This is a genomic window from Novipirellula herctigrandis, from assembly GCA_007859835.1.
GTDB classification, from domain to species: Bacteria; Planctomycetota; Planctomycetia; order Pirellulales; family Pirellulaceae; genus Novipirellula_A; species Novipirellula_A herctigrandis.
This window is the reverse complement of sequence record SJPJ01000001.1, coordinates 2,416,318-2,470,269: the sequence shown is the minus strand read 5'-3', so window position 1 is coordinate 2,470,269 and position 53,952 is coordinate 2,416,318. Positions and strand designations below refer to the sequence as shown.

Below are 53,952 nucleotides of genomic sequence, written 5' to 3'. Positions count from 1 at the left end.
GTAAACAACGCGATGAATGACTTGCGCCAGACCGAGCTGACGCTGTCGTTCATCAAGTTGGTTCCAATGCTTCCGAAACTCCCTTGGAAGTTCTGAGTCGGCGTCTTCAACATTAGCCAACACGCTACCCACGTATTGTTCTAATTCATACACGCTGATGTTGACGCCGGTGCACGGTGGCCTGCCTCCAGCATGCGCGCGACAGCGATAGTAGAGGTATCGAATCGGACCACGGTGCGAAACGCTCGTACTCATCGGTCGATTGCATTGCCCACAAAACAACTTACCCAACAAGTTCGCAAAGCTGCGAGTGCCACTTAACTGACGTTCTCCGTGATTGCTCTCACGAGTCCGACGACGAATCAATTGATCCTGAACCGCATCGAACGTACTCACGGTAACGATAGCCTCATGCTCACCTGGTAATGTTGAGTCTCCATTGAGAATCTCGCCAACATAGACGCGGTTCTTTAGCAGCTTCAAAATTCGCCGCGCGGTCCACCTGCCGGTCTCCCCGTTGTGATCTCGCCACTCGCTCAGGTTAGCAAGACTCGCTAGATCGCTCGGCCGACCTCCTTTCGATGCCAACTCAAAGAAGTCCCTGACCACAACGAACTGCTCCGGATCAACGACAAGCTGTTTGGTCACCGGGTCAGCCTGATATCCAAACGGCACTCGCCCGGCCACACGTTTGCCATGACGTTTATATGCCGCTCGCATGTCGGCCATCCGATCGCGAGTTAGGTCTTGCTGAAACTCGCTAGCGGCGGCCACGATGTTCGTCATCAGTCGGCCAACAGCGGTGTCGCTGTAGTTTGGATCGTTGACGACAGTCAATTCGACGTTGTGCTCGTCAAACAATTCCAGCAAACGCAGGAAGTCGATCAATCGTCGCGATAACCGGTCAGCGCTATACACGATCAAACGCTCCACTTGCCCAGTCTTGATCGCGTCAAGCAACCGCGAAAGCTCTGGTCGATCCAAGGTTTCGCTGGACTGACCCTCGTCGGAGTACACCGTCGTTACCGTCCATCCCCTCTGTAACGCTAGCGATTGGCACAAATCGGCTTGGTTCTGACAGGAACTATACGTGAGTCCCCTGGTTCGAGATTGACGAACATAGACTGCCGCCGCTCGGGCCATCTCCGGTCCGGCGGCGGAGCCAAAATTGTTCTCGTTTATCGTGTTGAGAGGACTATCCACAAGAACTTGCCGTGTATAGCGTTGTGCAGTACAATGGGCGTGGGTAAAACGTGTCAACGAATGATGGAAAGAGTTTAACACGCGATGCAAAAGAATAGTTCATTGATGGTGCGGCTCGATGAAGAATCGAAGGCTTTGCTCAGCGCTGCCGCCGAACTGCGGCGAGTGAGCGTGAGTGATTACGTTCGCAGTGTTGTCATGGGTCAGGCCGAACGTGAATTGGCAGCGGCCCAGTCACACACGATTGCGATGACGCCAACGGAACAACTGGATTTTTGGAACGCGCTCGCCAAGCCGCCCAAATTGACCAAGGGGCAGAAAGGACTCGGAGCGATCATGCGGGGCGATGCGTGAGCGGCGTTCGCTATCCTGACGGCTGGCGAGTCGAGTTACTCGCTAAGTCGCACAACCGGACACGGTTCCAATCCGGCCAGGACGAAGTCGATGCGTGGCTGAAGAAAACGGCGTTTCAGAGTCAAAAAAAGCACCTGAGTTCGACCAAGGTTTTGCTCGACTCCGAAAGCCACATCGTCGGCTACTACACGCTGGCAACATCCCAAGTCGACTTCTCTGACCTACCAGTCGAAATTGCCAAGTCGCTTCCCAATCGGCAGTTGCCCGTCGCAGTATTAGCGTGGCTCGGCATCGACCAATCGTTTCAAGGGCGAGGCATCGGCAAGCGTTTGCTCGCCACTGCTTTAAAGGATTGCTACGACGCAGCCGAAACCTTCGCGTTCATCGCCGTCATTCTCGACTGCGTCGACGCCCCTTCCAAAGCGTTCTATCAGCACTTCGATTTCGCCGAACTCCCCGGCTACCCCATGCGACTCTACCTGACCTTCAAGTTATTAGAAAAACTCGCGGTCGACTGAATCAGAGAGTCACTGTTCACGAAGAAACAGATAACCCAACGGTCACTTGTGGTATTTAATCGCTTGAAACATAGATCAACAGACAAGAAACCGGCCTGCTGCGGTGAGAGAAGGCACACAAAAGGCAATGCCAGCGGTGGTTTCTTGGTCAATAAATAGAGCTTCTTTACCTCCCAATCGGGCATGCGTCAGCCCAAATTTCAACTCTAGATTTCTCGACGAACTTCGGTTGACTGTCGGGTAAACGAATTGGCCGGCGATTGTGCAATGCACGATCGCCGGCTTTTTTTGGGTTTCTACGGCCTTTTTTGCCGTGTCAAACGCTGTTTGGGGGTGTCTCGCCGGGTTCTCTGGCTCTCGGTTTAGAGAGTCTCCGTGGGGCGTGGTGGGGCGACCTTGGACGCCCTCTGGTCCGGAACTCTCGGCACTCTCTAGTCTCTCCGAGCTTTTCCCGGTGAGGAATGGGAATCGTCAATCGAGTTTGCCCTTTGTCGGCGTTTGCACCAACGCCAGAGAACGCAGGATGAAGATCGCTTGCAAACTCGACCTTATCTTGATCGATCGCATTCAAGTCAACGAACGCAAATTGGCCACCGACGTGAACGCCGCGGGCGAGTTGCTTGGCGAGACTTCGATTCACCGTGAAGATGCGTGGGGATCTCATACTGCACTCCTGCCCAAAAAGAATAGATGAACGCCAGCGACGTGATCCCATTCAGCGTATCATGGTTGCAAGATGCTTTGGCGATAACGCCTCCCATGAAAAGAAAATGTATCCCGCCCGTGCACTCGAACTTATACCAAATTCTAAAGCATCGTTTGAACGTCGTGCTGAATGGCGGCGGGCGAGACGATCTACATCTACAAACGTTAATTGAGTCACCGATTGGGTTGTCACCGTGGGATGGCTGGCTCGTACTGTGTTTGATTCGACACCGCGGACGTCAGCAGTTCCTTCTTGAGAACATGCGAGCGCGACTCGATGGCGATCCAGAGGTAATCGCCAGGGCAGGTGCGATGGGGCATCCAGACAGGCCACGCGTCGGACTCGTGCCAGGCGACACCGACTGGGAGTATCGATTTCATGGGCGCGGTTGCTGCATGACCCATCGCGTGACCGGCGAGGACATCGACGTCGATTTCCATGATGAGACCGCCGATTGGATCGGTCGATACTTCTTTGTGAAGTATCTCGAGTCGTTGCAACGTCCAACATTCGTCGAGAAACGGATTTGCGAACTCTATCCGTCCGCACGCTCGGTTAACGTCGGTATCGATGAGTTGTTTGAGCGAGGAATCTTGGAAGCTGGAGAGTATGGAGCGTCATTTCGACTAGCGATCCCTTGGGAAGAGCTGTGTGATCTGCTCGACCAGATTGAGTGGCGGTGGCACCAAGCTGGGACTCAAACTTTGGCTGCGGCTGCGATGTCTGATTGGGCGCGGCTGTCTGAGGCTAGAGCAGATTTGGCGGATCGGGCTGATGCGTGCCTTCGGGAGAAGTGCGACGATCTTCAGCAGCGTTTCCTCGCCGAGCAATGCTCCTCCGATGCTTTGACACTGCTTGCTGATTTGAATGCACCCAACCTGGAGGCTTGTTTGGGGCATGCATTGAAATGGCCACCATCGGGAGTCTTGTCGGCTGCGATTGATATTGTCGAACGCAAATCGCTTTCCAATCGATGGAGCACACAGTTGAGAGAGATCGTCAATCGAGTTGACCCGAATGGCGAGCTCCCCTCACCCTATATTTGGAACACTGCCTTGAAGTTGCTGATCCGGCTTCACCCAAAAGGCGACTTGGAGAAAGAGTTTTTGCGGCTCAATAGAAACGAGCTGAGTGAAGCGGCGATGTTTGCAATGGAGATGAAGCTACCGTGCGCGATAAACTTGATTCGACGCTCTCTTCGATCTGTGATTCCGAACAACCGGATCGAAATGGCCGCCGTGCTTGCAATCATCGATCTTCCGTGGTGTCACGACGAATTGGCTTGTGTTTTAGCTGAAACGTCAGATCAAGAAATGACAACAGAGTGTCGAACGGCGTTGCTTGAATCTCGAGATGTCGGGGTTCATGCGATCGTTCACAATTGGGAAGCCGACAATCCTTATGATGAACCAGACAACGAGTCCCTAACCATTGGAGATCTTGCTAAGCAACGTCGCGACGTCATTGTCCAATTTGAGATGCAAACGCTGCACGATCGAATCATCATTTTGCGTGATCGTTTCAAACCAGGAGCCGCGGACGAATGAAGTACGGTTTCCTATTCTTGTTGCTGGCGATCGCTATTGGAGTCGCGGCCGTTCGTGGCGGACCGTGGGCGTGGCTGCTCTTTTACCCGGCGTTCTCGTTTGGCGTGGTGGCTGCCGCGTATTGTTTCTCCGCACCCGGCGTATTCGGCAAGCGTTTTGACGGGCGTCGTTCGCGACTTGGGACGCTGTTGGTGCTGCCCTACGTTCTGTACGTGTCGGCAGTGTGGCATGTGGTCCGGTTGCTGTCGCGAGAACCGAAAATCAGCGTCCTGAATGACGATATCGTCTTGTCGCGTCGGTTGCTGGGGCATGAGATGCCGAAGAACATTGCCTCGGTCGTTGATCTGACTTGCGAGTTCACAGAACCGAACGATGGTTGGGATCTTCAGTCGTACATGTGCTACCCGATGCTCGATGGAACCGCGTCGACATCCGCAGAGATTCGTGAACTGGCGGACGAAGTCATCAAAATGCCAAAGCCGGTGCTGATTCATTGCGCCCAAGGTCATGGTAGAACGGGCCTGGTCACCGCGGCCGTGTTGATTGCGTCCGGTGAGGCGCAAACGGCTGGGGATGCCATCGCGATGATCCAAGCGGTTCGTCCCGGTGTCGAATTGAACAAGGCGCAGCGATTGACTCTGGAGCAAATCGGATGAACGACGACGCAATTATCGGATGCATCCTGGGAACCGCCGTCGGCGATGCTCTGGGGTTGCCGTATGAAGGCGTTTCGTCCAAGCGAGCACCGCGATTGCTGGGGCCGCCGGATCGCTACCGTTTTGTCTTCCGACGCGGCATGATTTCCGACGATACAGAACACACCTGCATGGTGGCTCAATCATTGATCGAAGCGAACGGCGATGTGGATCTTTTCGCACGACGTTTCGCGAGTCGGCTGCGATGGTGGATCGTGGCATTGCCCGCGGGAGTCGGTAAAGCGACCGCTCGAGCAGGCATCAAACTCTGGTTGGGAGCCAAGCCCAACAACGCCGGCGTCTTCTCCGCAGGCAATGGTCCGGCGATGCGAGCGGCGATCTTTGGCGCGGCGTTCGACGACCTTCCCAAGATGCTTCAGTTCGTGCGATCTTCATCGCGTTTGACGCACACCGATCCCAAAGCGGAATACGGCGCGATCGCGGTGGCACTCGCCGCTCGACATTCTCGTGACAAAGATTCGGTGAATGCGAACCTGTGGCTGTCTGATGTTGTCGATACCGTGGGCGATGACGGGTCCGAACTGACCGAGCTGCTGCGTCGATCCGTCGACAGCGTGGCGGCCGGAGAGTCCACCAAGGCGTTTGCAGATTCGTTGGCGTTATCGCAAGGCGTCAGCGGTTACACCTACCACACGGTCCCCGTCGCCATTCACGCCTGGTTGTCTCACCCAAAGGATTTCCGGCAAGCGGTCACAGAGATTATCCAGTGCGGAGGCGACGCCGACACGACCGCAGCAATCGTGGGCGGGATCGTCGGTGCCGGCGTCGGTGAAGACGAAGTCCCGCAGGCATGGATCGGCGGCATTTGGGAATACCCACGCAGCGTTGCCTGGATGCGATCACTTGGCAAAACACTGGCCGACACAATTCATGAGAAGCGTCCAGCCAAGCCACCCACCGTCAATCCACTCGCCGTCTTGATTCGCAACGTGTTGTTTCTGTTCATTGTCCTCTTCCACGGCTTCCGCCGACTTGCTCCGCCATACTCATGAATCCCAACCGCGATCAAATCGAAGCCAACCTACGTCTGCATGTCGATCGACTTGCGGGTTTGATCGGTCCGCGCACGTTGCAAAAGCCGAAAACGATTCAAGCCACCATCGGTTACATCGAAGGCCAATGGGCCAAGATGGGGCACACGAACGATCGCGAGTGCTATGACGCTCTCGGCGATAAAGCCACGAACCTGATCGTCGAGCAACCTGGATCGAAACGCCCCGACGAAATCGTGTTGCTTGGTGCCCACTACGACACCGTCTGGACCACACCAGGAGCCGACGACAACGCGTCCGCCGTGGCCGTCCTGCTGGAAGTCAGCCGGCTACTTCGCGAACACACCGGCCGGCGCACCGCGTGCTACGTCACGTTCGCATGCGAGGAGCCTCCGTACTTCATGGATTCAATGGGCAGCCAACACCACGCCCGCCAGTCACGCCAGCGCGGCGACAACATCATCGGCATGTTGTGCTTGGAAATGGTCGGCTACTACAGCCTTCACCAAGGTTCCCAAGCCATTCCGCCAGGCATCCCGAAGGTTCTGCACCGCTTCTTTCCCCAGCGAGGAAACTTTCTCGCCGCCGTCGGCAACATGCCGTCATGGAAACTGTGCTGGCAATTCCGACGAGGTTTCAAACGCGGCACTCGGCGGATGCCACTGTTCTCAATCTGCCTGCCCGAGAAGATCAACGAAATCCGCCTCAGCGACAACAGCTCGTTCTGGGACCAAGGCTATCCAGCCCTGATGCTGACCGACACCAGCTTCCTCCGCAATCCAAACTACCACCAAGCCACCGACACACCCGAAACACTCGACTACCCCCGCATGACCGAAGTCACCCTCGGCGTGGCCGCGGCCATGCGGCGGTTGCTGCGGTAGTATCACTCATGAGCCGACGGACATTCCGCTGACTTCGTGGCATTCAATTCAATGAAGCTTTTCCATTGGTCCGGAACGTCGTCTTCGTAGAAGATCGCTTCGGTCGGGCATTCAGGCACGCAGGCTCCGCAGTCGATGCATTCATCGGGGTCGATGTAAACCATTGCGTCGTCTTCGTGAAAACATTCGACCGGGCAAACCGGCAAGCACGCTTTGTCTTTGCACCCGATGCAGGGTTGGGTAACCACCATTGTCATTCTCGTGTCTCCTAAATTGGGATAGGCTTCCAGCCTGTCGGTATTTCCATCACAGGCAGGATGCCTCTGCCACAAAGGAAGTGAGAAAGCGAGTTTGAAACCGGACACCAGCCAAGAAAAAGAATCTGAAATTGCCCAGTCGATTACGGATCGGCCGGACGGCTGGTTGCTGCGAGAGTGGAAATCAGGCGACGAGCGGGCTGCCGAAGTCCTGTTTGACCGCTACGCCATCCGCTTGGTGGCTTTGGTCGCCAGTCGCCTGAACCGTCGCTACCAGGCCTCGATTGATCCGAGCGAAGTTGTTCAGTCGGCGATGGGCAGCTTCTTTGACGCGGCCCGGCACAGTCGCATTCAAGTCAGCGGCAGTGTTTCGTTGTGGCGTCTCCTCGCTACATTTGCTCGCCGAAAGATGGCTCGTTCGATTGAGCGTCAATCTGCGATCAAACGCGGCGGCGACCAGGTCCAACGCTCGCTCAATAGTGTCGAACCTCAAGTTGTCAGCGACGATGAGCCCGATGCCAACGATGAGGCAGACGCTTTTCTCACGACGTTAAAGGCAGAGCTACCGGACGTTCTGCTTGTGATTGTTGAGGGCCTGCTGGCCGGACAGACGCAGCGGGAACTAGCCGAGTCGCTGGGAATCGACGAACGCACCGTTCGTCGCCGGCTGTCACGCGTTCGAGAACTACTGGACCCGAGTCCCGCCAACGTCGGAAAAACCGCACAGGTGGCGGACAGCCCGCCAACATTGCCGCGAGTGAACTACAACGAGTTCGTGCTCGGCAAACTGATTGGCAGCGGTGGCTTCGGAAAGGTCTACCGCGCTAGCATGCAGTCCGACGACCGCACCGTCGTCGCTGTAAAGTTTCTCCGCAAAGCGTTCTGGAAAAATGAGGGTGCTCGCGAGTCGTTCCTGCGAGAGATCAACATGGCATCCCAAATCAATCATCCCGGTGTGATTCGTTACCTCGGTTACGGCGAATCGCCCCACGGCGGTCCGTACGTCATCAGCGAGTGGATTGACGGACGCTCATTGCAAGACGTCACCAACGTCGCGCCGAAGCAGATCATCAACTGGCTCCGGCAGATCTGCGAAGCCATCGGGGCCGTCCATCAAGCCAGCCTGGTCCACGGCGATCTCACACCAAGCAACGTCCTCGTCGATGCAGACGACCGAATCACGATCACCGACTTTGGTTTCTCACAAGCATCAGCGGATTCATCGTCGCAAGTCCTTGGCGGAACCCTGGGCTATGCCGCCCCGGAGCAAATCGCCCCAGCTTTCGGCTCAATCAGCATCAAGACAGACATCTATGCCATCGGCGGTTTGATCCACTGGCTGCTGTTCCGAACACCACCGAACCCCGGTCTTCGTTTTGAAGAAGCATTGGCGGAAACGCTATCGGGTCACGATCCAGAAGTCCCGACAAGCGAAGCAGTCCCCGACGCACTTCTCCGCATTCTTGCGGACACGCTCCGTAAATCACCCTCGGACCGAACGATCACGATCACCGACATCGTCGCGAAGCTTGATTCAGCCGCCGATCAAGATGAACTCGGGACGAGGATCCTTCCTTGGTAATAGATTGCAAAACCTGAAGCAAACTCGCCAACCGGATCAGCGACAATACGGGCGGCGATCTCTCGCACACGCTGGTCCGAAAAAGCTCGGTGATGACGGAACTCGATAGCGCCAGGTTTGACCATCGCCGCCAATGCGTTCCCCGCCGAATCGTCTTCGTAGTTCAATCCTGGATTTCGGATGTCCCGATGTTCGGTCGTGTAAAGAAAGAAGTGGGCTGCCGCTTCGTTAGCAATCAACTTCATCAAGTAGCCTTCTTCAGCAATCGCCGCTTCGACGCACTCCAGTCCTGAAACATTCATTTAGAACGCTCGCTCTGAAAGAGGCGGTCGCACAACTCTGCCGCAAATTCACTAGTGAACTGGCCACGTCCAGTCAGACGTTTGATCGCTTGATGCAGACTTGAAATCTGTTCTTGATCCACGGCCGCGTAGGCAGTCCCTTCCACTGGGGATCGCGTCCAGATTCCAACCGGGACGCCTTCGCTTTGGACCGCAGCGATGTACGCTTCCGCATCAGGATTTGTCGGGATTCCGTGTTCGCCTACAAGCTGCGTTGGGAATGCAAGAAATGTGTATGGGCAAGCCGAGTCTTCAGCCCGAGTGTCGAAACTGACAAGGGCTTCGAGAGCAATCGGACCGATGTAAATCTCAGACATTGCAATTCGCACGTGATTTCGGAGAACACAGAAACAGCATTCTAACCATTGTCGCTGACCATCGTTATCCGATGTCCTTCCAACCATGTCGGTGGTTCGACTTTGCCGGCGAGTTTGTGAATCACGCTTTCTGGATCACTGGCGGCCCGATCGCCGAGTTGGAGTTGATCTACGTCGAACCACCGATGCGGACGATTCTAAAACAAAACCGAATCATCGGCGAGGAACGAAGGCGATTCCCGCTCGCCCAGATGTTTGTCGTCGCTCGTACCACGGGAGCCAAACAAGTGAGTCGTCCGCGGATACTGCACAAAGTCGCCTCGCGAAGCGCCCAATGTTGCTCTCCATATTCTCGATTGGCATGCCAAATTCACAAAGACACGACTCGAGCAACAAAGTTCGCGAAGCAGGTTAGCCCTTCGCAGAAAAGTAGCGAACCGGCAGCCTAAAACGAGCTTGGAGTACGAAGCGGGCGAAAGTGCGGGGCAGCGATTGGAGTTTGGGGACGAAAACTGATGCGAGCCTCGGCGAGTTTTTCAAACGAACGATTCAAGTCCTTGGCAACAGCCTCAATCAGATCATCGACTTCATCCTGCATCGCCGAAAGTTGATCAACGTTCGCGTGCCCGTTGCAGAACACCTGTCGTGTGCCGTCGGGCACGACGATGCTGCTTCTGAGGTTATCGTCTGAAGCGAGGCGATCAAGAAACTGCTTGAGGCGATAAAGCAACGAAAGTTGCAATTCGCGGGGTGCGATCAGATCTGATGCGGGCATAGCATAGGCGATGCCGACAATGTCATAGCTATCCTCCCGCAAACACGTGAGAGACATCCTAATCCGAGTGAAATCATGGCCTGCCTCCACTGTTCCCATCCGAAGACCATCAAGGCACATCTGATCCCAAGAGCATTCGCAACGCAGGTGCAAACAGGGAAATCACACGCCGTCGTAAAACCGACCGGTGTTTACCGAACTACCCAGTCAGGAATATGGGATCCTGAGATACTTTGCGAAAATTGCGACGGCGTGCTCGGAACTTATGAGAATTACGCGTTGCAGGTTTCCAACGCAATACGCAAGCATGGTTCCGACAAGCCGTTTGCGACAAAAGTGGTAGATGGTGCCAATGTGGACACGATCCTCCGCTTCGCAGCCGGCATTTTGTACAAGTACTCACTAACTCACCGATCAAATGGGAAAATTGATCTTGGCCGCTACCAGGCAGTCTTGGAGCAATTCGTTTTCGATTCCGAAGAGTCTGTTCCGTGCGGACTTGACGCGATTCTTTTTCGTCCCATTCGATTTTGCAACGACGATGCCGTATGCGTATATGGGGCACCCAAGCAGGACAGACAGGCGGGTGTGAATATTTATCGAATGATGCTGGGAGGGCTGATCTACTTCGTCAAGCTTGACAAGAGGGACTTTAACGACGATACGATGCGGCGTCTCGCCGTCAGCGGGAAGACCGGACTGATTTACTGTACAACGCCAACCGATCGCTGGGAGGAGTTCAGCATTCCCAGAAACCAGATAGCAACCAGCGAAAGACTATCAACTTATCTAGAAAGACAGGAAGAAGGCGGATAAGTGCCTCACTTTTATGATTGCCGTACTTCGTTGTGGAGTCGACTAAATATGCAGCTGGAAATCGCTCACGGATCGACTTCGCAATCCGAGAAACCACTCATTGGCCTACTGAAGAAGCGTCTCCAATTGTTTTCTGGAGATCGCCCAGCGCTTCCTCTCGCGTGTCACCCGAGCCACGTAGACCATCTGAGATTCGGATTGCGACGTAATCGCCGGTCCCCATTAGGGCTGAATAGACCATTTCACCATCGAACTCATGTTGCCTGTAGACCTCCGACGCAAGGCCCGTCTGAAACAATCGTTTCGATCGTTGCCAAACTCTCTCCAAGTCATCAGCAAGCCTCTTGATCGGCATGTGGCCATGCGGCTGTGGAAACTGAAAGTAAACCCAATCCGTCCATTGAGAGCCCTGTCGCAACAACTCAATGAATTCGTCCAATTCGGGCGGACCAAACTCGACGACTGAATGACCGACCCAGTCCTGATCCGACAGAAATCCCTCCGCGAGAGCCTTGTCCGTCCAAAGCAAATACATCCGCTGGTCTCGCTGAGTTTGAGCCATGCTGACATCTGGCGGTAACAACAGAACAAGCTCGCGATCCTCGTTCGCAATACTGTAAAACGGTAGGTCAATCTTGATGCGATGATCAGGATGCCCCTTTGGTTTCGCTGCGGATCCTCTTGCAGGCAAGAGAGGGATCATATCGCCAGGCGGAAGTGTCGAAGTCCATCTCGTCTGCTCGGCATGTGAGTTGCTCGACTCATCGGTTTCAGATATTCCCATCTTTTCTCGTATCGCTCCACCGATACGTTTCAGCATCCGCTCGGAGCAAACAGGATTTGCCAATCGAAGCTGAGGGACGTACATCGGCAAAAACGCGAACATGGCAAGTTCCGACTCCTGTACGTGAAGACTCTCCTCTCCAACCAACTTCTTCGCAACGTGCGCGATGCTTCCTGCCAGCAGGTCGGCGGCCTGCACCAGTGGTTGTTGCTCCGACTTCTGAAATTCCAATGTGTTGATGTTACGAATCGCTCCGAAAGGTACATCCATACCTTCCAACTGGAAGCGGTGCTCCTCGGGTGCAGACAAAAAGGATTGAAAAATGCGAGCAAAGTCCGTTTGGTACGGCCCCTGCTCGTCGTGAACGATGCGTTGAGGAGAAATATCGTGCTTTCGACCTAGTTGCTCGATCAACATCGCCATCGAGATCAGGCACGGCGCATTGATTGTTGCCGATCCCTTTCCAAAGGCATCGACGGCGTGGAGCTCTGCCGCGGCGATATCGCCTAGCCGGTCTTCACTGCCGAGCATTAATTCCGCCACCTCAGCATTTACGTGTTCACGACAACTCGCAACAACCCGGCTGAGCACCGACTCAAAACCGGTCTGACTAGGTTCTCGGTAGGAAGCAGCAAATTCGTTCAGAACCGACGTCGGAAGCCGCTCATATAGCGTGTTTGCAATCTCCCTTTTCGCCTCCAGATCGACTCCGAAGTGTCCACGCAATTTTGAACTGTAGTACGGATCGAGAAACGTCTCGACAATTTTCCCGGCAATGCAATATCGCTTCTCAGCCAACACGAACATTGGCACTAACCCGATTTCGCCCAGCTTTGTCATCAGTTCGCAAAGCAGGTACGGCCTTCGCCGAAACATCTTGAACTTTAGGTCGAATGTCTGTGATGAGTGCGCTTGACGGAATCTCTCCATTAATACAGTGGCATCAACGATTTTCCGATCGGGAACGATCCAACCGCCGAGTACATAGAACGGATCTTGTGCGCTGATGTAATTCGGTCCGTCGTTGCCGGATTCGTCAAGATAGATGGTCGATTCAAGTGGCATAAGCTTCATCCCCGTTTGTCAATTCGGTTTCGCAAGAATAGATTCGCTACATTTACCCATGGTTCGCGCAATAAGTTAGATTGGCGTGAGAGGGATCGCCGTCTATTGTTATCATGACTTGTGTTCTTTGATCGCGTAGTCTGACACAGCCGCAACGATCGCGTCCGCGTCGCAATCATACAAGTCCGCTCCGCCAAATGGATTAAGTTCCATCAGACAATACTCGTTACCGACTTGGCAGATATCCAAAACGCACACCGGCGAGGGAGCCTCAAGCGATGACGCGATCTCGTCTGCGAGAGCACGCGGGCCAACGTGGCTACCTCTGTTGGCCGCACTTCTCGTGTTCGCGTCGTAGCCGCTCCCGGCAACAACGCGACCGTCGACTACGACAAACCGCCACTCGCGGCCCACATCGACGATCGGCGCGACAATCACCGGGAGAGTTTCGTCTTCGTAGTAGTAACCGTGATCGAGAGTCTTGAGAGAGATCGAATCAATCTGCAATACTCGACCGCTGAACGGTTTCAGCGGAGAGTCGGGACGAACAAATACCCGATCCGTGCATCCGATCTCGGCTGCGACTACCGCAGCATTGGCGACAAGTTCATTTGCCGGCAAGCAACGCCACCGCCGATGGATCAACCATGAGTTTGCCTGCGGATACCAAGCTGTGCAACAAAACTCGTTGACGGGACAAAACGATCCCGGAAACCAAATCGCTTTCATCTCGATTACGGCGGCATTGCCAAGCGACCCATGAAAGACAATGGGAGTTTCAGGATCAAATTCCGGCGGCTCGTGCAGCCACCAGTCATCTTTCGAGTCGACAATCCGGTGGCCGGCCTCAGAAATAGCTTTTCGCAATTCCCCGTGAGAATTTGGGAACACGTCCGATTCAAGAATCCAGGTTACAGCGGTCATCGTTTCATGTCGCATTCGTGTTCAGATTGGTTGTCAGAAGATTGACCGGAACCAACCGAGCATGGTTCGCTAATTCAAGCGCCAAAGTACAAACGTTAGCAACTTTCAGGCGAGATGCCCAACTGCTTGCCTTGCTCGTCAACCCAATCGAACAGTTCTGTGTTTGAATCGATGCCTGGCCCCGAATCGCGACGGAAATATTCATCGAGTCGCTCGACTGAGCATTCGCAGATTGCTTCTAGCGGATTGGCGGTGCCGTACGGCGGGCCGATGTCCCAGTGAAATTCGGTAAATAGATACCGTCTGCCCATCTTGTGCCGAATTCCCACGAAGCCGCGTTCTTCCTCGCGATAGACGCCAAGATTCAGGTTGCGAGAATAGACACGGTACAGCCAACCATGGCGGCAATCGTCGATTGAAATTCGATCCGGATGCTCTCTCATGCGTCATCCTCTCGTTCGCGTTCGTGCAACGCATCGCCAAGTTGAGCCACGGAGTGGCTAAGTTCGTCGGCTTTAACAAGTCGCTCGAGTCGCCATGCCATATCAGAACTAGGGGTGCAAGAGTTTCGGAATGAATACGGTTATGATTTTAACAGAATTGGTTCAGTTAGGATTTGAGGGCTCGGAATGAGAACATTGAAACGAGGTGTCACACCGGGGCCGTTCATAGAGTCGGTGATTCTGGATCGCAGTCGTATCTACGACCCATTTCATTACGCGTTCAACCTGCCGTCGCTCAAAACGTTCACGAAGCTTGAGCTGCATCCGAAGGTTACGTTCTTTGTTGGTGAGAACGGTTCCGGCAAATCGACGATGCTCGAAGCGATCGCGATTGCCAACGGACTGAACGCCGAAGGTGGCAGCCGCAACATGATGTTTGCGACTCGCGAAAGCCATTCTGAACTGCATAAGGCGTTGAAGCTGCGGCGATATCACGCCTTGGTGCCCGACGCTTGGTTTGTGCGTGCCGAGAGCCTCTTTAACGTCGCGACTGAAATAGAAAACCTCGGCGTCGGCAACAGCTATGGCGACAAGTCACTGCACGAGCAATCGCACGGCGAAGCGTTCATGACGCTGGTGGAAAACCGCTTCGGCCAAGGTTTGTACTTTCTCGATGAGCCGGAGGCCGCGCTTTCACCACAGCGGCAATTGGAATTCTTGATCTTGCTCGATAGCATTGTCGGCCAGGAGTCGCAGTTGATCATCGCGACACACTCACCAATCATCATGAGCTACCCGAACTCTCGAATTTATTCGTTTGGAGAATCGGGCATCCAACCGATCGCCTACGTCGACACAGAACACTACCGCGTCACTAAATCGTTCTTAGAAAATCCTCAACGCATGCTTTCGCATCTTTTGCGTGACGAATGAACCAATTGCATCATAGACCCACACCTTGGAGTCTCGTCGAGTCTCGACTCGCAGATAGAAACCGGCTTATTTGATTCGCATGTTCGGCAAATCGTCCGCCATCACCACAACATGTTATCGGCCAAGCACTTATGCAAATCGCACGGAATAGGCCGGGCTCTCCCGAGCGGTTTGAGCGAGGTTCGGTTTGCTCAACTTCAATTCGGCATGTTGGTTTAATCCGACCGCCGGGTTATCGAATCAGCCGACGTTGGTCTTCATGACCGACGTCGGCTTTTTTCGTGCTTTACCGCAGTCTGGGCAAGGACTTACGTCATCGCTGGCCGGCGAGAGATCTCTTCGAGTGTCTCTGGCAAAGTACTATCCGGCTGCCGGCGAAACGGTCTCTGGGCCGATCTCGGGCAAAGGTCTCTGGTGTCTCTGTACTATTTGACCTCCAGGTTATGAAGTATCTGAGTGCCATCCCGAGAAAGTGGTCAACGTTCCTAGAATCGTCCTAGACGGAGACGTCCGATAGAAAACCATTTTCTTGGATTTCCCAAACCTCCAACTCACTTCCGAGACATCCGATATGCAAGTCAAAGACGCGATCTTCAACCGCCGAGCCATCAAGCACTTCGACGCCGACCACAAAATGACGGCCGCCGAGGAAAAAGAACTGCTCGAAACCACTATCCAGGCTCCGACCAGCTTCAACATCCAGCACTGGCGGTTCGTGATCCTGCGCGATCCCGACCTGCGAGCGAAGATCCGCAAGGACTTCGGCAACGACCAAGCCCAGATGACAGATGCGTCGCTGTTGGTCTTGTTCACCGCCGACATGAAAGCGTGGCAGAAAGAACCGTCGCGTTACTTTGTGAACGCACCGAAGGAAGTCGCCGAAATGTTGGTCAACTGGATGGGACCATTCCACGAAGGCCGCGAGTGGCTGCAGCGAGATGAAGCCCAACGCTCGATCGGCATGGCGATGCAAACTCTGATGTTGGCCGCCCAGGGCATGGGCTACCAATCCTGCCCCATGATCGGCTTCGACATCGAAGAAGTCGCCAAGCTGATCAACCTCCCCGACGACCACGTCATGGGCCCCATGGTCGCCATCGGCAAAGCCACCAAAGAAGCTTGGCCGAAACCGGGACAACTGACGCTGGATGAGATCGTCGTTGAAAACGGATTTTGATACTTCCTGTGAATTGTTCCCCTACAACCATTCTCAAAAACAGTGCGAGAGACAAACTTGGATTGGAAACAATTTGAACGGCGGCTGTTTGACGCATGGGAATTGGCGTTTCGTCAATGGTTGGCGGACCATCCAAACCAACACGTCTATGCGTTGGCTTTTCACGAAGGTTACCGTGAAATCGATGAGGTAATTCGCCTGCCGTGGTTGGCCGTCAACAGCCTTGAGGCTCTCCAGGAATTGCAGGGAACCGAAGATGTCGAACTGCAGTGGAATCCGACTGATTGGCGTTGGCCGAATATTGATGCTGTTGATGCAACGTCTGTCGACGATTTGGAAACGGAGCTCAATGACGAGGCGAATCGCGGAAGTCAAAAGCAGTGGCTCGCTACTGAGAAACGCTTCCTCTCGGTCATGGTTCGCATTTCGAAGGCGTTGCGAAAAGAATTCGCATCAAACGCACAAACCACCAAAGAGATTGTCGTCTATCTAAGCGAGGAGGTGAGTGACTTCGACACGCTGAAGCGATGCGTTCCCAAGCGGTTGTTTGACAAGTACTTTGCTGACTTGGATCCCAAGCCTGCGATCGCCCCACCAAGTTCGACCACTGAGTTAATGCAACGTTATCTCGAAGCGCCGTGGAACTATAAGGAGGAGATTCTTCAGCTTGGTGATTCAGCGATTGATCCGCTAATTGCGTATTTGGATGAACAGCACGGCCACTTCGCCGCAGGCCTATTGGGACAACTTGGTCACGGCAACCCGAAAGTCATCACCGTGCTAAGGTCTTCAATCCAAGAAAAACCGAGGGTTGCGGGAGCTTGCGCGAACGCTCTTTTCGATCTAGGTGACAAGGAATTCCTGATTACCTTGATCGACGATCCCGATGCGTGTCCCCATATAGTCCGGGCAATTACCCGAGGCTTGAAACAATTTGAACACCATCGGCTGGACTATCGCTTGGTTGAGAGGTTTCTCAACGACGGCAGCGAAGAGGTCAAAGTGATGATTGTCGACGAGATCAAACCTGGCAGTTCCTTTGATGACATCCAAGTCGCGGATATTGACGAGGTTCTTCGCGGCTTGACGTCGGAACATTTGGCAATCCGCCAGCACGCCGTTATGTTGATGGCTTGTCGTGGGTTAGGAAGCAAGGCTGGCAAGCGATTACTCCCCGAGTTGGCAAAGCAACTGCAAGACGACAACGCGAATATTCGGCGATTAGCTCTGCTGTCATTAAAGGGCTGGAAGTCCGCAGCGAAACCTTACCGTGATCAGATGTGGGCTCTGAAGGAGGACCCTGATCGTAAAGTGAGAATGACGGCGACGTATGTTTTTGAGTAGATGAAACGTGGATCGGAAAGATCACTCACCGCTTGGACTTGTGGAGCAGAATCTTGGACTGGAAACAACTAGAGGAAACATTCGTTGCTGAGTCCGAAAAGGGAATCCAGCGATGGATGAAGCGCAATCCAAAACACCATGCCTATGCGTTCGCGTTTCATGAATGCTACCGTGAGCTAGATGGAGCAATTGCGTTTCCATGGCTAGGAGTCAATAGCGTCGAGAAACTTGCGAAGGATGAAGACTGCAAGTGGAGCGAGGCGGACTGGGTCTGGCAGAACATCCTGCCTAGTAGCCCGAATTTGAAACGGCTTGAGGCCGAAGTTTTTGACGAAGCGAACAAAAGTACGCAAGAGCATTGGTATCGAACGGAGAAGCGATTCATCACGATGATGGTGCGTGTGACCAAGGCGTTGTATCGCACGTTTGCTGGTCATCCTCAAACGACCGACGACCTTATTGTTTACTTCGGCGACGAGGACGGTGATGTGGAACTTGTCCGTAGGTGTATTTCCAAAAAGCTATGGAAGAAACACTTCAGCTTCGTCGACGAAGCCGAAAACGCTGTCATCGCAGTTGCCATTGAAGACTACTTCAAGGACCCGTATTCCTTCGAGAAGCAGATTCTGGAGATGGGGGCGGATGCTATTGAGCCACTCTGCCGAACTCTGAGTGATCCGGAAAACGGGTGGTGTGCCGCGTCGCTGCTTGGCGATCTGGGGATCGGCACTAAGCAAGTCATCAAAGAACTCCGCAAGGCGATGAAAATCCAGGGGAGTGCGTCAGATCACAGCGCTCGCTCGCTATCGCTGCTGGGCGATAACGACTACCTATTCAGACAACTTAGCGACCCGAAAAAAGTGGAGGTGGCAGCGACGGGAATTCTCGCTGGGCTGCAGCATCATGCGAATGATGGTTTAGTCCCGATCACGCTCGACTATCGACCTGTGGAGCGATTGCTTGAGATGAAAACTGCGAAGATAACTCGCCTAGTCAATCGTGAATTGAAGCCGGGCTCCTGCTTTATCCAAATTAGGCCATCTGACGTTGGTGAAGCCATTCGTGGGCTAGATTCACGACACACCGTTGTACGCCAACACGCAGTTTGTGTATTGGGCGAGCGAGGTCTTGGGAAAGCCGTTGGCGAAAAGGCGTTACCCAAACTCGCTGAGCGACTTCACGACAAAGTCGCTAACGTTCGCCGCCTTACGCTGTTATCTCTCTCGTACTGGAAGGCCGCAGCCAAGCCCTACCACGCTGCCATGCGAAAGCTGCAGAGAGACAAGGATGCCCGAGTTCGCGAATATGCGAGACACGTTTTCCGCTAGATGTTTTGAGACATCGCAACTTGCGTCGCGAGAATCTGGTTAACCCTACCGAGTTCTCTCCTACATAACCCTGAGGGCGATCGCCGTTTTGTTCGGTTCGCTAGGGATCGATTTTAGGAGGAAGGGTTATATGGCGTTGGACTATATCCAGCCTGCCGTTCAGGTGCGGAAAGTGGCGAAATTGCTGGAGATGGTGACGATTCGGGTCAAACGCGGCGAAATTCCAGAGACTTTGGAAAGTTCTCGCGAGATTGAGGAAACGGGACTTGAGATCTCTCCGCCGTCAGTGATCACTGTGTCTCGCGGCGACTGTTCTGCAACGGGCAAGACAATCCGCGATGAACTTTCAAACAGTAACGGTGATCCAATTGAGCGAACAACAACGCGAGGAGATCGCGACCATTTTGGCGCGGGCGATTCGACGAACGCTAGACAAGAAGGCAGTAGAAAGCACTCAAGACACATCCCAACGTCCGAGCACACCGGAGGTAGCTGATGAGTCCCAATCCTAACAATAGAAACAGTGCAGCATTTGAAATTGCCGAGCTGGCCGACCTGACGATTGACCAATTGGTGGCGAAGTTCGAGGTCGTGCATCAAGAAAAATGTCGTTCCCGAAATCGCAACTTCATCGTCCGACGTATCGCTTGGCGAATTCAAGCGAATGAAGAAGGCGGACTGAGCGAACGAGCACTGCTCCGGGCTGGACCGATCGCCGATGAGTCATTGATCCGAATCACACCGCCGAAACCGAAAGTCGGTGGCGACGTGGTGCGAACCAGAATGCCACCGAACTGGGATCCTCGTATTCCGCCGCCAGGCAGCTTCGTCGAGCGGCGATGGGTTCCGTATCAGCAGCGATGATCGAAGCCGCAGTCGTTGATGAGCTCCGAGTAGTTGTTGACGACCAAGGCTTGCGCGACGCTGTGTACAAAGGATCGAAGGCATTGCTTGACGGAGAACAATCCGAGATCGAAACGCACTTGGCGCAGTTGAAAGCTCAGATCACCCGCGACACGGAGGAGGTTCGACGGATATTGAAGCACGAAGTTTTCGAGAATCTGAACGATGTGCGTGTCGAGGATTTGAAGGTGCGGATCACCAAGGCGGAAGCCGATCTTGCTGTTGCAATGGACAAACTGAAGCAGGTGGCCGCTCGCCAACTCTCACGGCTCGACATCGACATCGCGATGTCGGACTTCAAAGTGGTTTGGGCTTCACTGACGGCAAAGGAACGAGTTCATCTTGTCGAACTGCTGGTTGCGAGAGTTGTCTACGAACCTGACGTCGGTTCTATGGCTATCTCGTACCACCCGACGGCGATCACCGCACTCGTCGAAGAATGTGAGGAGCCGGTTGCATGATCACGGTTCGCAAGACGATCGCGGTGACAACATCGCGCCGCCACAAAGTCGTTGACGAGAAGGAACCATTCACTCGGGCAACATCATCACGTACTCACGACAAGTCGGCGTCGAGCTAATCGAGGCTTGGATGAACCATCACGGAATCAAGACAACCGGACTGCCTGCTCGTGACCCCGCACCGACTTCGACTTTGGCAAACGCTCTCTCGGATCCCAAGTCTGCGAGCACCTCGGCGAGTGTGGCAGGCCGAGCTGGGTGAACATTGGGAACTGTGCCACCAGTTCCTTTCCGCGACACCCGACCTGGCTGCATGGACGCTGGCCAGCGACGGTGTCACCGCGTGCGAAGTCGTCGAGCATTCTGATGGATCCTTCGTCGGCATCAATCGCCTACAAGGTGAGGTGTTCGATGTTCAAAGGAGCGATCTGACAATATGGACGTTGAGCGTCGCAAAACTCGGGAAATCCCTCATGCCGCTTCTTGGTGGGCGTGCCGAGAGTTTGTCCTTTGTTCCCAATGGGCGTGTCCAGCAATTGGGACGACTTTCACCGCAGTTGGCTTCTGTGACCTTGCATTTCGGAACGTGTACGGATCACCGCTCACTCACGGAAGCAGCGATGAAGATAGCAGGAAAGACCGTGATGTTGGTTCCGTCGCTCGCCGGAACTCGCGTTGACCTTGGCTCCGTCGAGCGAACATTCGCGGTCACGATCGTCGCTGGGGACGAGATGTTCTTCGACGAAAATGGAACGATCGTGGTGAGCACTGCCGCGATGGAAGAGCTGCGTTTTCGATTGGGACTTGGCGAAGACTCTCCTCCAAACTCATTTCGCATGAATGGCGATCACTGGGAAACCTGTTTCCAGAAGACACGGTTCTCGCTATCGGATGCCGTTGGCATGTGGTATCTCGCTGAGTTCTTGTCGCGTCCGGGCAAAATACTCAGCCCTGTTGAACTAGAGAACGCTCGGACTGGAATTGCTGCCCGATCGTCGACCAGTGGCACGGGCGAGGCTTTCGATGAAGAAGCTCGCCACGACTACAAACTTCGGCTAGTGGACCTCGGTGTTCGCATCGCAGAAGCTGAACGCAACCACGATGCAGGTACGCTCGAAACGCTGCAAACCGAACAGTACGCCATTCTCTCGCAACTCCAGAAAGACACAGGCAAGGACGGCAAAGCCCGCGTACTCACCGACGGATCCAAGTCACGCAAGAATGTCCGGCAAGCAGTCAGCCGCGACATCAAACGCATTGCCGAGCATCACGTCGAACTGGCAGAGCACTTAAGATTCGCGTTCAAAGGCAATTCAATGTGTTACTTCCCAAGCCTCGATCCAGCGTGGGAGTTCTGATGATCTGGCATTAAGCGATCGCCGACCAAAGCGGTACCTTCCACAGCAGCGGCGACGGGCGGCTCTGGTCGGAGTCTGTCCATGCATAGAACCCAGGGATAAACCAGCCGACGAGCAAACTCACCGAAATAAATAGCGGGAAGAGCGGAACTCTCGATGTCAGCTTGGAAACTTCCATACTTCTTCGAGAGCCTGTTTCAGCTCGACTACTGCGCCCGTTTCAAAAAGAAACAAAACCCAAACGGCACCGTTCTGTTCTAATCGGCGTTGCTGCCAGCCTGCTCCCTTAAGGAGGAAACAAAGGAAGATCCGTCTTGGAATCACTTGTGAACATACATTTCTTGGCATGGAAGTTGATACTTGACCCTAGAAACAGTTACCTAGTGGTAAAAGAGAGGCTTATCGGAGATGAAAGTGATTGTCGATTTGTGTGTCGTCCCGTCGGGCGTTGGTGTATCCGTTAGTAAGTACGTCGCTGAATGCCAGAAGGTATTGCAGGAAGCCGGATTAATGCATCAGCTCCACGCTTACGGCACAAATATCGAGGGTGACTGGGACAACGTGTTTGCCGCAAGAAAGCAGTGCCATCAACGTGTTCATGCTATCGGGACGCCACGAATTACCACCAGTATCAAGGTTGGAACTCGCACGGACCGAGAACAGTCAATGCAGGACAAAATCAGCAGCGTGAAGGAGAGCAGAAACTAATGGGCGGTCAGGTTTATGGTAGCGAGTTGGGAATCAGTGGACTTCGCCAAAAGTCCCTACGAAGCTATGAGTAACGGATTTTTGGCGAAATCCATAGCACAAAATTTAGTGCTGGCAGTACACTAGAAGTCCTCGCCAACCGGTTCCCGCTTCATTGATGAATGGCACGTCGTCTGTTCCTTCGTCGTGCCCATCAAACGACGAGAAATGACACAATCCTTGCGAACCATTTGGATGCTTTGAGTGTCGATCGGTTCGGGTAGTAGGGATATTGAGATAGGATGAACGATGGATTATCGACAGCTCGGTAAAATTGGTTGGAAAACATGTTTTTCGGCGCACTTGACGGAAGAACAAGAGCGTAACGCCTTTCCTGTACGCGTTGGTGCCCATTTCGGCAGGCGAATCCTCTGCCTGACTGGTAGCGAGGAGATTGCGTTGCCCATCGAGCAATTGGACGTTTGCGGAGAGTTGGCAGTTGGCGATTGGTTACTCTTGGACAATGAGTCCAGACGCGGGGTGAGCAGGCTTCCGCGCGAGTCGCTGATTTCGAGAAAGGCAGCAGGAGTGAAATCGCAGACTCAGTTGATTGCCGCCAACGTCGATACGCTGTTCATCGTTTGTTCCTGCAACCACGACTTCAACCAGTCTCGACTCGAACGGTATTTGGCACTGGCTTCCGAGTCGCATGTTAACCCGATCGTTGTGCTCAGCAAAGCCGATCTGTGCGAAGATCGCGACTCACTTCGTCAACAAGCATCGCAGTTGATCAGTGGTTTGATCGTGGAAACCGTTGACGCGAGAGACTCGGGCGACATGGAACCGCTGGCCTATTGGTGTCGCAGTGGCCAAACCGTGGCCTTGGTAGGATCCTCCGGAGTCGGCAAATCGACACTGGCGATGTCGCTGGGGGCTGGGCCTATTTCGACGCAAGGCATTCGTGAAGACGACTCCAAAGGCCGGCATACAACCACGGTCCGTTCAATTCATTGCCTCAGCGCTGGGGGCGTCTTGATTGACACCCCAGGCATGCGTGAACTCCAGTTGGCCGACTGCGAAGAAGGAGTCGCTGAGGTCTTCGATGAGGTTGTTTCTTTGGCAGAGGACTGTCATTTTCGCGACTGCAGCCATCAAGGCGAACTAGGTTGCGCAATCGCTGCAGCGATCGAGAGCGGTGAACTCGATGCGCGACGACTCAGGAACTACTTGAAACTAAATGCCGAGCAAGCACGAAACGCCCAGTCGATTCATGAACGTCGAGAGCAAGACAAGAAACTTGGTCAATTCTACAAGATGACACTCTCTGCTAATCAAAAACGAAAGTACTGAATCTTTTTTGTCCCTGATGGGCAAGCTCCGCTGACTTTCGCGAATCACAGCCCGAGCTTCTGCTTCGCGTGATCGCTGGTGAGGTGTTTGACCACATCGAACGGATCGCACGATTCGCTATGCGTGATCGGTCCAATTGCTCTGGCGACTTTTAACGCCGCCCTGTTGAGTTTCTTTGTCCGCATTCCAATGCCCATTAACGCAGCAGCCATCGCCATCAGAACCGGGGTTGATACGTGATTGCGTTTTTTGTCGATGTCCGCGACATTCGCCAGAAAATACGCTTCGTCGGGTACGCTCTTCTTCTTACTTTTCGAGATTTCGTAGAGTAGTCCGTACCCGCAGCGACAGCGAATGGAGTCTTCGCTATTGATCCAGTTGTCGGCGAGTTCGACCACGAATCGCGTTTTTGCCAAGGGCGCCCCACAGGTGGAAAATACATGTACTAGGTATCCGCCTTCGAGTTCCTCGACCTGCGACTCCGCCTGTTCGACGGTCATCGTTTTCGGATCGTCGATGAGGATCGAGATTATTTTCATCTCATAATAGTTTGAGTTCCACAATGACTTAGCCAGCTTGGCATCGCGTCCGATTGTCTTTGCAAACTTCCGGAGGATAGTCAGCCCGATGCCGTAGCTTTTAAGCTCGCTTTCGTTTTGTTTCTTCCAGTGCTCGATGCCTCGAGAGTCCTGGTTCTTCTTCAAATAGGCGACGACGGTTGACTTGTTCATGCAAATCAATTTAATCGGTTTTGTAAATCGCGTCCACTTCTCGCTAAACGGTTATGGCTTGGCGAAAGATGGGCACGAAAAAGAAATTGTGCATGAGGGTTTCTAATAATTCAGACGGATGCCAAGAAACGGAGGCAACCTCCGAAGACCGTTCATAGAGTAAGATTAGCCGAGAAAAGATCGTTGCTGTTGGTACTTGGTTGGCTGAGGAATTGAAGACAATGAGGGGAAGTCGCGTGGATCGAAAGACACTGTTTCTGAAGTCGTTATTACTTGCCGTCGTTCTGCTGAGTCTGACAAGGCCAGTGTTCGCAGTTGACACTGCAACTGTCAAACATCTCGACTTCGAACCGCAGGACGCAAAACGCGACCGTGCGGTCCCTGTTCGGGTTTACCTTGCCGAGCAGGCTTCGGCTGGTCCCGTTGTCCTGTTTTCACATGGGCTCGGTGGCTCGCGAGCAAACAATCCTTACCTGGGCAAGCAATGGGCCGCCTCCGGATATGTTTGCGTCTTCATGCAACACGCCGGAAGCGATCAGGAAGTCTGGCAGTCGGCTCGACTTCGCGATCGCATGAAGGCCGTCAAGCAGGCGGCCAGTGCAAAGAGTGCAGCCGACCGAATCCAAGATGTCTCGTTCGTTATCGATCAGTTGGAAAAGTGGAATCAAGAAGCCGATCATCCACTATGCGGCAAACTCGATCTGGATCGCATCGGCATGAGCGGGCACAGTTTTGGCGCGGTGACGACTCTCGCCGTCGCCGGCCGTCGATCTTTATTCGGCAAGAGTTATGCCGACGAGCGGATTGACGCATTCTTTGCCATGAGCCCTCAACCCGGGCAAGGATTGTCTGCCCAACGCGCCCTTGGTCACATAAGTGCGCCGATGTTGTGTATGACCGGAACCAAGGATGACAGTCCGATCAACGATCGTGTGACACCCCAGTTACGGCGAGAAGTTTATAAGGCTCTCCCCGAAGGTGATAAGTACGAGTTGGTCTTTGACGGCGGTCATCACTTCACCTTCGGTGACTCGGAAGGCTTTCGCACTCGCGGTCGCGATCCCGACCATCACCCCGCAATCCAGAAGATCAGTCTGAAATTCTGGGACGCCTATTTGCGAGATGACCAATCGAGTCGTCATTGGTTGCAATCCAAGCAACCGAAGATCGATTGCAAGCTGAAGGCCTCGGATACTTGGCAATGGAAGTAGGAAGGCTATCTCGCCTTCGCATCAACGCACAGACCGAGCTTTGGTGCTCCGATTTTGTCGACGGAATCGGCAAACCGAAATTCGCAAACCTTGCTCAAACCGCGAAAAAACGCCTGATTCACGTGCATAAGTATCGTCAAAATTAACTGGTGACATGTCTTCCGGTTCGCACGAATTCGACTACTGCGCCCTTTTCAATGGATTAAATTTCTCCAAACGACTCATCAAATGTGCCAAAGACTCACGTCATGAGTCGCCGTGACTCCAGCTGAGAGATTCGCTCCCCGTTTCAAATTGACAGGGCTGATCCCGCTGGCCCGTGTTTCCCTGTGAACGACCGCCCGTTCGCAGCACGGTTTCTGCCGGCCGGAGTCGTCCAGCGGACCTCCAGCCGGAGGATATCCAAAGCCGGTGTGCACCGAGCCGATTTCGGCGGACTGCACATCCGCGCCGGCGAGTTCGTCAGCGGAGAAGTCGAATCGCTGATAAATGACGACGCCCTCGTGTCGGCCGCGTGTGCCGAGATCGTGGAATTGACGCAAGACAGGCGGGCCGTGTTGATCTTCGCGTCGTCCGTCGCACACGGGCGCCGTGTCGTCGAAGTGTTGCAGCAGAACCACGGCATTGAATGCGGTTTTGTCACTGGCGAGACACCGGCCGCCGATCGTGACGAATTGCTGGCTCGCTTTCGCGGCGATGCTCCAACCTCGCTACTTGGGGAAGAGCCACTGCGTTTCCTTTGCAACGTTAGCGTGTTGACGACCGGTTTTGACGCACCGCGAGTCGATTGCGTGGTGATGTTGCGACCAACCATGTCGCCGGGGCTGCTTTACCAATGCGTCGGCCGCGGCTTTCGCTTGCATCCCGACAAACAGGATTGCCTCGTCCTCGATTTCGGCGGCAACATCGAACGCCACGGACCGATCGACCAGATCAAACCGAAGGAAAAACAACTTCGCTCCGGCAGCGAGCCGCCAGCAAAAGAGTGCGAAAAGTGTCACGCCCTTGTTGCCTGCGGATACGCGAACTGTCCTGAGTGCGGTCATCCGTTCCCGCCTTCACAACGAGAAGCCCATGATGCCGAGGCATCTGAGGCTGGCGTGTTGTCGGGTGAAGTGACCGACATCGAATACAACGTCCAAGACATCATCTATCGCATCCATCGCAAACGCGACGCCGACGAAGACGCACCTCGCTGTTTGCGTGTCGACTACATGATCGGCCTGGATCATTGGCAAAGCGAATTCATTTGTATTGAACATACAGGCTACGCTAAAGCGAAGGCAAATGTCTGGTGGTCTCAGCGTTGCCTCGATCCGTGTCCCAATAATGCTGAGGAGGCACTTGATATCGCCAATGCAGGTCTATTGGCCTCACCCGAACGAATCACAGTGCAATCGATCACTGGACAGAAATACGATCGCATTACCAAGCAGACACTTGGTGAAATTCCGAACGCTGCATTGGAAGAGGCACCGTTCTGATCATTTATTCTTCGATCCGCTTCATCCACATCTTCGGATTTCTGTGACCATGCATAATCGCCAAAATGTCCACGTACTGGCCATTGATCCGAAATACGACGAGGAAAGGAAAACGCTTGATGGGACAGACCCGAGCATCTTTGAAAACCAGTGCAAATTGCTCCGCGTTGCTTTCAATCCGATTGACCGCAATTCGTACCTCATCAACCAGATCATATCCAAGGCCTCGTACCAATCACGCGCTTCGGCAAGATCATGTTTTGCCGGATCGGTGAAATAGGCTATTCGGTTCAACCGTTCCGTCCTAGTTCGTTGAAAACATCCATCGCCGGTGTTCGTTGATCGGGATTGCTATCCGCCATCTTGATTCGTTCATCAATCAGATTTCGTTGGGAATCCGAAAGGCTCGGCAATCCCTCATCAACAACGCTATCCCAGATTTTCCCAACGACCTCGAGTCGTTCGGCGAGCGGCAGCCCAATGGCTTCGCGAGCTATGTCAATTTGATTCATTATTCTACGCAAAGCTCCACGCTGATGATTGTTTGACGGCGGCGTCGGCAACCGACTGGCGTCGATTACATGTTTCTACGTCATTCTCTCGCAGTATAACCAATGACTACGCATCCACCAACCGATGTCCGTACTCAAGCGGCGATCTATCGTCAAAGAGGCTGGTATGCGGTGCCAATTCGTCCTGGATCCAAATCACCGGTGCTGAGCGGTTGGCAGAACCTTCGCATCGAAGCCGACCAAATCAAACTGCACTTTTCCGCAAAAGATAATATCGGCATTCTACTCGGCGAACCGTCTGGCTGGCTCGTAGACGTTGACCTCGATTGCGCCGAAGCGATCGAACTTGCCGATCAATACTTGCCACCAACGCTGGCGATCACTGGGCGGCCGTCTGCGCCGCGATCCCACCGCTGGTACATCGCGATCGGGGCGACCACCGAAAAACACACCGATCCAAGTGATGGCTCGATGATCGTCGAATTGCGTTCAACCGGAACGCAAACCGTCGTCGGGCCGAGTGTGCATCCCGACGGTGAGGCATACGAAACACTCAACGGCGAACCGGCCCCTGTTCCCGCTCCGATGTTGGCCGCCTGCGTGAAGGCTTTGGCCGATGCCGTTATCCATCGGCGTGGACCCGCGAAGCCGCCGCAACAAAACGGCACGTTGCCGCCACAGTCGCCGCGTGTGGGCAACGACGTGGAATCGCGGGCGATCGCCTACTTGAACGCGATGCCGCCTGCGATCGCCGGCAGTGGTGGTCACTCGCAAACCTATGCCGCCGCGACCGCACTCGTCCATGGATTCGGCCTCGACACCGATCGTGCATTGGCAATCCTGGCCGCTGAATACAACCCACGCTGCAGCCCGCCCTGGTTCGACAAGGAACTCCGACACAAGGTCAACCAAGCGGCAACGAAACCGCATGATCGCCCTTTCGGCTGGCTTCGTGATGATGGGCCGATTGAGCACGCCGTCAACGATGTCGACCTAAGCCAGTTCATGGTCGGACGTGCTCAACCCGCGGTTTCTGCTCAGCCTCCGCCGGCCGAAACAACGCCCGATCCTGGGCAACTACCCGAGCGACTTTTTAACGTGCCAGGCTTCGTCCGTCGCATCATGGATTTCACGCTGGCAAATGCTCCCTACCCGAATATCGGCCTGGCGTTCTGCGGTGCAATGGCGTTGCAGTCGTTTCTCGCTGGTCGAAAGGTCTGTACGTCTGGTGACCTGCGAACGAATCTATATCTACTTGCTCTCGCCAGCAGCGGCACCGGCAAGGAGTTTCCTCGCAAAGTCAACTCGCAGATTCTCTTTCAGATCGGCATGTCCGCATCGCTCGGCGACAAGTTTGCATCCGGCGAACCCGTTTCATGCCGATTGCTTGAAACTGCTCAAACGACTCGGCGAGCAACCCGAACAGCGAATGCAACGACAACACATTCTCAAATACATGAAGTGCAAGGCCGCCGACTTGGACCAGATCATTTTGACGCTCGTGCAACAAGGTGAGATCGAACCCATCACCATGCCGACCGCCACCAAAACCGCGAGCGGCTTCCAGCGAGTCGTTGCCGAATGAAACCTTCACCTACGCTTCCCAATCCTTCCCCAAATAGAGAAGGATTCGACCCGAAAACAACGAATCGTTCCCAAACCTTCCCCGGCGATAGGGAAGGATTCCAAAGGGCGTTTGACTACCAAATATAGGAACAATCTCTCTCTTTCTACGAATACTTCCCCTGTTCCCCCGCTCATGCCCGCAATGACCAAATTTTCGACCGCCAGCTCTCGCACAGGGCTGGGGAAGGATTCGAGGGAAGGATCGCCCCGATGGACTGCCCGCAAGGCGTTTAGGTACTCCCGGCTGATCGTGTCGCTGCTCAGGGCAACCGGAACAGCAGCCTTATTAGGCACAGTTTGTTTTGATTGTCCGAACGATCGAACGAACCTGATATCATCTGCATGTGTCTTCTGACGCGGCACAAATTTTCACAAGAGCAATCAGACGTAATGACCGACCCAATCAAGTTCTACAGTACCGGCGATGAATATGGCGAGTTTTCCAACTTCGCCGACTACCCGATTCGTATTGGGAAGGCGACATGGCCTACGACCGAGCACTATTTTCAGGCGATGAAGTTCAAGTCAAAGTCCGACCAAAACGAAATTCGCAAAGCAAACTCACCGATGCTCGCAGCAAGAATGGGACGCGACCGAAAGCGAACGCTCCGCAAGGACTGGGAGTCGGCAAAGGTCAACGTAATGCGTGAAGCTCTAATCGCCAAGTTCACCCAGCACGAAGAGCTTCGCGAACTTCTGCTCAGCACCGGCAACGCCAAAATCATTGAACACACTACCAACGATGATTATTGGGGCGACGGTGGTGACGGTCGCGGCAAAAACATGCTCGGACGCTTGCTGGTCGAAGTGCGTTCGCGATTGCGCGAGGAATCTCGGACGACGAACTCCGGTCAAGATTAGGCGTAGCGACAAAGCATCTGAGCGACCGCCAGCTCAAGAATAGCACCCAACCAACCAAACATCTAACCAACCACCAACCGACCGACCCCTTTCCATTTCACTCTCCCTTGGAAAGGACGCTGCAATGCAGGTCGAAATGTGGTCGCTTGATCGAATCAAGCCTTACGAGAACAACCCTCGCATCAATGACGACGCTGTCGATGCGGTCATCCTCTCAATCAACGAATTCGGTTTTCGCCAGCCGATTGTGGTCGATGCCGATGGTGTCATCATCGTCGGACATACGCGGTTCAAAGCCTCGCAGAAGATCGGGCTGACCGAAGTCCCCGTTCACGTCGCAACGGACCTCGAACCCGAAGCAGTGAAGGCGTACCGGATCGCCGACAATCGAACCGGCGAGAACGCGGAGTGGGATTGGGACTTGCTGCCCATCGAAATCGGCGAGTTGCAGCAATCGGGATTCGATTGCGAGTTGATCGGGTTCAACGACGACGAACTCGCCAAGCTGCTCGATCCAGGCGTGTCACAAGGTCTGACTGATCCCGAGGACGTGCCGGAGCCGCCAGACGAAGCAGTGACGCAGCTTGGCGATATTTGGATCCTCGGCGATCACCGATTGCTTTGCGGTGATTCATCGCCAAGTGATCGATGCTGGAAGTGCGAAATGATTCACGACAACACCTGTGATCAATCTTAACCATGGCATCAAGCCGACTTCCTTCCGCGCTTCGGTACTCCGTAGGTCGGATTCGGTGAGACCAATTTCGCTACAGCTGCCAACGTAACCGAAGATAGATTGCAAGGCGTTCTACGCTAGCGTCTCGGTAACGCTATCAATCTTGTCCTGCATCGACTGCTCGCGATCGGTGCGGGTTCCAACTTTGATGCTCGTGGTAATTCGCGGCGCGCCCATCGCGTGAACGCGTTCGTGGCAACGCTTGACTGCCGCAAATACCTCGTCCCAATCACCTTCGATGTTCGTGCCGTAAGCGTGCACTTGGTACTCCAGTCCTGCGTCCTGCAAGACTTTTTGACATTCGGCAACGTACTTGCCCACGGAGACACCAACGCCCATCGGCACGACGCACAAATCTATGATCACCTTCATCTCAACAATCTCCCTCACATTTCGGTCAAGTTTGGTTCGCCTCCCCGACTCATTCCAAGTCCCCGGCAACGTCGTCGCCAACAACGACCGCTGGGACTTAGTCTTCGATCTCCCCCGCAGTGCCACTGAATCCCTCCGCTCTGGCACCTACGCCTAGTCCGTCGAAGTCACCGACGAACAAGACGCCGAGATCACCACCATCCGATGCACCATGGAGCTGACTGCGAAGCAAACGTGAGCGTCGAACGTATTCACGTGGCAACACCACAAGCTCAATTCCTAAAACCCACTCTCCTGGAAACCCATTCAAAACAATAGCCCGAATACAGTGTCGGTTTAGAAGAGACACTGCAATGCAGCCCTTAGCCCGTTTCCGATGGTTCGGGCTTGATTGCCGATGCGTTTAGTCGGCGGGTGCCGCTGGTGAAGATGCCAAGAGCAACCGACACACCCACGATCAGTCCGATCATGACAATCGCTGGCCCTTGCCCATGCGGCCCAGCGAAAAGAAACAAAACGCCAGGAGGCAACACGACGGCAACCGCAGAGTAAATGTACTGGCTGTCACGTATCGTTGGATCATGTGGCCAATTACGTGAGCGAAAACGGTAGACCAACCCCCCCAAAATACATCCCATGAGAACAACGGCAAATCCAAACGGATTCTGATGTGCAAGAAAGGGTACCGAACCAAATCCACCGAGAAGCCCAAATCCGGCTATGTAGAGTGCAGGTCCGCGGCGAACTCGCGTCGTTGCCACGTCTGTCTGATCGTTCGATTCCACCGTTACTGGTGGTGCGTACGGATTGCTAGACATAGAAATGTTGGATCAAAGCACGAATCTTCATAGGCTTGGCCGAATGGATTGGGCGAAACCGTTTTGACAGTTTGTGAATTCTCAAAATCAAAGCCTCTACGGCACGGATATCATCTTCGCGAATAGTAAGTGATCCTATTTCAGACTGCGTTCTCAAACAGGCGGAGCTTCCTCGGGATTAGGAATGCGACGGAGTTCGACACTATCGGAACCGCAGTTAAGCTGTAAGACGCTCGGCAGCGGCCCCAGAACCACCCACAGCATATAGGGAGGACCGTTCCGCGTTGACCAGGTCGAAAAAAGGAGCACTTCGGTAGAGCTTTGTAAAACAACTGGCTCTCCGAGCATGTGATGCGGGCCGTGCAATCTGACCACGAATATATTTTTATCTTCAACCCACGCCTCGATCGGTTGGTACCGGCCTAGGTCGCAATCGGCGGGAATGGAATACTTCGTAACAAAGACGCCTCGCTGTTTTGCATGCTCGATCGAAGAGGACGAAGAACCCGCCCAACGTGAGTGACACCCCAATGAAACCGTTGCAAGTAGTACACATATCGTCGAGACGAAGTTCATGGCGGGTACGCGGGAAACCAAGATTGGGCGGGGAGCGATTGCGAACATGGACACTACCAGTAGCCAGCGTGTTGATAAACGGTGTTTGATGTCGGGTCGAAAAAGTAGTTTGCTCCCCCGCCGTCGCTCTGTACTGGACTGTGGAACTCAAAAGCTTTCTCAAGTGGCGGCCAATTCAGCCCTTCAAACCGATAATCGAACTCATCGTAAGTCGCTGCGTCATCATCATCCAGTTCTTCGCGAGGGATCGCGAATGGCCCATCTGCCTCTAGCCACAATTGATCGAGGTAGTCCCTCAGTTCCGTCTCCGTGATCGTGTATTTCGCTCGATGGCCCATGGCAAATTTGTCGAGCGTGATATCTCTCGCAGTGGTTGGCAAATAACGCTCGATCCGAAAATCTTTCACTTCTGCATACGTGTCATAGGAAAATACGCCAAAACGCTTGGCATCCATGATCGACATGATTCCTGAACACAGTGGAACAAAGGCGACTACCGCCAACACGAATGCGATCAAGAATGCCTTGCCAACACGCCATTTGAAGACTACCGCAGTGAGCGTAACAATTGCAACGAAACCGGTAAGCGACCAGAACGCAATCTTAAACGGAACGACAATGGGCCAGAGCATGAGACGATGTGGACTTTTTGTTTCTGGGCGAAACGGAAGATGATTCGGCCAACGTAATTCTCTTTCACTCCAGTAGCGCTGTCAATCAAACGTCCACTCGCACTTGCTGTCTTTCGCCGGGGGCCCGCCAGATGTACAACTAAAGATTGTACGTGGTTCGCAACACTCAAAGGACGAAAGCGGAGATTACCCCATGGCTAAAAAGACAACGAAGAAGCCACAGCTGACCCTTAGCGACATCTACAATCAAGTATCGCGAAAAGCTGACACAAAAGGCGTCAAGATCAACGTGGCTGAAACCAAGCGAGTCCTCGCCTGCTTCTTCGACGTGCTCGAAGACTACAAACCCGTTGAAGCATTCGACTTCATCGCCAAAGGCCTGAAGCATGCAGGCACTCGGCGTCATTAAGATGACGGCGAAGCAGGTTCTGTCAGCCCTTCGTGAAGTGGCTTGCGAAGAGAGAGCAGCAAAGATGCCGATGTATGTCAAAGCCGTGCCTGGTGGGTATGGCGAAGGCGATCGGTTCCTTGGTTGCGCCATGCCGGACCAGCGAAAAACAGTTCGCCAGTTTGGTGATTTGTCGCGTGACGAATTGCTGAAGCTATTCGCTTCGCCTTGGCATGAGTGCCGAATGACCGGATTGCTGATACTGGTCACTCAGTATGAGGCCGCCGCTAAACCGAAGAATCCTCATCGCGACTTTGAATGCCGCGAGATCGTCGAGTTCTACTTGGCATACCTTGAAGCGGTGAACAATTGGGACCTCGTTGATTCGACGGCTCCAAAAATCCTTGGGGCTTGGTTGGTGGAGCATTTTGATGAACGTGGTGTGCTCGATCGGCTTGCCGCCAGCGATGTATTGTGGGAGCGACGTGTGGCAGTATTGGCCACTTTGACGCTCATCAAGAACGATGAGTTCGAGGAGATCATCGAGCTTGCCGAGCGTTTGATGGACGACGGGCATGATCTGATGAACAAGGCGATCGGATGGATGCTCCGCGAAATGGGCAAGCGCGACCAGCAGCAGTTAGAAAAGTTCTTGAAGGAGCATGCTAAGGCGATGCCGCGAACGATGCTTCGTTACTCCATTGAAAAGTTGTCGAGGGAAGACCGAACGAAATGGATGAACCAGTGAACCGACCGCTCGTCGAGCAAACCGAAGCGATCGTGCGGGAACGAAGGTTGTTCAAAATCAGTAGGCCACAGGTGCCGAAATCAGTCGAAAAAGGCGACTGATGGACTATATAACAAAATCGCAAGCACTTGTTGACCGGTTGGTCTATATGTGCGATAATACGCTCATGAAGACAGGACGACCAACCGAATTTGACCGCGAAGAAGCACTGGAAAAGGCCATGGGCCTGTTCTGGCGCAAGGGTTATGAAGCGACAGGCTTGGCTGACTTGACGAAAGAAATGGGTATCGGACGACAGAGCCTTTACAACGCTTTTGGCGATAAACACTCGTTATTTGTCGCTGCGGTAAAGAACTACGGCAATTGGACGGTTCAGCAATTCACTACGACTTTGCAGCAACCGGGATCACCCATTGGCAATATTCAAAAGCTAGTGCAGTCAATCGTTTCATTCGCAAAGAGTGGCGACAATTGCGGCTGTCTTCTTACCAACTCAATGGTCGAGTTGTCGCCTCACGATGAAGAAGTCGCTGAACTGGTACGTTCGACGAACAAACGTGTGCTCAAAGCGTTTCAAGGCGCACTCGATCAGGCGGTTGAAGCGGGTGAAATTTCAGGCGATACGGACACCAGAGCGGTTGCCCGATTCCTGAACTCCACCATCCACGGCATGGTCGTGATGGGGAAAAATGGATCGAGCAAGGCAGCACTCAACGACATCGTCAAAATCGCTTTATCGAAACTGTAAGGAAAGAACTATGGGAAACAAAACGTTTAGCCTTAAGCAATTTGTGATTGTCACATTGATTACAAGTATTTGGATACATGTTGGCGAAGTAGCAAGAGCCTTTTTTGTCGCGTTTCCGCGCATGGCAGCCTTTTTTGAAGGCAAGCTACAAATTGTCGGGGCTGACCAAATGCAAATCAGTCACGCAATCATCTGGGGGCTGTGGGACACAATTCTCACTGCCGTACTAGTGTTTATCCTTTGGCTTTGCTTAGAAGTGTTTGGCGACAAAACAAAGTCAATCCTTATCTCTGGAACAACGACAGCATTGGCTACGATTGGCATTTTTTGGATCGCAGCAGTCAACTCCGGACTTGGCGAATGGAGCACTGCATTTGTGCTATTTCCATTGGCATGGATTGAATTGCTGATTGGGGCATGGATTGCTTCAAAGCTGTTTTCAAAAGTCGCAATACCCAATGCTTGATGACGGACAGCGTTTTTATTTGCCTATTTATGGATCGATCGGTCCGTAACTGGGATGGTAAAGAATTATCAGCCGCTCGCCAAACTTCCCATGATTTCGTTCAAACCAATTCCACTGACAGGAGACAACATTGTGCCCAGCGGTTTTCGCAACCAAAAGAAGTTCAAGACCATCCATGGCAAGCAGATGGCTTACATCGAACAGGGGGAAGGCGACCCAATCGTGTTCTTGCACGGAAACCCGACTTCGTCTTACCTCTGGCGAAATGTCATGCCGCATATGGAAGGCAAAGGCCGCTTGATCGCGCCTGATCTGATCGGCATGGGAGACTCCGACAAATTAAACGACAGCGGCCCCGACAGCTACACGTATGTCGAGCAGCGCAAATACCTGTTTGCCTTGTTGGAAGAACTGGGCGTGACCGAAAATGTCACGTTGGTGATTCACGACTGGGGTTCTGGACTCGGTTTTCATTGGGCACAAACCCACCAAGACGCAGTCAAAGGTATCGCATTCATGGAAGCCATCGTGGCTCCTTTGTCGTGGGACCATTTCGACGAAGCTGTTCTCGACGTTTTTAAGGGAATGCGGTCTCCGGCTGGCGAAGAGATGATTCTTCAACAAAACGTCTTTGTCGAACAGATACTTCCCGGCTCGATTCTCCGGAAGTTGCGCGACGAAGAAATGAACGAGTACCGCCGACCATTTTCCAACGAAGGCGAAGACCGCCGTCCAACGCTGACTTGGCCTCGACAGATTCCGATTGACGGCGAACCTGCTGACGTGTTTGAAATCGTTTCCGCCTACAGCAAGTGGATGACCGAGTCGCAAATTCCAAAGCTCTGGATCAACGCCGAACCGGGCGTGTTAATTACCGGTGCGGCAAGGGACTTCGTCAGAACATGGCCCAATCTGGCGGAGACCACGGTGCCGGGTCTGCATTTTCTCCAGGAAGACTCTCCCGACGAGGTCGGACGAGCGATTCGCGACTGGCACGCAAAGCTTTAGTCCAATTCGTGTTTTCAATACGCAAGAACAAACAAGCAACCTTCAAATCGAAAGATAAGTGTAAATATGAGTAAAGAAACAGTACTGCTGACAGGCATTTCCGGTTACATCGGACTTCATTGTGCAAAGAAGTTGTTGAACAACGGCTTCGAGGTGCGAGGGTCAGTGCGAAACACCGCCAAGGGAAAAAAGGTTCACGAAACACTGGCTGCGGCATCCGTCGATACGACAAATCTGACCACTGTCGAACTCAACCTGACGTCTGACAAAGGTTGGGACGAAGCGACAAAAGGATGTGACTACGTGATGCACGTGGCATCACCCTACGTCATTGCAGATCCAAAATCCGAAGACGAAGTCATTGCCCCAGCAGTTGACGGTACTCTGCGCGCCTTGCGCGCAGCCAAGAAATCTGGGGTCAAACGAGTGGTGCTGACCAGTTCTGCTCTGGCGATGATGGGCAGCATGAAAACCGGAACCTTTGGCCCGCAGGATTGGACGGATACTGATTCAAAGCAAATCAGCACCTACACCAAAAGCAAGACGTTGGCAGAAAAAGCGGCGTGGGACTTTGTCGCGAAGCAGTCTGCTGATTCGGTGATGGAAATGGTGAGCGTCAATCCCGGGGCTGTCTTTGGCCCACCTATTGGCACCGACATTAGTGGCCAGTCGATGACGATGATCGACAAGATGTTGCGTGGAAAAATGCCGATGGTGGGGGATGTGTCCATGCCGATGGTCGATGTTCGTGATCTTGCCCAGCTGCATGTGCAAGCGTTGACCAATTCTAATGCCGCAGGAAAACGAATCATCGGTGCTGCTGCCAAGCCGAACAGGATCGTCAAAATTGCCGAGATTCTGAGGAGCAAGGGTTACAAAGGACCGAAAGCCCGGGTCGCACCTAACTTCCTTTTGCGAATCATGTCGCTTTTTGATGCCGAGGCAAAAGGCATGGTCGGGCTACTTGGCACGAACGTGCAGGCTGACAATTCCGAAACCCGTGAGTTGTTCGAGTGGAATCCAAGACCGTTTTCAGAATCCGTATTGGATACTGCGGCCGCCATAGAAGCCATTTCGGCCTAAGCCCAATGAAACAAACCTTTCGCCGAGCGAAAGACAACAACACACTTTTGACGAGATAACTGAGGTTTAAGAAATTTGTTTTTGTTACCGAGTCGATAACGCAAAGATGGTCGAAACACGTGAGCGACGTGTGGAAGAGGTGTTGCAAGGCTGAAGGAGGAAGGGTGAGGGATGAATGAAGAAAAACCCAAGGACTTGAAGAGCCGAACTCGCGATTTTGCATTGCGGATCATTCGCATGTATTTGTCGTTGCCGAAGACGACGGAGGCCCAGGTGATGGGCAAGCAGATTCTTCGTAGCGGGACTTCAGTCGGAGCGCACTACCGAGAAGGCACACGTGCCCGATCCGACGCTGAGTTCATCAGCAAGATCGAGGGCGGTCTCCAGGAACTCGAAGAAACGGTCTACTGGATGGAATTGCTCGTTCAGTCGGGAACCGTAGAAGAGAATCGACTTCAACCGCTAATGCAGGAGGCGGACGAAATCACCGCGATCCTCGTCACCTGCGCCCAGAACGCTCGGCAACGCAAATCCTAATTCATCCTTCATCCCTCCACCTTCATCCTTCCAAAATGACTGACGCAGAAAAACAGAACCTCGTTGAATTGCTCGACTCGCTCGTGATGGCGGCAGTACCGAAATCGAACAAGGTCGCGAAGTACGGCGGGACGCTTTACACACTGAAGCCAGAAGAGAAGGAAGGCCAGTTTTGCGGCGTGTTTCCGTACAAGGCACACGTGCAACTATCGTTCGCCCAGGGCACGTCCCTCGATGATCCCGATGGCCTGCTCGAAGGAGGCGGCAAGTTCCGTCGGCACCTGACGTACAAAATCCTGGATGATGTCGATGCGAAAGTGGTCAAGCGATTCGTGAAAGCAGCATCGAAGCTTGGGGCCAAATAGACATGGCAAGTGAACGGGAGAAAATGCTGGCGGGCGAGCTCTATGATCCGAATGATCCGGAGTTGGCTGACGCTCGAATGATTGCGCGGGAACGCTGCCATGCGATCAACACGAGTGCTCCCCGCGAGGAAAAGCTGCGGCGCAGCATCTTGAAGGAATTGTTCGGCTGCGGTGGTGATTCAGTTTGGCTCGAACCGCCCTTTCGTTGCGATTACGGGACCAATATCTATCTTGGTGAGAAGGTTTACTTCAATTTCGATTGCGTCATCTTGGACGTTTGTGAAGTCCGGATCGGGAACCATGTGTTTATTGCCCCCGGTGTTCACATCTACACGGCAACACATCCGCTTGAAGCCGAACTGCGTCGCACACAGGAGTTCGGTAAGCCCGTCACGATCGGCAACGATGTTTGGATCGGAGGCAAGGCGGTCATCTGCCCTGGCGTGACGATCGGAGATTGCAGCGTCATCGGTGCCGGCAGCGTGGTTACGAAAGATGTGCCGCCCGGCATCGTCGTTGCGGGCAATCCGGCCAAGGTCATTCGCGATCTCGATTGATCAATCTGCTCGCTCAGCCACGTTTTCTCTCACGCGATTCCAGGCTGGCTTGTTCTTTCCGTCGTTGGCTTGCAAACCAAGCGTCCCGAGATATTCGGCAAACGCCGGTAGTTCGACGCCATAGTATTTCGTCATCACGCTTACTTCGTACTCGGACAGGTCGCATGTCCAGACGAAGTTGATTACGGGAACGGCTTCGAGATGTTTGTCCCAAGCGGCAAACATCGCGTCGATAAATGCGGCCTGCTGGTTCAGCGAACTGCCGCAGGTACTACCGCTTGGATAGCCGGCCTCGAGCAGATGAACTGGCTTGCCCGCTGCGGCTTCAATCATCGTAACGAAGTCAGCCTCGATGCTAGATGGTGGTCGGACTTGAAACGTCTCATCGAGTGGGTAATAGGTCAACATGCAAACGTCTGCTGACGATTCAAGCTTTGCGTATTCGGATGCGAGTTCGCCAGTCCGCCCCGCAAACGTAATTTTGACACCGATCGGAATGTTGGGGTGATTGGTGCGAATGTGGTCGGCAACAGCATTTAAGAAGGTCGTGTAGTCCGCAAGTTGATCGGGGTGACTTGCGAACCAGCCGTCGACTTCGTTACCGACCGCGATCGCTTGAATGGTTGCGTCGGGAAGTTGAGCCAAAGTCCAGTCCAGCCACTTGCAAAATGCGTCGATCCGTTCGGGCGAATTCCATTGCGTGTCCCGCAGGTACTCTGGGATTCTCAAGGCATTGGTGTCGATCGGGTTCAGTGAAAGGACGATGGCGGTATCGAGTGCGGGGTAGACTTCGTTCGCCATCACGGCAAACTCGCTCTCGTACTTCCCTGGCGCGATTTCGACTTCGTCCCATTGCTGAGGCAGTTCGATGAACTGTATGCCAGAGTTCTTCGCCGATGCAAACGCGAGCTCGTAACCGACACTGCCCTCGGTAACGCCAAAACCGAGCTTGCGATCTGACATCGTGCCAACCGGCGGGTCAATGGATTGCGAATTGCACCCGAGACACGAGAACGCCGCAAGCGATGCAACAATGATTCGATGGATGTGGCGGAACATGGGTGTCACTTCAACCAGTTGCGAGTTAATGTCTTGGGAGCAAACCGGATGCTGGCTCACTCAACCCAGTATTTTGGATGGTCTAAAGCTTTTGAACAGCGGACGGTTCCGTCGCAATTCTCGATCGTTCCGGGCTTCAGCTCCGTTACCATCCACGCGTCTGCGTTTTGAGGTGGGATCGGGTAGGTTGCTTGGAGACCCTGGACACCTGCGGGCCGGAACCCGAACCGAGAGTAATAGTCGGGATAGCCAAGTACGAAGACGAGATCGACGCCAGATTCCTCCAACAGGCGTAACCCGGTTTGGATCAAACGCCCACCAATCCCCTGACGTTGTCGATTTTGCGCAACTGCCAGTGGTGCGAGAATGCTTGCACTAACTTGGCCATGGTCCGGTTCGATGTCCGCGGAAGTAAAAAGAAGATGCCCGACGAGTTTGCCGTCCGTTTCAGCGATGAGCGATAGCATTGGCTCGCCGGAAGCATCATCGAGCATTTCATCGACGAGTTTGACGATCACCGGACCCTCGGCCTCGCCAAAAGCACTCATGTGGACCGCCAGAATCGAATCGCGATCCTGCCCCGTCGCCTTGCGAATCTTCACTTCGGCTTGCGTCATGATTGAAGAGCCAATAGCACGAGTATGCAACTGCCGTCGTCGATGACGTTGATGCCGGCTTCGCGTGCCGATTCACTGGCCTGCTCGTGTTCCGCCCCTGGCTGCATCCAGATGTGTTTCACTCCGGCTGCTATTGCGTCGTCGATGACTTGGCGTGTGACTTCGGGTGGCGTGATGATCGAGAGGGCTTCGGGGACGAGCGGTAGGTCGGCGATAATCGGGTACGTCTTGTGGCCGTCGATTTCTTTGGTGACCGGGTTCAGCGGATAAGTCTCGCGGCCGACGGCCAGGAGGGCTTTGAAGACCTTGTAACCGTACTTGTGCGTGCGGGCCGAGGCACCGGCGACAGCGTAGGTTTTCGCGGCAAGAAAAGTTTCGATTGAGTTCATAACGAGTTTCGTATCGAGGGTTGGCTCTGAATCGACAGAGTTTGCAACTACGGTTTCAACAATGTTCTATTGCCTTAAACTAACCGCATGGAACAACTGCGTGAACTACACTTCGACGACCTGAACGCGGCGATCAAAGAGGCTCGGTCGCTACTTAAGAGCGGATACAACCGCAGTGGCATCTGGTCACTTGGGCAGATATGCCGGCACTTGACGCTGGTTCAGGATCCGAGTGTTGATGGTTATCCGAAATGGATGTCGCTATTTGCGTTCTTGCGTCCTGTGATGCGCCGGATCCTCTTGCCGAAAGTTCTCAGCGGCGATTCACCTCGCGGAATTCGTACAGCTTCGATGTTCGTTCCGCCGGCGGAACTGGATGACGTTCGAGAAGTTGAGGCTTTTGCAGCGAGCGTGGCTCGGTTCTACGCTCACTTTGGTGACTATGCTCCGCATCCAGCGTTCGGGCGACTACCGCGTGAACGGATTGAGCAAATTCATACTGCACATGCCGCTCACCACCTGCGTTTCCTAAGACCCCGCGACTGATTCTTTTTTCGCGTGCTATGAGTACTTTCGAGTCTGAGCGGTGTTTCATGTTCGTGTGAGGCATTGTCGGCTAAGAATGATTTTTTCGGAAGCTGACATTTTTGGCGAACCATCCGGCCGTCAAAGCGTCTATCTCTCCGAACACACAAGTCACATTCACAGACAAGCGAGTAACGAGCTTTCTGATGTTATCAAGAACCCAATCCAGTCGACTCGAACAGATACACGAAGGCAGTCTCTTCGGCGCCCCTGTCCATAGTGACAGCCCGTTGAATACAGATAATGCCCCGGCGTATCCGCGTCTGATGTGACACTCGCTTTTATTAGCGAACGACTTCTTCATGAAGGCACTGTTCCTAAAGGCTCGGGGGTCACGCCAGACACCTGAGCCTTTTTTCGTGTCCGCATCCCAGCGGGCAACCCCAACAACGAACCCAATTTGGGCTGGTAGCTGAGACGCCGGGCTTGCCCAGTTGGCTAACGCGGGCGGCGGTCTGAAGAACCGCAGACGAGGATTCGAGCGCCTCCCGGCCCACTGACAAGGAAAATATGCGCCGACGGAATCATCCGCGGCGAGCACGACGAACAACATCGGATACAGGTGCAGATGGAAGCACGCCTGGTTTGGGACCAGGAGGCTCTCGGTTCGACTCCGAGGTGTCCGACTTTTGAAACGACAACATGGTAGTCGAGGGCTGGTCGCCCCCGCGTTAGCCAAAGAGAAAACCTGGCGCCTGATACGCGGGTCGCGCTGAGTTCGATCCTCGGGGCTACCACTTTGGAAGTTTGAAGTGAGAAGGGTGAAGAGTGAAATGATGATTCAAAAAGACCTAAAGCCTAATCCGCTAATACCTAAAGCCTATCAAGGGGCTGTGGTGTAACTGGCAGCATGACGGACTTCGGGCACCGACGCGCAGCGTTGGTCGTCGTGTAGGTGAGGGTTCAACTCCCTTCGGCCCCATTGGCTACGCATCGGCGTGTAGCTCAGGGGTGAGAGCGGCGTCCTTATAAGGCGACAGAGCGCGGGTTCAATTCCCGCCACGCCGACTGACGAGAGACCTTAGTCCGTAGTCTTTAGACCATAGGAAAAGAACAGATCACGAAGCAAACGATTGAAACCTACAGCCTATAGCCTAACACCTATAGCCTAACTCGGGATTGTGGCAGACAAGGTAATGCATCGGACTCTTAATCCGAGCGATGTGAGTTCGATTCTCACCGATCCCACTTAGGAAGGCAGGAGCCCGGAGACGACAGACTGGAGGACTAGCGACGAAGCGAACGTATCAATCCGTTGAGAACTTTGGAGGTTTCCACGGACTTGGCGATCAGCGTCTGGCTTTGCTCGTCGGTTAAGTATCCAAGTCGTTGGGCGACAGTGATCTGGTATTCAACTTCTCGGGCAGAGCCGTGAGCAATGTCAAGAAAACGAATGTAGTCGGCTTCTGTGTGTCGAGCACAGCCTTCGACAATGTTGGATGGAATGGACAAAGCAGCGCGTCGCAATTGTGACGTCAGTCCGAACTGTTCCGAAGAGGGAAATGATGTTGTGAAACGGTAAACAAGCAATACAAGTTCGTCGGCGAGCTCGAAGGCTCGGAGTTTGGTGTGGTCTCTCATGCTTTCCTCCTGCCTCCAGTCTACAGCCTCCGGACTCACTCAGCACTGATGGTCTAACGGCAAGACTCCTCCGTCGCGAGCGGGGTGATGCGGGTTCGATTCCGGCTCGGTGCTCTAAGCAGACTGAAGGCTGCAGACTTCAGGCTGGAGGTTTTCCTCCGGTCTCCCGTCTCCAGACTCCTGCCTGCTCCTGATTTTTGACAATTTGGTAGTGATGCATTTTTGCGCCCATGATGTAGCGGTAGCCTGCTGCCTTGCCATGGCGGAAGTGTGGGTTCGACTCCCACTGGGCGCTTGGTGTTAGGCCTTAGGATCTAGGCTTCAGGCTACAGATTGTTTCGCAGCGAACGAATGAGACCGCTCAGAACCTTACTTGTCTCTACAGCTATTCCATTGAGCACTTCGAAGTCGGATTGGTTCAGGAAGTCGAGGCGATGAGCCAAGGAGATCTGATACTGCAGTTCGCAGGCCGAGCCGTACGAAATGTCGAGGAATCGGACGTAGTCGAGCTGAGAAGGCTTTGCACATCCCTCAACGATGTTTGATGGAACCGAAACGGCAGCACGGCGCATCTGCGATGTGAGGCCGAACTGTTCTTCACGTGGGAAATCCTTTGTCAGACGGTACGTTGTAACGGCCAACTCATCAGCTAATTCAAACGCTCGCAGCTTATGATGGTTTCGCATTGATTTCCCCTGAAGTCTAAAGCCTCAAGTCTAACGCCTATCCCTCCGGTGTGGCCCAATGGTAAGGCGGCTCCCTGTTAAGGAGACGAGTGATGGTTCGAGTCCATCCGCCGGAGCTTCGCGAAGTTTGAAGGGTGAAGCGAGACGTGTGGAATAGCTCGCTTCGTTCCACACCTCGCCCTTCAAACTTCCGCATATTTCGTGTCCTTGGCCGAGCGGCAAATCGACCAACCGGCATCCATGCCGGTCGGTGCCCGCGGACTTCCAATCCGGCTAGGTGGGTTCGATTCCCGCAGGACACTCTTCAATTGTGAAAACTCTCTCCGGCGCGTAGTCGCGACGTGAGCCTTTGAAGCTCGCAGATCGGGTTCAATTCCCGGACGGAGTGCTTTGTTATTGAAGACCGAATGCCGGAGTAGCAGTTGTTGGTCGCTGCACCTCGCTCTGCCCAGTAACGATTGGACAGGCGAGTTCATTGGTTCGATTCCAGTCTCCGGTGCTGTGGCCGTCCTGTATTGGTTTCAGGAACTTCGCTGTGAACGAAGTCCATGTCGGTTCAATTCCGATCGGTCACCTGGGAAAAAGGGGGTAGGGAATAGGCTATAGACCGTAGGGGGTAAGACTTTTGGTAAATCCTCCAACACGGAACCTAATCCCTACAGCCTAAACGCCTAACACCTAAAGCCTAACTTCTGGTGGCAAGTTCCTCTGGGAAGGAAGCTTGATTGTCTATCAAGTCGCTGCGGGTTCGACTCCCGTTGCCATCGCTTTCAACAACGCCGCATTCGACTACTGGCTAGGTCGGCTGCTTCTCAGGCAGCAGGAAGGAGATCGAAACTCCTATGCGGTACTCGCTTCGATCGAAGCAACAAGAAGGCGTGGTAGATTCTGATGGCAGAATCGTCTGGTTTTCATCCAGGAGTCCGCGGGTTCGATTCCCGCTCACGTCACTGAATTAGGGGGCTAGGTGTTAGGCGTTTAGGGATTAGGAAAAACTCTTCCGCAAGAAAACCTACAGTCTAAATCCCTACAGCCTAAAGCCTAGTTCGGGAGCGTTTCCACACGGGAGGCTGTAAACCTCTTGCCATCAATTGTGTGGTAGTCGGCGAGAGGTGCGATTCCTTGCGTTCCCACTTTGGCAAACCAACACGTCTCTGGTGTAACGGTAGCACTGCTGATTCCAAACCAGTTAGTCAGGGTTCAAATCCTTGGGGACGTGCTTCAATAGGCTGTAGGAGTTTAGACCGTAGGTGTTTAGGGAAATCCAAATAAAAGGCATTCTTGCCTACATCCTAAATCGCTACAGCCTAAACACCTAACCCAGAGTCCCGTGGTCCAACGGCGACGATGCTTGGTTCACATCCGAGAGACGATGGTTCGATTCCATCCGGGACTACTTGGCTAGGCTGTAGCGGTTTAGTCAAGAAACCTACAGCCTAAAAACCTAAAAGCTAATCACCTATTCCATGGGGCGCTCGTCCAACGGGAAGACGTCTGTTTTGCACGCAGAAAATCGGGGTTCGATTCCCCGGTGCTCCACTCACGCTGAGGTAGGCCAACGGCGAGCCGCTTGTTTTAGGAACAAGTGCTTGCGGGTTCGACTCCCGCCCTCAGTACTTGGGTAGGGGATTAGGCTGTAGGAGTTTAGGCTGTAGGAAGACAAATCGCAGAGAAGGTAACTGACCTTCGCGTATTCACTCCTTACCTACGGTCTAAACACCTAATCCCTAAACGCCTCCTTCAACTGTGGTACGCAAACTGGCAAAGCGGCGAATTTCAAACGTTCGTGTTTGAGGGTTCGACTCCCTCCCGCAGTACTTGCATTAGGGGTTTAGGCGTTAGCGATTTAGGCTTTAGGTTTCCTGAGTGACCGGATCAAGGCACCGAGGACTTTTGATGTCTCGATCAACTTGTTAGGCAATTCCGATTCACCACTCGCGAAGCCAAGACGTGTCGCCAGCGAAACCTGATATTCGAGTTCGCGAAGTGATCCAAATGCAATGTCGAGAAACCGAACGTAGTCGGCTGTCGAATCACGGCCGCATCCCTCGACAATGTTCGACGGAACCGAAACGGCAGCACGTCGCATCTGCGAAGTCAATCCAAACTGTTCCTCACGCGGAAAGTTCGCTGTGACTTTGTACGTCAACAAAGCAACCTCATCAGCCAATTCAAAAGCACGCAACTTCGTGTGATCTCGCATAGTTCCCTCCGACCTACAGCCTAAAAACCTAAATACTAACAACCTATCTACTGCGGATGGGCCAGTGCCCAGCCAGGTTTCATATGCCAGGCACGTCGGGTGCGACCCCCGGATCCGCTACTTCGCAAGGGGGTTAGGCCGTAGGCGTTTAGCAATTTAGGACAACCTACAGCCTAAATCCCTAACACCTAATCCCCTCTTCATGATCGCGTGGTCAAGCGGCTAAGACGCCTGCGTGACAAGCAGGAGACCGATGGTTCGATTCCATCCGTGATCACCTTTCGGAAGTTTGAAGGGTGAAGTTAGAAGTTTGAATTCGAATGACCGAACCTAATTCACGCTTCACCCTTCTTACTTCAAACTTCCAGAGGGCTGGCATGTTCCAAGGCGGCGACTGACTCTTGCAAAGTCGGTGGAAGGGTTCGATTCCCTTCTGGTCCACTGATAGTCGTTGATCGCTCCGCGATCATAACGTTTGGTTCGCGGAGCGAACCACGACAATACGGAAGGCAGCCGGATACGGTTTGCCGCACACGCACTGCTAACGCGTGCCACCTTCGGGTGATGAGGGTTCGACTCCCTCGCCTTCCGCTTGTTTGAGACGGCTCGATGGTGAAACGGACATCATCTCTGGCTTCTAACCAGAAGTTTTTGGTGCGACGTCCGATTCCTGGTCGGGCTACTGCCGATATACGCAGTCACGTTGGCTGCCGGCATCCATTCGCTTGTTTGACACTATTGAAAGGCAATGTCATGAGTATGCATCAGATTGAGCGTCAATTCACGCGGATTGGTGCTCGAGCAAACGTTCATTCGCCGATCGTTCGGCGATGGGGAACGGCTCTCTCAGAAAAAGTTTCGATCGACATCGGCAGCGACGCCGAAGGCGAGTTCTTCGATATCGCGATTCAGCCACCACAATTGGCGGAAACGCAAGTGATCGACGTTCAGCCTTCATTACGACACCTGCTGTTGATGTCGCGACAAGACGACGGAAAGCACAAGTTCTTGTGCGGACACGACGAGCGACATTGGTTCGTTGCTGCGGTTCCTGAGCGGGCAGCTGTTTCATCTGTGAAGACAGCTTTCGACGCGCTCAAGCCGGTTGCGGTGCGAGCACTTGAGAACCGTCTCGGCGTGAAGCCGCGAAAGCGGAATCGTCGACGCAATGAAGCGTTCATCCGTCAGGGCGAGTGGTTCTTCGTGCCAGTCGAGAATCCGGCGTTGGTCGATGAGCGGTTAGTTCTACGGAACGAGCCGATCGCACGCGGCGGTGGAAAGCCGCACCTTTGCGAAGAGGTGGTTCGACAGGGCGGACAACTGGTTTACATCAGTAACCAGCATCCGAACGGATTGACCGAGGGACAGCGAATGCGATTGATCAGTCGCAAGCCTGAACTTCGTCACCTGCACTGGGTCGCTCAACGTCGAAACCCAAGCGTGTTTGTTCGCGGACGAGTTCGCCATCCAGATCACAAGACGATCATCTTGAATGGTTGGCACCAAGTCCTGATGAACACTGAAAATGAGTCGATCGCAATGCGACATGTCGCGTTCATCGACTGAAGCTCGGTCCCGCACTTTGGTGCGGGGCCTTTTCCCAAGCCGACGTGGCTCGACATAGAAAGGCGCTGCTCTTGTAAAGCAGATCATGCTGGTGCGAACCCAGTCGTCGGCTCTTGTGACTTACTTACCAATAACATGACTCGCGGGTGTGCTGGATAGCATGGCAGTCTTCGAAACTGTCGGACCAGGTTCGATTCCTGGGCGGGTTACTAATGAGAAGTGAGTCCTGAGGGACCAGTTTTGAGGAAGAACGCTCAGGACTCAGGACTCGAGACTCACACCTGGCTTCTGTTCTCGAAGTGTGCCGGAATAGCACGCGACGTCGATCTCATGGATCGCTCTGCGACGGGGCGAAGGTCGTAGACCAGGTTCGATTCCTGGGTAAGGTCGACATGCATCACCTAATTGCTTTCCTAGGACGGATGCGGCGGTGGATTACGTCAGGTGGCTGAGACGAGAGACTCCATTCGGTTTTTGTGCGTCTGATCACATCGCTTTTGTGTATCCAAGGAGAAACAAACAGACTGAGTCAGCAAAATGCCCGGACACCAATGCTCTGATCACGCGGCTCGTCTATACTGGGCCCGAACCTAACTATCGAGAACAAGCAGTGTCAAAGAAGGGGCCCAGGATGCCAAGAAGTAGAAGAAGAGTGAGACGCAGAGGACTTCGATGTGAGAATCTGGAGCAGCGTCGGCTACTAGTAGCGAGCGTAATCGAGCACGATGGGATCGGTCACATTTTCTGGGACTCCGTTGCCCAGGTTGAGCGATTCGATATCGACACGGAGCAATGGCTCAGTCCAATCAGTCTACAAGACGCACCGGGGCAACTGCCCACCACAGGTCACGTTGATGGCGACGGTATCTATGTCGCCTATGACAAATCTGTGTACCGATATGACCTGGACGGACGGAATTCGACACACCTGATAAATACTCAACAGGCCGTCCGGGCAGTTCACACTGACGGTAACATCCTGATCGTCAATCACTCCGCCGGTTTGTACACGAAAGCCACCAGTATCGACAAAACCACCTTCACGGTGATCGACACCATCGATGATTACTTGGATACCATTTATGGTTCGTCTATTTCAGCGACGCATAATCGAATCTTCGGACGTACGGGCGGGATTGGTCCATCAGACATTTCTTACTTGGATTATTCCGATGATGGAAAGTTCGGGACCAACGGTGACAGTCCCTATCACGGCGATTATCCAGGTGGTTCCAAAACTTGGGTATTCCCCGATGAGCATGCCGTTGTTGACGACTCTGGAACAGTGTACTCGACCGATTCACTCACTAGACTGAACAGCTTCGGGACGGGGATCGATGCGATTGACTTCTGGGAAGACAATGTGCCGCTCGTTCTGTCTGGCCAGAAGATAACAGCGTTCTCAAATGCTCTATTGCCGACCGGAAGCAAGACGCTTTCCTATGAACCGGACTTCTTCTTCGTCAACGACACGAACGTTTTGACTTTTGAATTTAGCGTCAGTTCGAACCATGGTTTTGAAGTTGATCGTTTTTCAATAAGTGAACTTTCGCCAGCTAGCCCCGGCAATGAGGTGGATCCTGTCGGCCTGCCTTTCACCCCTGACAAGATCGAGTTAGCTTCTGACGGAACGGTCTTGATCTTTAGTCAGGCGCATCGGAGTCTTTTCCGTTGGGACCCCATTTCGGAGTCTTACACCGACTCGATAGCTCTGGTAGGCGTTCCCGAATATATGGCTTACTCCGCGACCAACAATGCCGCGTATTTGGCTTACCAATCTGGTTTGATCCGCCAAATTCGATTCGACGATGATTCGCCAGAAGAAACCCCATTTGTCACGCTTCCGAGCAGTCCGCTGGGGTTGGCGACTGCAGGTGAGTATCTGTTTGCTGTCGATCCGTCTGGTGCGTGGGTAAGCCATTACACGTACTCGGCTGATGGCACCCTGATTGATGACAAGGACTGGAACCGATCTTCACGAGAATTTGTTTGGAGCGAACCGAATCGCAAAATCTACCATTTCAGGGATGGAACCTCCCCAAACGACTTGCACTCAGAAGTGATTGAACTTGACGGCAGCATCGGTGCTCAAAGTGAGACTCCTTTGCACGGTGGGCCATTTCAGTATCCGATTCGCGTCGCCCCCGATGGAAGCATCGTAGTGCTCGGGTCGGGAGCGATTTTTAATGCGGAGACACTCAATCAACTGCCTTACTCGCTCTCGAATCAAATAAGCGACGCCGCTTGGATAGATGGGCAACTAGTTACTCTCCGTAACGTCGCTGGCGTCTCGGAGTTACAGAAATGGGCGTTGCTGACCTATGCGAACGTTGAAAAGATACAGAGCGATCAGCAAGGTCATGCGTTGCTTGCGGTTCGCGAAGATCGACTGTTATCTATAAGTACTGACGAATCGGGTATTCCAATCTTCCAGATTTACGATTCGGATCTCTTGCCAGCATCAGTGATCGACGATGGGCAAGTCCTGCCTCGGGTTATCTGGGAACCGCCGGAGAACATCTACTACGGCGATTCCTTGACGGAAAATCAACTAAACGCCAACTCGGAGGTCGCGGGTGAGTTTACATATTCGCCTGAACTTGGGAGCGTGCTAACGGCGGGCATCGGACAGCAGCTAAGCGTCGTTTTCAAGCCTCACGACACGGAGATGTATCGAACAGTCCGAATGTCCGTATCCATCGACGTTATCGGTCTTGACTACGGCGATGCTCCGGTAGGCTCGGTCAGTGGTTTCGCTTCAGACTATCCGACCCTTGCCGCTGATGACGGGGCAAGGCACGGTATCGGAGATCTTTACCTTGGTGAATCAGTCGACGCCGATCTGAATGGCTTTACCGACACTTGGGCGAACGGAGACGCACTGGACGATGGAGTTTCACTCCTGACGTCCATTATTGCCCTTCCCGATCATCCAAGTTCTTCAAGCTTGAATATCGTTGCTTCCGACGCTGGTGTGGTTGATGCTTGGCTAGACATGAATCGCGACGGTGATTGGAACGATGAGGGTGAACAGATCCTGGTGAATTTCCAAGTAGCCGCTGGTCCACAGGTTGCAACATTCGATCTTCCGGCGGGAACTGTTGCTGGAAGTACCGCACTGCGGGTTCGCTTGAGTTCTGCCGGCAACCTACAGCCAACCGGATTTGCAAACGATGGCGAAGTAGAAGACTATCGAATCTTGATCCAAGACCCTACCGAAGAATTCGTTTTGGACGCATCTCTCATTGCCTCTAACATTGGGATCAACCGTGTTGGGGACGTCTTGCAGTTCAGCTCCGAAGACACTGTGCTCGCGTCGGTTCCGGCTTGGGTTTTCTCGATCGTTGATGTCGACGGAACTGAGCGTGATGATGTCTTTGAGGTCGAAACGGACGCCGAAGGAGAGATCGTCGTACGGGGCGATGGTGGTGAAGGTTACGATACTCTGGTTGTTTCCGGCACCGGAGCCCTGCTCAATCTGCACAGCCTGCCTGCCGGTGAGTTGACAGGAATCGAACAGATCGATATCCGTGGCACGGGTTCCAACTTGCTGAACCTCAGTGTCGAAGCTGTCAAGTCTGTGACCGACGATGCTAACTTGCTGACGGTAATCCACGATGGACATGACGAGGTCGTCTTTGGGGATGGCTGGACTGTGCAGCCTCCAACGATGATCGGTGAAGCAACCCATCATGTTTTGACAGGAGATAACGGAGCGGAATTGCGCATTTCCAATCCTGACGTTCTCACCAATCCGCTAAATGCTTTTGATGTAAATCGGAGTGGTGGCGTGTCTGCACTGGACGCACTTCTGATCATCAATTGGCTGAACATCGCGAGAGACAATTTTTCGGACAAAAGCTTGGGCAGTTCTGCCAACGACATGTACCTTGACACTTCCAAGGATTTGGTGGTTTCTGCATTGGATGCGATGCGTGTAATCAACCAATTGGCGGTGCAGCGACAAGCCGGTGAAGAAGTCTTTGAAACCGAAAGCCCTCCACAGACAAGTCTTGGCGCTGGCGTTGAACGGAACGGGTGGACGACGATTGGCAGTCCAGCCCTTGGTGTCACACGCGCCTCGGCGACTACTGTTTGGTCAAGCCCTAGGGTTTCGAGGGTTGATGACGCGCTGTCCGACGAGAATCTGTTGCGTGACTTGCACTTGCTTTTCTGAGTGCCCATAAGGCCGTTTCAGCGGTGCGGGCTGTCCATATTCTGCGAAAGGTCCTAATTGTTAGTAATCGATATCAAAACTCTCGCCATTCTGCGGGCGATGAGGGCTGGCTTTGAAACCTCAAAGCCAGTGGTCGATATCGGACGTTGAATCGTCGCGAAATTAACGCGATTTACAATCAATGTCTGCGGTCAAGTGTTAAAGACGCCGGAGCAGAATGAACGAGCATCCAGTTTCTTGCTGGTCATCGGAGCTGACAAAAATTCGTTCCAAGGTACGGATCATGCGACGGAGCTTCGACGAGGCAATGGTGATCGCTCACTGTACGTTTCTGCCGTTGGAGTTCCAATTGCACAAGCGGTGTTCAACAGCGATGCAATGCACGGTCCGAATCGACTGTCAACAATCCTGAAACGCGTCGACCAATTGAGCCGTTAGGATCTAACAGACCACAAGTCATGCGAACAAGAATCGGTGTGGGAACGCCATGTCTAATTGCGAAGAAGTCCTAACAGCATTCGATCCGATCCATCCTACGAAGCAAACCGCGACTCAGTTAAGCTACGAGTGTTAATTCACACGCACGATCCGTTTAAGCTGAACGCAATACCTGGAGTTTCGATCGCAGATCTGAATAGTCACGCATCCGTGGCAGGGCAGTTATTCTCGAAATATGTCACGGATCCAGATTTGCTGAACATCTTTCGACTGCACTACGAGCCGTTTACGATCCAGAAGTAGCAACACTTCGGACGCGATTACATAGAACGCCTTCGACGGCTGCTCGATGCGATCGAAGATTGGAATCTATTCAGTGTATTTCTGATTGTTGATGGATGCACGGATGGCAAATCGAGAGAGCCGCTCGATTGGTTCTTCGTAAGAGTGAATGAGATCAATCACGCGTTGATGCATCTTGAATCAGGATTGCCGCGAACCCTGAAAGCATCAGTGAGTCTTAACCATCAACACAGTTTGAAACCGTGTCGACGACTCAAGCAGGGAACGGACCAATGCAATATGAACACGAGTACAACGAAAACGCACAGTGCTTTCGAGCCGATGAGCAAACGTCGTAAAGGCTATCCGTCGGAAACGAAAGTCAAACGCGGAGTGCGAATTATCCAAGGCAAGCAGTTCGAGGAAAAGCTCGGCCGCAACGACCTATGCCCATGTGGCAGCGGTCATCGATTCAAGCGTTGCTGCCTACGATCGGGGCGTCTGTGATGGCGTCAATCGCGACGACTACTTTTAGAGAATGAGTCCTGAGGGTTGAGACTTGAGTGTTGAGCAATTCAGGAAGACGAGCGAAGTGAGCGGATGAGTTCAGCGAGCACCCTTGCTGTCTCATCCGCTTGGCTTGCAAGTTGTTCGGCGGTCTCGCCGCTTGTGTATTCGAGCCGCCTTGCGATGGTCAACTGATACTCGACCTCGCGAATGGATCCGAATGCCATGTCGAGAAAACGGAGGAAGTCTGCTTCAGAGTTCCGCGCACATCCTTCGACAATGTTGGATGCGACTGAAACGGAAGCTCTGCGGAGTTGCGAAGTCAGTCCGAACATTTCATCCTTCGGGAATGTCCTTGTCGCTGAGTAGACCGACATAACAAGTTCATCCGCCAACTCAAACGCTCGTAGCTTTCGATGATCACGCATGTTTCACCCCTCCTTTTCTCAGGACTCACAACTCAAGACTCACCCCTATCTTAACGCTGGAGCCAGATGGCTAGGCGGCCGGCTGCAACCCGGTTCAAGTGGGTTCGACTCCCACCAGCGTTTCTTGATCGACCAACTGACGAATCGGACTACATCTTTGCTAAAGGCCGTCTGATTCACACTCCTTCGTTGGTCGATCTTTTGAAGTTA

Annotated in this window: 61 protein-coding genes and 19 tRNA genes (1 of these 80 only partly in view); 58 read left to right on the top strand and 22 right to left on the bottom strand. The window is 53.5% G+C overall.

Features of this window, described 5'->3' with window-relative positions:
- A protein-coding gene (locus CA13_RS09080) for a recombinase family protein (protein ID WP_146395690.1) crosses the window boundary here: on the bottom strand, positions 1-1,203 show its 5' portion. The gene continues 99 nt to the left of window position 1, outside the view; 1,203 of the gene's 1,302 nt are visible here — the first part of the coding sequence; it begins with the start codon at positions 1,201-1,203; its stop codon lies off the left edge, out of view.
- Positions 1,204-1,287: 84 nt separating this feature from the next.
- Here CA13_RS09080 and CA13_RS09075 point away from each other — a divergent pair, with 84 nt between their 5' ends.
- From CA13_RS09075 to CA13_RS09045, 7 genes are all read left to right on the top strand, one after another.
- Positions 1,288-1,557, top strand: coding sequence for a type II toxin -antitoxin system TacA 1-like antitoxin (locus CA13_RS09075; RefSeq protein ID WP_146395688.1), 270 nt, complete (start codon positions 1,288-1,290; stop codon positions 1,555-1,557).
- Positions 1,554-2,075, top strand: a complete 522-nt coding sequence (locus CA13_RS09070; protein WP_146395686.1) for a GNAT family N-acetyltransferase — start codon at positions 1,554-1,556, stop codon at positions 2,073-2,075. Before CA13_RS09075 ends, CA13_RS09070 begins: the two co-directional genes overlap by 4 nt.
- 523 nt (positions 2,076-2,598) lie before the next feature.
- Positions 2,599-2,769 carry a hypothetical protein gene (locus tag CA13_RS34950; RefSeq protein ID WP_419194115.1) on the top strand — a complete coding sequence of 57 codons (171 nt, stop codon included), beginning with the start codon at positions 2,599-2,601 and terminating at the stop codon, positions 2,767-2,769.
- A gap of 65 nt (positions 2,770-2,834) precedes the next feature.
- On the top strand, positions 2,835-4,328 hold the full coding sequence (locus CA13_RS09060) for a DUF6896 domain-containing protein (protein WP_419194114.1): 1,494 nt from the start codon (positions 2,835-2,837) through the stop codon (positions 4,326-4,328).
- A complete protein-coding gene (locus CA13_RS09055) occupies positions 4,325-4,984 on the top strand; it encodes a phosphatase domain-containing putative toxin (protein ID WP_146395682.1) in 660 nt (219 codons plus the stop codon). Before CA13_RS09060 ends, CA13_RS09055 begins: the two co-directional genes overlap by 4 nt.
- Entirely contained in the window at positions 4,981-6,036 is a 1,056-nt protein-coding gene (locus CA13_RS09050; RefSeq protein WP_146395681.1) for an ADP-ribosylglycohydrolase family protein, read from the top strand. Before CA13_RS09055 ends, CA13_RS09050 begins: the two co-directional genes overlap by 4 nt.
- The gene (locus CA13_RS09045; protein ID WP_146395679.1) at positions 6,033-6,920 is read left to right on the top strand and encodes a M28 family peptidase; all 888 of its coding nucleotides are present in this window, start codon (positions 6,033-6,035) and stop codon (positions 6,918-6,920) included. The genes CA13_RS09050 and CA13_RS09045 overlap by 4 nt, the downstream gene beginning before the upstream one ends.
- A gap of 2 nt (positions 6,921-6,922) precedes the next feature.
- Here the strand turns inward: CA13_RS09045 and CA13_RS09040 are convergent, their stop codons facing one another.
- The gene (locus tag CA13_RS09040; RefSeq protein WP_146395677.1) at positions 6,923-7,177 is read right to left on the bottom strand and encodes an indolepyruvate ferredoxin oxidoreductase subunit alpha; all 255 of its coding nucleotides are present in this window, start codon (positions 7,175-7,177) and stop codon (positions 6,923-6,925) included.
- A gap of 94 nt (positions 7,178-7,271) precedes the next feature.
- On the opposite strand from CA13_RS09040, the gene CA13_RS09035 reads away from it, so the two are divergent.
- Entirely contained in the window at positions 7,272-8,759 is a 1,488-nt protein-coding gene (locus tag CA13_RS09035) for a protein kinase domain-containing protein (RefSeq protein ID WP_146395675.1), read from the top strand.
- Here the strand turns inward: CA13_RS09035 and CA13_RS09030 are convergent.
- Together CA13_RS09030 and CA13_RS09025 are read right to left on the bottom strand one after the other, a co-directional pair.
- On the bottom strand, positions 8,723-9,061 hold the full coding sequence (locus CA13_RS09030) for a hypothetical protein (protein WP_146395673.1): 339 nt from the start codon (positions 9,059-9,061) through the stop codon (positions 8,723-8,725). The two genes, CA13_RS09035 and CA13_RS09030, sit on opposite strands and share 37 nt — an antisense overlap.
- On the bottom strand, positions 9,058-9,417 hold the full coding sequence (locus CA13_RS09025; RefSeq protein WP_146395671.1) for a hypothetical protein: 360 nt from the start codon (positions 9,415-9,417) through the stop codon (positions 9,058-9,060). Before CA13_RS09025 ends, CA13_RS09030 begins: the two co-directional genes overlap by 4 nt.
- 71 nt (positions 9,418-9,488) lie before the next feature.
- Here CA13_RS09025 and CA13_RS34945 point away from each other — a divergent pair, with 71 nt between their 5' ends.
- Positions 9,489-9,866 carry a hypothetical protein gene (locus CA13_RS34945; protein WP_419194113.1) on the top strand — a complete coding sequence of 126 codons (378 nt, stop codon included), beginning with the start codon at positions 9,489-9,491 and terminating at the stop codon, positions 9,864-9,866.
- Here CA13_RS34945 and CA13_RS09015 read toward each other — a convergent pair.
- The gene (locus CA13_RS09015) at positions 9,863-10,249 is read right to left on the bottom strand and encodes a hypothetical protein (protein ID WP_146395669.1); all 387 of its coding nucleotides are present in this window, start codon (positions 10,247-10,249) and stop codon (positions 9,863-9,865) included. The two genes, CA13_RS34945 and CA13_RS09015, sit on opposite strands and share 4 nt — an antisense overlap.
- An 18-nt stretch (positions 10,250-10,267) precedes the next feature.
- Here CA13_RS09015 and CA13_RS09010 point away from each other — a divergent pair, with 18 nt between their 5' ends.
- Positions 10,268-11,008 carry a hypothetical protein gene (locus CA13_RS09010; RefSeq protein WP_146395667.1) on the top strand — a complete coding sequence of 247 codons (741 nt, stop codon included), beginning with the start codon at positions 10,268-10,270 and terminating at the stop codon, positions 11,006-11,008.
- Positions 11,009-11,105: 97 nt separating this feature from the next.
- Here the strand turns inward: CA13_RS09010 and CA13_RS09005 are convergent, their stop codons facing one another.
- The 3 genes from CA13_RS09005 to CA13_RS08995 form a co-directional block, all read right to left on the bottom strand.
- Complete coding sequence (locus CA13_RS09005; RefSeq protein WP_146395666.1) at positions 11,106-12,866, bottom strand: DUF3800 domain-containing protein; 1,761 nt, start codon at positions 12,864-12,866, stop codon at positions 11,106-11,108.
- Between the two features lie 102 nt (positions 12,867-12,968).
- Positions 12,969-13,781, bottom strand: a complete 813-nt coding sequence (locus CA13_RS09000; protein WP_146395664.1) for an ATP-grasp domain-containing protein — start codon at positions 13,779-13,781, stop codon at positions 12,969-12,971.
- 95 nt (positions 13,782-13,876) lie between these two features.
- Positions 13,877-14,224 (bottom strand): hypothetical protein, encoded by a 348-nt coding sequence (locus CA13_RS08995; protein ID WP_146395662.1) that lies wholly within the window; start codon positions 14,222-14,224, stop codon positions 13,877-13,879.
- Positions 14,225-14,410: 186 nt separating this feature from the next.
- Here CA13_RS08995 and CA13_RS08990 point away from each other — a divergent pair, with 186 nt between their 5' ends.
- The 10 genes from CA13_RS08990 to rsgA all read left to right on the top strand — a co-directional run bounded on the left by CA13_RS08990 (position 14,411) and on the right by rsgA (position 23,765).
- Positions 14,411-15,157 carry an AAA family ATPase gene (locus CA13_RS08990; protein ID WP_146395660.1) on the top strand — a complete coding sequence of 249 codons (747 nt, stop codon included), beginning with the start codon at positions 14,411-14,413 and terminating at the stop codon, positions 15,155-15,157.
- 571 nt (positions 15,158-15,728) lie between these two features.
- Positions 15,729-16,334, top strand: a complete 606-nt coding sequence (locus CA13_RS08985) for a nitroreductase family protein (RefSeq protein WP_146395658.1) — start codon at positions 15,729-15,731, stop codon at positions 16,332-16,334.
- 57 nt (positions 16,335-16,391) lie between these two features.
- A complete protein-coding gene (locus CA13_RS08980; RefSeq protein ID WP_419194112.1) occupies positions 16,392-17,678 on the top strand; it encodes a DUF4303 domain-containing protein in 1,287 nt (428 codons plus the stop codon).
- A 53-nt stretch (positions 17,679-17,731) separates the two neighbouring features.
- A complete protein-coding gene (locus CA13_RS08975) occupies positions 17,732-19,006 on the top strand; it encodes a DUF4303 domain-containing protein (RefSeq protein WP_146395654.1) in 1,275 nt (424 codons plus the stop codon).
- 130 nt (positions 19,007-19,136) lie between these two features.
- Complete coding sequence (locus CA13_RS08970; protein WP_146395652.1) at positions 19,137-19,502, top strand: hypothetical protein; 366 nt, start codon at positions 19,137-19,139, stop codon at positions 19,500-19,502.
- Positions 19,502-19,870: a DUF2924 domain-containing protein gene (locus CA13_RS08965; RefSeq protein WP_419194111.1), complete on the top strand. Its 369-nt coding sequence runs from the start codon at positions 19,502-19,504 to the stop codon at positions 19,868-19,870. The genes CA13_RS08970 and CA13_RS08965 overlap by 1 nt, the downstream gene beginning before the upstream one ends.
- Entirely contained in the window at positions 19,846-20,370 is a 525-nt protein-coding gene (locus CA13_RS08960) for a hypothetical protein (protein ID WP_146395650.1), read from the top strand. Before CA13_RS08965 ends, CA13_RS08960 begins: the two co-directional genes overlap by 25 nt.
- Before the next feature lie 170 nt (positions 20,371-20,540).
- Complete coding sequence (locus CA13_RS08955; RefSeq protein WP_146395648.1) at positions 20,541-21,728, top strand: hypothetical protein; 1,188 nt, start codon at positions 20,541-20,543, stop codon at positions 21,726-21,728.
- A 408-nt stretch (positions 21,729-22,136) separates the two neighbouring features.
- Positions 22,137-22,436, top strand: coding sequence for an MTH1187 family thiamine-binding protein (locus tag CA13_RS08950; protein WP_146395646.1), 300 nt, complete (start codon positions 22,137-22,139; stop codon positions 22,434-22,436).
- A 288-nt stretch (positions 22,437-22,724) separates the two neighbouring features.
- Positions 22,725-23,765 carry a ribosome small subunit-dependent GTPase A gene (gene rsgA, locus CA13_RS08945; protein ID WP_146395644.1) on the top strand — a complete coding sequence of 347 codons (1,041 nt, stop codon included), beginning with the start codon at positions 22,725-22,727 and terminating at the stop codon, positions 23,763-23,765.
- Between the two features lie 44 nt (positions 23,766-23,809).
- On the opposite strand, the gene CA13_RS08940 is transcribed toward rsgA, so the two are convergent.
- On the bottom strand, positions 23,810-24,496 hold the full coding sequence (locus tag CA13_RS08940; RefSeq protein ID WP_146395642.1) for a DNA alkylation repair protein: 687 nt from the start codon (positions 24,494-24,496) through the stop codon (positions 23,810-23,812).
- Between the two features lie 236 nt (positions 24,497-24,732).
- Between CA13_RS08940 and CA13_RS08935 the strand changes: the two genes are divergently transcribed.
- Both CA13_RS08935 and CA13_RS08930 read left to right on the top strand, forming a co-directional pair.
- Positions 24,733-25,707, top strand: coding sequence for an alpha/beta hydrolase family protein (locus CA13_RS08935; protein ID WP_419194110.1), 975 nt, complete (start codon positions 24,733-24,735; stop codon positions 25,705-25,707).
- Between the two features lie 413 nt (positions 25,708-26,120).
- On the top strand, positions 26,121-27,191 hold the full coding sequence (locus CA13_RS08930) for a DEAD/DEAH box helicase (protein ID WP_419194109.1): 1,071 nt from the start codon (positions 26,121-26,123) through the stop codon (positions 27,189-27,191).
- A 4-nt stretch (positions 27,192-27,195) separates the two neighbouring features.
- On the opposite strand, the gene CA13_RS08925 is transcribed toward CA13_RS08930, so the two are convergent.
- The gene (locus CA13_RS08925; protein ID WP_146395639.1) at positions 27,196-27,426 is read right to left on the bottom strand and encodes a type II toxin-antitoxin system RelE/ParE family toxin; all 231 of its coding nucleotides are present in this window, start codon (positions 27,424-27,426) and stop codon (positions 27,196-27,198) included.
- A 55-nt stretch (positions 27,427-27,481) separates the two neighbouring features.
- Positions 27,482-27,703, bottom strand: coding sequence for an addiction module protein (locus CA13_RS08920; protein ID WP_146395637.1), 222 nt, complete (start codon positions 27,701-27,703; stop codon positions 27,482-27,484).
- Between the two features lie 102 nt (positions 27,704-27,805).
- Here CA13_RS08920 and CA13_RS08915 point away from each other — a divergent pair, with 102 nt between their 5' ends.
- The 3 genes from CA13_RS08915 (at position 27,806) to CA13_RS08905 (ending at position 30,887) form a co-directional block, all read left to right on the top strand.
- Positions 27,806-29,218 (top strand): bifunctional DNA primase/polymerase, encoded by a 1,413-nt coding sequence (locus tag CA13_RS08915; RefSeq protein WP_146395636.1) that lies wholly within the window; start codon positions 27,806-27,808, stop codon positions 29,216-29,218.
- Between the two features lie 501 nt (positions 29,219-29,719).
- Positions 29,720-30,190, top strand: coding sequence for an NADAR family protein (locus CA13_RS08910; RefSeq protein ID WP_146395634.1), 471 nt, complete (start codon positions 29,720-29,722; stop codon positions 30,188-30,190).
- A 124-nt stretch (positions 30,191-30,314) separates the two neighbouring features.
- The gene (locus CA13_RS08905) at positions 30,315-30,887 is read left to right on the top strand and encodes a ParB N-terminal domain-containing protein (protein ID WP_146395632.1); all 573 of its coding nucleotides are present in this window, start codon (positions 30,315-30,317) and stop codon (positions 30,885-30,887) included.
- Positions 30,888-30,998: 111 nt separating this feature from the next.
- Here the strand turns inward: CA13_RS08905 and CA13_RS08900 are convergent, their stop codons facing one another.
- The 4 genes from CA13_RS08900 to CA13_RS08890 all read right to left on the bottom strand — a co-directional run bounded on the left by CA13_RS08900 (position 30,999) and on the right by CA13_RS08890 (position 33,324).
- Positions 30,999-31,298, bottom strand: a complete 300-nt coding sequence (locus CA13_RS08900; protein WP_146395630.1) for an MTH1187 family thiamine-binding protein — start codon at positions 31,296-31,298, stop codon at positions 30,999-31,001.
- A gap of 97 nt (positions 31,299-31,395) precedes the next feature.
- Positions 31,396-31,563 carry a hypothetical protein gene (locus CA13_RS34940; protein WP_419194108.1) on the bottom strand — a complete coding sequence of 56 codons (168 nt, stop codon included), beginning with the start codon at positions 31,561-31,563 and terminating at the stop codon, positions 31,396-31,398.
- Between the two features lie 97 nt (positions 31,564-31,660).
- Positions 31,661-32,116 carry a hypothetical protein gene (locus CA13_RS08895; protein ID WP_419194107.1) on the bottom strand — a complete coding sequence of 152 codons (456 nt, stop codon included), beginning with the start codon at positions 32,114-32,116 and terminating at the stop codon, positions 31,661-31,663.
- 629 nt (positions 32,117-32,745) lie between these two features.
- On the bottom strand, positions 32,746-33,324 hold the full coding sequence (locus tag CA13_RS08890; protein WP_146395628.1) for a hypothetical protein: 579 nt from the start codon (positions 33,322-33,324) through the stop codon (positions 32,746-32,748).
- Between the two features lie 193 nt (positions 33,325-33,517).
- On the opposite strand from CA13_RS08890, the gene CA13_RS08885 reads away from it, so the two are divergent.
- From CA13_RS08885 to CA13_RS08845, 9 genes are all read left to right on the top strand, one after another.
- Positions 33,518-33,733, top strand: coding sequence for a hypothetical protein (locus CA13_RS08885; RefSeq protein ID WP_146395626.1), 216 nt, complete (start codon positions 33,518-33,520; stop codon positions 33,731-33,733).
- A complete protein-coding gene (locus CA13_RS08880) occupies positions 33,711-34,460 on the top strand; it encodes a DNA alkylation repair protein (RefSeq protein ID WP_146395624.1) in 750 nt (249 codons plus the stop codon). Before CA13_RS08885 ends, CA13_RS08880 begins: the two co-directional genes overlap by 23 nt.
- Before the next feature lie 100 nt (positions 34,461-34,560).
- On the top strand, positions 34,561-35,208 hold the full coding sequence (locus CA13_RS08875) for a TetR/AcrR family transcriptional regulator (RefSeq protein WP_146395622.1): 648 nt from the start codon (positions 34,561-34,563) through the stop codon (positions 35,206-35,208).
- A 10-nt stretch (positions 35,209-35,218) separates the two neighbouring features.
- On the top strand, positions 35,219-35,674 hold the full coding sequence (locus CA13_RS08870; protein ID WP_419194106.1) for a hypothetical protein: 456 nt from the start codon (positions 35,219-35,221) through the stop codon (positions 35,672-35,674).
- 90 nt (positions 35,675-35,764) lie between these two features.
- Positions 35,765-36,682 (top strand): haloalkane dehalogenase, encoded by a 918-nt coding sequence (locus tag CA13_RS08865; RefSeq protein ID WP_146395618.1) that lies wholly within the window; start codon positions 35,765-35,767, stop codon positions 36,680-36,682.
- Positions 36,683-36,748: 66 nt separating this feature from the next.
- Positions 36,749-37,765 (top strand): NAD-dependent epimerase/dehydratase family protein, encoded by a 1,017-nt coding sequence (locus CA13_RS08860; RefSeq protein ID WP_146395616.1) that lies wholly within the window; start codon positions 36,749-36,751, stop codon positions 37,763-37,765.
- A 171-nt stretch (positions 37,766-37,936) separates the two neighbouring features.
- The gene (locus CA13_RS08855; protein WP_146395614.1) at positions 37,937-38,302 is read left to right on the top strand and encodes a four helix bundle protein; all 366 of its coding nucleotides are present in this window, start codon (positions 37,937-37,939) and stop codon (positions 38,300-38,302) included.
- 35 nt (positions 38,303-38,337) lie between these two features.
- Positions 38,338-38,667 (top strand): DUF1801 domain-containing protein, encoded by a 330-nt coding sequence (locus tag CA13_RS08850; protein WP_146395612.1) that lies wholly within the window; start codon positions 38,338-38,340, stop codon positions 38,665-38,667.
- A gap of 2 nt (positions 38,668-38,669) precedes the next feature.
- The gene (locus CA13_RS08845; RefSeq protein WP_146395610.1) at positions 38,670-39,224 is read left to right on the top strand and encodes a sugar O-acetyltransferase; all 555 of its coding nucleotides are present in this window, start codon (positions 38,670-38,672) and stop codon (positions 39,222-39,224) included.
- On the opposite strand, the gene CA13_RS08840 is transcribed toward CA13_RS08845, so the two are convergent.
- From CA13_RS08840 to CA13_RS08830, 3 genes are read right to left on the bottom strand one after another with little or no spacing between them, the layout of a single operon-like run.
- The gene (locus tag CA13_RS08840) at positions 39,225-40,283 is read right to left on the bottom strand and encodes a hypothetical protein (protein WP_146395607.1); all 1,059 of its coding nucleotides are present in this window, start codon (positions 40,281-40,283) and stop codon (positions 39,225-39,227) included.
- Positions 40,284-40,339: 56 nt separating this feature from the next.
- Positions 40,340-40,900, bottom strand: a complete 561-nt coding sequence (locus CA13_RS08835) for a GNAT family N-acetyltransferase (RefSeq protein ID WP_146395605.1) — start codon at positions 40,898-40,900, stop codon at positions 40,340-40,342.
- Positions 40,897-41,289, bottom strand: a complete 393-nt coding sequence (locus CA13_RS08830; RefSeq protein ID WP_146395603.1) for a CoA-binding protein — start codon at positions 41,287-41,289, stop codon at positions 40,897-40,899. The genes CA13_RS08835 and CA13_RS08830 overlap by 4 nt, the downstream gene beginning before the upstream one ends.
- Before the next feature lie 87 nt (positions 41,290-41,376).
- Between CA13_RS08830 and CA13_RS08825 the strand changes: the two genes are divergently transcribed.
- From CA13_RS08825 to CA13_RS08800, 5 genes are all read left to right on the top strand, one after another.
- Positions 41,377-41,835 carry a DUF1569 domain-containing protein gene (locus CA13_RS08825; protein WP_146395601.1) on the top strand — a complete coding sequence of 153 codons (459 nt, stop codon included), beginning with the start codon at positions 41,377-41,379 and terminating at the stop codon, positions 41,833-41,835.
- A 461-nt stretch (positions 41,836-42,296) separates the two neighbouring features.
- Positions 42,297-42,370 (top strand) — tRNA-Phe (locus CA13_RS08820).
- 57 nt (positions 42,371-42,427) lie between these two features.
- Positions 42,428-42,500: transfer RNA gene (locus CA13_RS08815), tRNA-Pro, on the top strand.
- A gap of 308 nt (positions 42,501-42,808) precedes the next feature.
- Positions 42,809-42,882, top strand: a tRNA-Ile gene (locus CA13_RS08805).
- A gap of 107 nt (positions 42,883-42,989) precedes the next feature.
- Positions 42,990-43,062: transfer RNA gene (locus tag CA13_RS08800), tRNA-Lys, on the top strand.
- Positions 43,063-43,101: 39 nt separating this feature from the next.
- On the opposite strand, the gene CA13_RS08795 is transcribed toward CA13_RS08800, so the two are convergent.
- Positions 43,102-43,455, bottom strand: coding sequence for a four helix bundle protein (locus CA13_RS08795; RefSeq protein WP_146395599.1), 354 nt, complete (start codon positions 43,453-43,455; stop codon positions 43,102-43,104).
- A 224-nt stretch (positions 43,456-43,679) separates the two neighbouring features.
- Here CA13_RS08795 and CA13_RS08790 point away from each other — a divergent pair.
- A tRNA-Gly gene (locus CA13_RS08790) sits at positions 43,680-43,750 on the top strand.
- A 31-nt stretch (positions 43,751-43,781) separates the two neighbouring features.
- Here CA13_RS08790 and CA13_RS08785 read toward each other — a convergent pair.
- Positions 43,782-44,141, bottom strand: coding sequence for a four helix bundle protein (locus CA13_RS08785; protein WP_146395597.1), 360 nt, complete (start codon positions 44,139-44,141; stop codon positions 43,782-43,784).
- 44 nt (positions 44,142-44,185) lie between these two features.
- Between CA13_RS08785 and CA13_RS08780 the strand changes: the two genes are divergently transcribed.
- The 10 genes from CA13_RS08780 to CA13_RS08745 all read left to right on the top strand — a co-directional run bounded on the left by CA13_RS08780 (position 44,186) and on the right by CA13_RS08745 (position 45,958).
- Positions 44,186-44,257: transfer RNA gene (locus CA13_RS08780), tRNA-Asn, on the top strand.
- Between the two features lie 85 nt (positions 44,258-44,342).
- Positions 44,343-44,443 (top strand) — tRNA-Gly (locus CA13_RS34935).
- A gap of 107 nt (positions 44,444-44,550) precedes the next feature.
- A tRNA-OTHER gene (locus tag CA13_RS34930) sits at positions 44,551-44,640 on the top strand.
- A 195-nt stretch (positions 44,641-44,835) separates the two neighbouring features.
- Positions 44,836-44,908: transfer RNA gene (locus CA13_RS34925), tRNA-Asp, on the top strand.
- Between the two features lie 108 nt (positions 44,909-45,016).
- Positions 45,017-45,091 (top strand) — tRNA-Glu (locus CA13_RS08770).
- A gap of 198 nt (positions 45,092-45,289) precedes the next feature.
- Positions 45,290-45,360, top strand: a tRNA-Trp gene (locus tag CA13_RS08765).
- 105 nt (positions 45,361-45,465) lie between these two features.
- Positions 45,466-45,537: transfer RNA gene (locus tag CA13_RS08760), tRNA-Val, on the top strand.
- Positions 45,538-45,609: 72 nt separating this feature from the next.
- Positions 45,610-45,680 (top strand) — tRNA-Ala (locus CA13_RS08755).
- A gap of 5 nt (positions 45,681-45,685) precedes the next feature.
- Positions 45,686-45,757: transfer RNA gene (locus CA13_RS08750), tRNA-Leu, on the top strand.
- A gap of 127 nt (positions 45,758-45,884) precedes the next feature.
- A tRNA-Leu gene (locus CA13_RS08745) sits at positions 45,885-45,958 on the top strand.
- 29 nt (positions 45,959-45,987) lie between these two features.
- On the opposite strand, the gene CA13_RS08740 is transcribed toward CA13_RS08745, so the two are convergent.
- On the bottom strand, positions 45,988-46,344 hold the full coding sequence (locus CA13_RS08740; RefSeq protein WP_146395593.1) for a four helix bundle protein: 357 nt from the start codon (positions 46,342-46,344) through the stop codon (positions 45,988-45,990).
- Positions 46,345-46,548: 204 nt separating this feature from the next.
- Between CA13_RS08740 and CA13_RS08735 the strand changes: the two genes are divergently transcribed.
- From CA13_RS08735 to CA13_RS34910, 7 genes are all read left to right on the top strand, one after another.
- Positions 46,549-46,621: transfer RNA gene (locus CA13_RS08735), tRNA-Val, on the top strand.
- A gap of 476 nt (positions 46,622-47,097) precedes the next feature.
- Positions 47,098-47,910, top strand: coding sequence for a hypothetical protein (locus CA13_RS08730; RefSeq protein WP_146395591.1), 813 nt, complete (start codon positions 47,098-47,100; stop codon positions 47,908-47,910).
- A gap of 38 nt (positions 47,911-47,948) precedes the next feature.
- Positions 47,949-48,022 (top strand) — tRNA-Thr (locus CA13_RS34920).
- A gap of 25 nt (positions 48,023-48,047) precedes the next feature.
- Positions 48,048-48,119, top strand: a tRNA-Arg gene (locus tag CA13_RS34915).
- A 443-nt stretch (positions 48,120-48,562) separates the two neighbouring features.
- Entirely contained in the window at positions 48,563-52,087 is a 3,525-nt protein-coding gene (locus CA13_RS08725) for a GEVED domain-containing protein (RefSeq protein ID WP_146395589.1), read from the top strand.
- A 195-nt stretch (positions 52,088-52,282) separates the two neighbouring features.
- Entirely contained in the window at positions 52,283-52,525 is a 243-nt protein-coding gene (locus tag CA13_RS08720) for a hypothetical protein (protein WP_146395587.1), read from the top strand.
- Positions 52,526-52,996: 471 nt separating this feature from the next.
- Entirely contained in the window at positions 52,997-53,314 is a 318-nt protein-coding gene (locus CA13_RS34910; RefSeq protein ID WP_419194105.1) for an SEC-C metal-binding domain-containing protein, read from the top strand.
- A 68-nt stretch (positions 53,315-53,382) separates the two neighbouring features.
- Here the strand turns inward: CA13_RS34910 and CA13_RS08710 are convergent, their stop codons facing one another.
- Entirely contained in the window at positions 53,383-53,742 is a 360-nt protein-coding gene (locus CA13_RS08710; protein ID WP_146395585.1) for a four helix bundle protein, read from the bottom strand.
- Between the two features lie 52 nt (positions 53,743-53,794).
- Here CA13_RS08710 and CA13_RS34905 point away from each other — a divergent pair.
- Positions 53,795-53,865 (top strand) — tRNA-Cys (locus CA13_RS34905).
- Positions 53,866-53,952 lie beyond the last annotated feature (87 nt).

Coding starts and splice junctions, on each gene's coding strand:
- CA13_RS08900 (WP_146395630.1), bottom strand. CDS start 31,298: ATGAAGGTGATCATAGATTTGTGCGTCGTGCCGATGGGCGTTGGTGTC.
- CA13_RS08885 (WP_146395626.1), top strand. CDS start 33,518: ATGGCTAAAAAGACAACGAAGAAGCCACAGCTGACCCTTAGCGACATC.
- CA13_RS08870 (WP_419194106.1), top strand. CDS start 35,219: ATGGGAAACAAAACGTTTAGCCTTAAGCAATTTGTGATTGTCACATTG.
- CA13_RS08970 (WP_146395652.1), top strand. CDS start 19,137: ATGGCGTTGGACTATATCCAGCCTGCCGTTCAGGTGCGGAAAGTGGCG.
- CA13_RS09025 (WP_146395671.1), bottom strand. CDS start 9,417: ATGTCTGAGATTTACATCGGTCCGATTGCTCTCGAAGCCCTTGTCAGT.
- CA13_RS08710 (WP_146395585.1), bottom strand. CDS start 53,742: ATGCGTGATCATCGAAAGCTACGAGCGTTTGAGTTGGCGGATGAACTT.
- CA13_RS08860 (WP_146395616.1), top strand. CDS start 36,749: ATGAGTAAAGAAACAGTACTGCTGACAGGCATTTCCGGTTACATCGGA.
- CA13_RS09055 (WP_146395682.1), top strand. CDS start 4,325: ATGAAGTACGGTTTCCTATTCTTGTTGCTGGCGATCGCTATTGGAGTC.
- CA13_RS08880 (WP_146395624.1), top strand. CDS start 33,711: ATGCAGGCACTCGGCGTCATTAAGATGACGGCGAAGCAGGTTCTGTCA.
- CA13_RS09010 (WP_146395667.1), top strand. CDS start 10,268: ATGGCCTGCCTCCACTGTTCCCATCCGAAGACCATCAAGGCACATCTG.
- CA13_RS08915 (WP_146395636.1), top strand. CDS start 27,806: ATGACTACGCATCCACCAACCGATGTCCGTACTCAAGCGGCGATCTAT.
- CA13_RS08835 (WP_146395605.1), bottom strand. CDS start 40,900: ATGACGCAAGCCGAAGTGAAGATTCGCAAGGCGACGGGGCAGGATCGC.
- CA13_RS09040 (WP_146395677.1), bottom strand. CDS start 7,177: ATGACAATGGTGGTTACCCAACCCTGCATCGGGTGCAAAGACAAAGCG.
- CA13_RS08850 (WP_146395612.1), top strand. CDS start 38,338: ATGACTGACGCAGAAAAACAGAACCTCGTTGAATTGCTCGACTCGCTC.
- CA13_RS08890 (WP_146395628.1), bottom strand. CDS start 33,324: ATGCTCTGGCCCATTGTCGTTCCGTTTAAGATTGCGTTCTGGTCGCTT.
- CA13_RS08825 (WP_146395601.1), top strand. CDS start 41,377: ATGGAACAACTGCGTGAACTACACTTCGACGACCTGAACGCGGCGATC.
- CA13_RS09050 (WP_146395681.1), top strand. CDS start 4,981: ATGAACGACGACGCAATTATCGGATGCATCCTGGGAACCGCCGTCGGC.
- CA13_RS08905 (WP_146395632.1), top strand. CDS start 30,315: ATGCAGGTCGAAATGTGGTCGCTTGATCGAATCAAGCCTTACGAGAAC.
- CA13_RS08875 (WP_146395622.1), top strand. CDS start 34,561: ATGGACTATATAACAAAATCGCAAGCACTTGTTGACCGGTTGGTCTAT.
- CA13_RS08990 (WP_146395660.1), top strand. CDS start 14,411: ATGAGAACATTGAAACGAGGTGTCACACCGGGGCCGTTCATAGAGTCG.
- CA13_RS08960 (WP_146395650.1), top strand. CDS start 19,846: ATGGGTTCCGTATCAGCAGCGATGATCGAAGCCGCAGTCGTTGATGAG.
- CA13_RS09060 (WP_419194114.1), top strand. CDS start 2,835: ATGAAAAGAAAATGTATCCCGCCCGTGCACTCGAACTTATACCAAATT.
- rsgA (WP_146395644.1), top strand. CDS start 22,725: ATGGATTATCGACAGCTCGGTAAAATTGGTTGGAAAACATGTTTTTCG.
- CA13_RS08785 (WP_146395597.1), bottom strand. CDS start 44,141: ATGCGAAACCATCATAAGCTGCGAGCGTTTGAATTAGCTGATGAGTTG.
- CA13_RS08965 (WP_419194111.1), top strand. CDS start 19,502: ATGAGTCCCAATCCTAACAATAGAAACAGTGCAGCATTTGAAATTGCC.
- CA13_RS09005 (WP_146395666.1), bottom strand. CDS start 12,866: ATGAAGCTTATGCCACTTGAATCGACCATCTATCTTGACGAATCCGGC.
- CA13_RS08940 (WP_146395642.1), bottom strand. CDS start 24,496: ATGAACAAGTCAACCGTCGTCGCCTATTTGAAGAAGAACCAGGACTCT.
- CA13_RS09075 (WP_146395688.1), top strand. CDS start 1,288: ATGCAAAAGAATAGTTCATTGATGGTGCGGCTCGATGAAGAATCGAAG.
- CA13_RS08830 (WP_146395603.1), bottom strand. CDS start 41,289: ATGAACTCAATCGAAACTTTTCTTGCCGCGAAAACCTACGCTGTCGCC.
- CA13_RS08855 (WP_146395614.1), top strand. CDS start 37,937: ATGAATGAAGAAAAACCCAAGGACTTGAAGAGCCGAACTCGCGATTTT.
- CA13_RS34945 (WP_419194113.1), top strand. CDS start 9,489: ATGTCCTTCCAACCATGTCGGTGGTTCGACTTTGCCGGCGAGTTTGTG.
- CA13_RS08840 (WP_146395607.1), bottom strand. CDS start 40,283: ATGTTCCGCCACATCCATCGAATCATTGTTGCATCGCTTGCGGCGTTC.
- CA13_RS08985 (WP_146395658.1), top strand. CDS start 15,729: ATGCAAGTCAAAGACGCGATCTTCAACCGCCGAGCCATCAAGCACTTC.
- CA13_RS08845 (WP_146395610.1), top strand. CDS start 38,670: ATGGCAAGTGAACGGGAGAAAATGCTGGCGGGCGAGCTCTATGATCCG.
- CA13_RS09015 (WP_146395669.1), bottom strand. CDS start 10,249: ATGTCTCTCACGTGTTTGCGGGAGGATAGCTATGACATTGTCGGCATC.
- CA13_RS09030 (WP_146395673.1), bottom strand. CDS start 9,061: ATGAATGTTTCAGGACTGGAGTGCGTCGAAGCGGCGATTGCTGAAGAA.
- CA13_RS08795 (WP_146395599.1), bottom strand. CDS start 43,455: ATGAGAGACCACACCAAACTCCGAGCCTTCGAGCTCGCCGACGAACTT.
- CA13_RS08950 (WP_146395646.1), top strand. CDS start 22,137: ATGAAAGTGATTGTCGATTTGTGTGTCGTCCCGTCGGGCGTTGGTGTA.
- CA13_RS09045 (WP_146395679.1), top strand. CDS start 6,033: ATGAATCCCAACCGCGATCAAATCGAAGCCAACCTACGTCTGCATGTC.
- CA13_RS08865 (WP_146395618.1), top strand. CDS start 35,765: ATGATTTCGTTCAAACCAATTCCACTGACAGGAGACAACATTGTGCCC.
- CA13_RS34950 (WP_419194115.1), top strand. CDS start 2,599: ATGAAGATCGCTTGCAAACTCGACCTTATCTTGATCGATCGCATTCAA.
- CA13_RS09000 (WP_146395664.1), bottom strand. CDS start 13,781: ATGACCGCTGTAACCTGGATTCTTGAATCGGACGTGTTCCCAAATTCT.
- CA13_RS08740 (WP_146395593.1), bottom strand. CDS start 46,344: ATGCGAGATCACACGAAGTTGCGTGCTTTTGAATTGGCTGATGAGGTT.
- CA13_RS08895 (WP_419194107.1), bottom strand. CDS start 32,116: ATGTCTAGCAATCCGTACGCACCACCAGTAACGGTGGAATCGAACGAT.
- CA13_RS08995 (WP_146395662.1), bottom strand. CDS start 14,224: ATGAGAGAGCATCCGGATCGAATTTCAATCGACGATTGCCGCCATGGT.
- CA13_RS08730 (WP_146395591.1), top strand. CDS start 47,098: ATGAGTATGCATCAGATTGAGCGTCAATTCACGCGGATTGGTGCTCGA.
- CA13_RS08910 (WP_146395634.1), top strand. CDS start 29,720: ATGACCGACCCAATCAAGTTCTACAGTACCGGCGATGAATATGGCGAG.
- CA13_RS34910 (WP_419194105.1), top strand. CDS start 52,997: ATGCATCTTGAATCAGGATTGCCGCGAACCCTGAAAGCATCAGTGAGT.
- CA13_RS08920 (WP_146395637.1), bottom strand. CDS start 27,703: ATGAATCAAATTGACATAGCTCGCGAAGCCATTGGGCTGCCGCTCGCC.